General features: G+C 70.8%; 46 protein-coding genes and 2 pseudogenes (1 of these 48 only partly in view). 20 read left to right on the top strand and 28 right to left on the bottom strand.

What is annotated here, in order from left to right; all coding sequences use genetic code 11:
* The 11 genes and pseudogenes from mvk to fdxA form a co-directional block, all read left to right on the top strand.
* A protein-coding gene (mvk, locus tag IQ210_RS46155) for a mevalonate kinase (RefSeq protein WP_228049634.1) crosses the window boundary here: on the top strand, nt 1–854 show its 3' portion. Its footprint begins 154 nt before the window's first position; 854 of the gene's 1008 nt are visible here — the last part of the coding sequence; its start codon lies off the left edge, out of view; it ends in the stop codon at nt 852–854.
* On the top strand, nt 844–2163 hold the full coding sequence (gene mvaD / locus IQ210_RS46150) for a diphosphomevalonate decarboxylase (protein WP_194085247.1): 1320 nt from the start codon (nt 844–846) through the stop codon (nt 2161–2163). Before mvk ends, mvaD begins: the two co-directional genes overlap by 11 nt.
* Complete coding sequence (locus tag IQ210_RS46145) at nt 2160–3251, top strand: phosphomevalonate kinase (RefSeq protein WP_194085246.1); 1092 nt, start codon at nt 2160–2162, stop codon at nt 3249–3251. Before mvaD ends, IQ210_RS46145 begins: the two co-directional genes overlap by 4 nt.
* Nucleotides 3248–4342 (top strand): type 2 isopentenyl-diphosphate Delta-isomerase, encoded by a 1095-nt coding sequence (gene fni, locus IQ210_RS46140; protein WP_194085245.1) that lies wholly within the window; start codon nt 3248–3250, stop codon nt 4340–4342. The genes IQ210_RS46145 and fni overlap by 4 nt, the downstream gene beginning before the upstream one ends.
* On the top strand, nt 4339–5400 hold the full coding sequence (locus IQ210_RS46135; protein WP_194085244.1) for a hydroxymethylglutaryl-CoA reductase: 1062 nt from the start codon (nt 4339–4341) through the stop codon (nt 5398–5400). The genes fni and IQ210_RS46135 overlap by 4 nt, the downstream gene beginning before the upstream one ends.
* Nucleotides 5401–5403: 3 nt before the next feature.
* Nucleotides 5404–6573, top strand: coding sequence for a hydroxymethylglutaryl-CoA synthase (locus tag IQ210_RS46130; protein ID WP_194085243.1), 1170 nt, complete (start codon nt 5404–5406; stop codon nt 6571–6573).
* Between the two features lie 14 nt (nt 6574–6587).
* On the top strand, nt 6588–7601 hold the full coding sequence (locus IQ210_RS46125; protein WP_228049633.1) for a 3-oxoacyl-ACP synthase III family protein: 1014 nt from the start codon (nt 6588–6590) through the stop codon (nt 7599–7601).
* Between the two features lie 102 nt (nt 7602–7703).
* The gene (locus IQ210_RS46120; RefSeq protein ID WP_194085242.1) at nt 7704–8294 is read left to right on the top strand and encodes a malonic semialdehyde reductase; all 591 of its coding nucleotides are present in this window, start codon (nt 7704–7706) and stop codon (nt 8292–8294) included.
* A 47-nt stretch (nt 8295–8341) separates the two neighbouring features.
* Nucleotides 8342–10231, top strand: coding sequence for a 2-oxoacid:acceptor oxidoreductase subunit alpha (locus tag IQ210_RS46115; RefSeq protein ID WP_407699750.1), 1890 nt, complete (start codon nt 8342–8344; stop codon nt 10229–10231).
* The gene (locus tag IQ210_RS46110; RefSeq protein WP_194085241.1) at nt 10221–11261 is read left to right on the top strand and encodes a 2-oxoacid:ferredoxin oxidoreductase subunit beta; all 1041 of its coding nucleotides are present in this window, start codon (nt 10221–10223) and stop codon (nt 11259–11261) included. Before IQ210_RS46115 ends, IQ210_RS46110 begins: the two co-directional genes overlap by 11 nt.
* A pseudogene (fdxA, locus tag IQ210_RS46105) lies at nt 11258–11494 on the top strand (ferredoxin); the annotation flags it as partial. The gene IQ210_RS46110 and the pseudogene fdxA, both read left to right, overlap by 4 nt.
* 42 nt (nt 11495–11536) lie before the next feature.
* Here the strand turns inward: fdxA and IQ210_RS46100 are convergent.
* From IQ210_RS46100 to IQ210_RS46030, 16 genes are all read right to left on the bottom strand, one after another.
* On the bottom strand, nt 11537–11833 hold the full coding sequence (locus tag IQ210_RS46100) for a DUF6059 family protein (protein WP_228049632.1): 297 nt from the start codon (nt 11831–11833) through the stop codon (nt 11537–11539).
* A 225-nt stretch (nt 11834–12058) separates the two neighbouring features.
* On the bottom strand, nt 12059–12190 hold the full coding sequence (locus tag IQ210_RS48140) for a hypothetical protein (protein WP_256786328.1): 132 nt from the start codon (nt 12188–12190) through the stop codon (nt 12059–12061).
* A gap of 22 nt (nt 12191–12212) precedes the next feature.
* A complete protein-coding gene (gene ahcY / locus IQ210_RS46095; protein ID WP_194085239.1) occupies nt 12213–13622 on the bottom strand; it encodes an adenosylhomocysteinase in 1410 nt (469 codons plus the stop codon).
* Nucleotides 13600–14472 carry a methylenetetrahydrofolate reductase [NAD(P)H] gene (metF, locus tag IQ210_RS46090; protein WP_194085238.1) on the bottom strand — a complete coding sequence of 291 codons (873 nt, stop codon included), beginning with the start codon at nt 14470–14472 and terminating at the stop codon, nt 13600–13602. Before metF ends, ahcY begins: the two co-directional genes overlap by 23 nt.
* A complete protein-coding gene (metH, locus tag IQ210_RS46085; RefSeq protein WP_194085237.1) occupies nt 14469–17945 on the bottom strand; it encodes a methionine synthase in 3477 nt (1158 codons plus the stop codon). The genes metF and metH overlap by 4 nt, the downstream gene beginning before the upstream one ends.
* On the bottom strand, nt 17942–18925 hold the full coding sequence (locus IQ210_RS46080) for a carbohydrate kinase family protein (RefSeq protein ID WP_194085236.1): 984 nt from the start codon (nt 18923–18925) through the stop codon (nt 17942–17944). The genes metH and IQ210_RS46080 overlap by 4 nt, the downstream gene beginning before the upstream one ends.
* A gap of 96 nt (nt 18926–19021) precedes the next feature.
* Nucleotides 19022–20230 (bottom strand): methionine adenosyltransferase, encoded by a 1209-nt coding sequence (gene metK, locus IQ210_RS46075; RefSeq protein WP_194085235.1) that lies wholly within the window; start codon nt 20228–20230, stop codon nt 19022–19024.
* A 524-nt stretch (nt 20231–20754) separates the two neighbouring features.
* Nucleotides 20755–24174 (bottom strand): condensation domain-containing protein, encoded by a 3420-nt coding sequence (locus IQ210_RS46070; protein WP_194085234.1) that lies wholly within the window; start codon nt 24172–24174, stop codon nt 20755–20757.
* A gap of 454 nt (nt 24175–24628) precedes the next feature.
* Nucleotides 24629–25591 (bottom strand): aromatase/cyclase, encoded by a 963-nt coding sequence (locus IQ210_RS46065; protein WP_194085233.1) that lies wholly within the window; start codon nt 25589–25591, stop codon nt 24629–24631.
* Nucleotides 25592–26246: 655 nt separating this feature from the next.
* Nucleotides 26247–26984, bottom strand: a complete 738-nt coding sequence (locus IQ210_RS46060) for a thioesterase II family protein (protein ID WP_194085232.1) — start codon at nt 26982–26984, stop codon at nt 26247–26249.
* Between the two features lie 213 nt (nt 26985–27197).
* Nucleotides 27198–28469, bottom strand: coding sequence for an NAD(P)/FAD-dependent oxidoreductase (locus IQ210_RS46055; RefSeq protein WP_194085231.1), 1272 nt, complete (start codon nt 28467–28469; stop codon nt 27198–27200).
* 295 nt (nt 28470–28764) lie between these two features.
* Nucleotides 28765–29586 carry an AfsR/SARP family transcriptional regulator gene (locus IQ210_RS46050; RefSeq protein ID WP_194085230.1) on the bottom strand — a complete coding sequence of 274 codons (822 nt, stop codon included), beginning with the start codon at nt 29584–29586 and terminating at the stop codon, nt 28765–28767.
* 274 nt (nt 29587–29860) lie between these two features.
* The gene (locus IQ210_RS46045) at nt 29861–30703 is read right to left on the bottom strand and encodes an AfsR/SARP family transcriptional regulator (RefSeq protein ID WP_194085229.1); all 843 of its coding nucleotides are present in this window, start codon (nt 30701–30703) and stop codon (nt 29861–29863) included.
* A gap of 278 nt (nt 30704–30981) precedes the next feature.
* Nucleotides 30982–31620 carry a ScbR family autoregulator-binding transcription factor gene (locus IQ210_RS46040; protein WP_194085228.1) on the bottom strand — a complete coding sequence of 213 codons (639 nt, stop codon included), beginning with the start codon at nt 31618–31620 and terminating at the stop codon, nt 30982–30984.
* 74 nt (nt 31621–31694) lie between these two features.
* Nucleotides 31695–33287 (bottom strand): acyl-CoA carboxylase subunit beta, encoded by a 1593-nt coding sequence (locus tag IQ210_RS46035; protein WP_194085227.1) that lies wholly within the window; start codon nt 33285–33287, stop codon nt 31695–31697.
* Nucleotides 33288–33408: 121 nt separating this feature from the next.
* Complete coding sequence (locus tag IQ210_RS46030) at nt 33409–33597, bottom strand: acyl-CoA carboxylase subunit epsilon (protein ID WP_194085226.1); 189 nt, start codon at nt 33595–33597, stop codon at nt 33409–33411.
* Between the two features lie 336 nt (nt 33598–33933).
* Between IQ210_RS46030 and IQ210_RS46025 the strand changes: the two genes are divergently transcribed.
* Entirely contained in the window at nt 33934–34932 is a 999-nt protein-coding gene (locus IQ210_RS46025; protein ID WP_194085225.1) for a ScbA/BarX family gamma-butyrolactone biosynthesis protein, read from the top strand.
* 334 nt (nt 34933–35266) lie between these two features.
* Here the strand turns inward: IQ210_RS46025 and IQ210_RS46020 are convergent, their stop codons facing one another.
* Nucleotides 35267–36133 (bottom strand): NAD(P)H-binding protein, encoded by an 867-nt coding sequence (locus IQ210_RS46020; protein WP_194085224.1) that lies wholly within the window; start codon nt 36131–36133, stop codon nt 35267–35269.
* A 209-nt stretch (nt 36134–36342) separates the two neighbouring features.
* Between IQ210_RS46020 and IQ210_RS46015 the strand changes: the two genes are divergently transcribed.
* On the top strand, nt 36343–37011 hold the full coding sequence (locus IQ210_RS46015) for a ScbR family autoregulator-binding transcription factor (protein WP_194085223.1): 669 nt from the start codon (nt 36343–36345) through the stop codon (nt 37009–37011).
* Here the strand turns inward: IQ210_RS46015 and IQ210_RS46010 are convergent.
* The 5 genes and pseudogenes from IQ210_RS46010 to IQ210_RS45990 all read right to left on the bottom strand — a co-directional run bounded on the left by IQ210_RS46010 (nt 37004) and on the right by IQ210_RS45990 (nt 43075).
* Complete coding sequence (locus tag IQ210_RS46010) at nt 37004–38530, bottom strand: FAD-dependent monooxygenase (protein ID WP_194085222.1); 1527 nt, start codon at nt 38528–38530, stop codon at nt 37004–37006. The two genes, IQ210_RS46015 and IQ210_RS46010, sit on opposite strands and share 8 nt — an antisense overlap.
* Nucleotides 38531–39216: 686 nt before the next feature.
* A pseudogene (locus IQ210_RS46005) lies at nt 39217–39881 on the bottom strand (DUF4097 family beta strand repeat-containing protein).
* A 190-nt stretch (nt 39882–40071) separates the two neighbouring features.
* Entirely contained in the window at nt 40072–40461 is a 390-nt protein-coding gene (locus IQ210_RS46000) for a DUF6009 family protein (RefSeq protein ID WP_194085220.1), read from the bottom strand.
* Nucleotides 40458–42047, bottom strand: a complete 1590-nt coding sequence (locus IQ210_RS45995; RefSeq protein ID WP_194085219.1) for a DNA primase family protein — start codon at nt 42045–42047, stop codon at nt 40458–40460. The genes IQ210_RS46000 and IQ210_RS45995 overlap by 4 nt, the downstream gene beginning before the upstream one ends.
* Nucleotides 42044–43075: a bifunctional DNA primase/polymerase gene (locus IQ210_RS45990; protein WP_407699751.1), complete on the bottom strand. Its 1032-nt coding sequence runs from the start codon at nt 43073–43075 to the stop codon at nt 42044–42046. The genes IQ210_RS45995 and IQ210_RS45990 overlap by 4 nt, the downstream gene beginning before the upstream one ends.
* Before the next feature lie 874 nt (nt 43076–43949).
* Between IQ210_RS45990 and IQ210_RS45985 the strand changes: the two genes are divergently transcribed.
* From IQ210_RS45985 to IQ210_RS45975, 3 genes are all read left to right on the top strand, one after another.
* Nucleotides 43950–44522, top strand: coding sequence for a transcriptional regulator (locus IQ210_RS45985; protein WP_194085217.1), 573 nt, complete (start codon nt 43950–43952; stop codon nt 44520–44522).
* Between the two features lie 148 nt (nt 44523–44670).
* The gene (locus IQ210_RS45980; protein ID WP_194085216.1) at nt 44671–45732 is read left to right on the top strand and encodes a YihY/virulence factor BrkB family protein; all 1062 of its coding nucleotides are present in this window, start codon (nt 44671–44673) and stop codon (nt 45730–45732) included.
* A 100-nt stretch (nt 45733–45832) separates the two neighbouring features.
* A complete protein-coding gene (locus IQ210_RS45975) occupies nt 45833–46372 on the top strand; it encodes a phosphatase PAP2 family protein (RefSeq protein ID WP_228049631.1) in 540 nt (179 codons plus the stop codon).
* A gap of 185 nt (nt 46373–46557) precedes the next feature.
* Here the strand turns inward: IQ210_RS45975 and IQ210_RS45970 are convergent, their stop codons facing one another.
* The 3 genes from IQ210_RS45970 to IQ210_RS45960 all read right to left on the bottom strand — a co-directional run bounded on the left by IQ210_RS45970 (nt 46558) and on the right by IQ210_RS45960 (nt 50084).
* A complete protein-coding gene (locus IQ210_RS45970; RefSeq protein ID WP_194085214.1) occupies nt 46558–47529 on the bottom strand; it encodes a sensor histidine kinase in 972 nt (323 codons plus the stop codon).
* Between the two features lie 156 nt (nt 47530–47685).
* Complete coding sequence (ftsH, locus tag IQ210_RS45965) at nt 47686–49611, bottom strand: ATP-dependent zinc metalloprotease FtsH (protein WP_194085213.1); 1926 nt, start codon at nt 49609–49611, stop codon at nt 47686–47688.
* 32 nt (nt 49612–49643) lie between these two features.
* Nucleotides 49644–50084, bottom strand: coding sequence for an SPW repeat protein (locus IQ210_RS45960; protein ID WP_256786467.1), 441 nt, complete (start codon nt 50082–50084; stop codon nt 49644–49646).
* Nucleotides 50085–50301: 217 nt separating this feature from the next.
* Here IQ210_RS45960 and IQ210_RS45955 point away from each other — a divergent pair, with 217 nt between their 5' ends.
* Nucleotides 50302–51162 carry a PrsW family intramembrane metalloprotease gene (locus IQ210_RS45955; RefSeq protein ID WP_194085212.1) on the top strand — a complete coding sequence of 287 codons (861 nt, stop codon included), beginning with the start codon at nt 50302–50304 and terminating at the stop codon, nt 51160–51162.
* A 116-nt stretch (nt 51163–51278) separates the two neighbouring features.
* On the opposite strand, the gene IQ210_RS45950 is transcribed toward IQ210_RS45955, so the two are convergent.
* From IQ210_RS45950 to IQ210_RS45940, 3 genes are all read right to left on the bottom strand, one after another.
* Nucleotides 51279–51590, bottom strand: a complete 312-nt coding sequence (locus tag IQ210_RS45950; RefSeq protein WP_194085211.1) for a WhiB family transcriptional regulator — start codon at nt 51588–51590, stop codon at nt 51279–51281.
* 59 nt (nt 51591–51649) lie between these two features.
* A complete protein-coding gene (locus IQ210_RS45945; protein WP_194085210.1) occupies nt 51650–52054 on the bottom strand; it encodes an SsgA family sporulation/cell division regulator in 405 nt (134 codons plus the stop codon).
* A gap of 73 nt (nt 52055–52127) precedes the next feature.
* Complete coding sequence (locus IQ210_RS45940) at nt 52128–52778, bottom strand: hypothetical protein (RefSeq protein ID WP_228049630.1); 651 nt, start codon at nt 52776–52778, stop codon at nt 52128–52130.
* 524 nt (nt 52779–53302) lie between these two features.
* Here IQ210_RS45940 and IQ210_RS45935 point away from each other — a divergent pair.
* The 3 genes from IQ210_RS45935 to IQ210_RS45925 all read left to right on the top strand — a co-directional run bounded on the left by IQ210_RS45935 (nt 53303) and on the right by IQ210_RS45925 (nt 57472).
* A complete protein-coding gene (locus IQ210_RS45935) occupies nt 53303–56026 on the top strand; it encodes a helix-turn-helix transcriptional regulator (RefSeq protein WP_228049629.1) in 2724 nt (907 codons plus the stop codon).
* Nucleotides 56027–56174: 148 nt separating this feature from the next.
* The gene (locus IQ210_RS45930; protein WP_194085208.1) at nt 56175–56735 is read left to right on the top strand and encodes an isochorismatase family cysteine hydrolase; all 561 of its coding nucleotides are present in this window, start codon (nt 56175–56177) and stop codon (nt 56733–56735) included.
* A gap of 77 nt (nt 56736–56812) precedes the next feature.
* Nucleotides 56813–57472, top strand: coding sequence for a response regulator transcription factor (locus tag IQ210_RS45925; protein ID WP_194085207.1), 660 nt, complete (start codon nt 56813–56815; stop codon nt 57470–57472).
* The last annotated feature ends 38 nt before the right edge of the window (nt 57473–57510 follow it).

Here is a 57510-nt window from a genome sequence, read left to right as displayed (position 1 = left end):
CCACGGCGAGCGCCGGCTGGTCCTCCCATGTCCCCGACGGCCAGGGCGACTTGTCCTTCACGATGACCGGGTCGGCGTCCCGGGCGGTGGTGACGCAGGCCTCCGAGGGGCTGCGGCGGCTGACCACGGCGTTCCGGACGCGCCTGGGTGTGGCGGACCGGCCGCACCTCGACGTGATCCTCGACGGCGCCATCCCGCCCGGGCGCGGGCTCGGTTCCAGTGCCGCGAACTCGCGGGCCATCATCCTCGCCCTGGCCGATCTGTTCGGCCGCGAGCTGACCGACGACACGGCGTTCGAGCTGGTGCAGGCGGCGGAGAACGTCACCCACGGCCGGGCGAGCGGCGTCGACGCCATGACCGTCGGCGCGGCCGGTCCGCTGCGGTTCCAGGCGGGCGTGGCGACGGAGTTGAGCATCGGCTGCGACGGGCTGTTCATCATCGCGGACAGCGGTACGGCGGGCAGCACCCGGGAGGCGGTCGAGCTGCTGCGCGCGGGGTTCGTGCGCGAGAGCGGGGCGGAGGAGCGGTTCCTGCGCCGTGCGACGGAGCTCATCGAAGAGGCCGAGCAGGCTCTCGCCGAGGGCGCGGAGAAGGAGCTCGGCGCGCGGCTGACGGACTATCACGAGCTGCTGCGCGCGGCCGGTCTGAGCACCGACCGGATCGACGCGATGGTGGCGGCCGCGCTGCGGGCGGGCAGCCTCGGCGCCAAGATCACCGGGGGTGGCCTGGGCGGCTGCGTCCTGGCGATGACCCAGCCCGAACACGCCCGCCAGGTCGCGGCCCAGCTGCACGAGGCCGGCGCCGTCCAGACGTGGGTGGTGCCGTTGAGGAGGCTTGCCGCTCATGCGCTCTGAACAGCCGACCCTGCACACGGAGCAGCCGGGCACGCGTGCTGAACAACCCAGCGTGCTCGCGGGCCAGCCGCCCGCGCCCTCCACGGAGCCGGCCCCGCGCCCCGCACAGCCCGGCGGGCGCGCCGATCAGCCCGGCGGGCGCGCCGATCAGCCCGGCGCGCGCCCAGAACAGGCGACCACGCCCTCGGCACAGTCGCCCCTGCACGCGGAGCAGTCGGCCACCGGGGCCGGGCAGGTGGGCGTGCCCTCCCGGGTGCCGCCCATCTGCATCGGCCAACCGGTCACGTCGTCGCGCCCCGGCCTCGGGCATTCCGCCACGGCCGTCGCGCATCCGAACATCGCGCTGATCAAGTACTGGGGCAAGAGCGACGAGCGGTTGTTCCTGCCGCGGACCGACAGTCTGTCGATGACCCTGGACATCTTCCCCACGACCACCCGGGTCCGGCTCGCCCCCGAGGCCGGGCAGGACACGGTCACGTTCAACGGCCGGCCCGCGACGGGTGAGGCGGAGCGGCGCATCATCGCCTTCCTCGAGCTGGTGCGGGAGCGGGCCGGCCGCGCCGAACGGGCGGACGTCGACACCGAGAACACCGTCCCCACGGGGGCCGGTCTGGCGTCGTCGGCCAGCGGGTTCGCCGCCCTCGCGGTCGCCGCGGCCGCCGCCTACGGGCTGGAGCTCGACGCCGCCGGCCTGTCCAGGCTGGCCCGGCGCGGATCGGGGTCGGCCTCGCGGTCGATCTTCGGCGACTTCGCCATCTGGCACGCCGGCCGGACCGACGGCACCCCCGAGGAGGCGGACCTGAGCTCGTACGCCGAGCCGGTGCAGACCGCTCCCCTGGACCCGGCGCTGGTCATCGCCGTCGTCAACGCGGGCCCCAAGGAGGTGTCCAGCCGTACGGCCATGCGCCGCACCATGGACACCTCACCGCTGTTCGAGCCGTGGGCGTTGTCCAGCAAGGGCGACCTGGCCGACATGCGGGCGGCGCTCGGCCGCGGTGACCTGCCGGCGGTGGGTGAGATCGCGGAGCGCAACGCGCTCGGCATGCACGCCACCATGCTCGCGGCCCGCCCCGCCGTGCGGTATCTGTCGCCGGCCACGCTCACCGTCCTGGACAGCGTGCTCGCGCTGCGGCGGGACGGCGTACCGGCCTACGCGACGATGGACGCCGGGCCGAACGTCAAGGTGCTGTGCCGGCGCGCGGACGCCGACCGGGTCGCCGAGACCGTGCGCGCCGCGGCCCCCGGCGGCGCGGTGCACATCGCCGGTCCGGGCCCGGGTGCCCGGCTGCTGGCCGAGGACGGACGATGACCTCCCGGCGGAGCGTCGTGCGGCGGGCGCCGGGGAAGCTGTTCGTCGCGGGCGAGTACGCGGTGGTGGAGCCCGGCAGCCCGGCGATCCTGGTGGCGGTCGACCGGTACATCACCGTCACCGTCTCGGGTTCCGCCGAGCCCGGCGTCGTCGTCACCTCCGATCTCAGCCCGCGCCCGGTGCGCCATCACTGGCACGACGGCCTGCTGGCCGGCGGCGAGGGCGGCAGCGCCCATGTGGTGGCCGCGATCGAGACGGTGGGCGCCCTGCTCGCCGAACGCGGCCTGCCCCTGCACCCGTTGAGCGTGTCGATCACCAGCACGCTGCACGAGGACGGCAGGAAGTACGGGCTCGGTTCGAGCGGCGCGGTGACCGTGGCGACCGTCGCCTCGGTCGCGGCGTACTGCGGTGTGGAGCTCACCCGCGAGGAGCTGTTCCGGCTGGCGCTGATCGCCACCGCCCGGATCGACCCCAAGGGCTCCGGCGGTGATCTCGCCGCCAGCGTCTGGGGCGGCTGGATCGCCTATCAGGCGCCCGACCGGGAGCAGGTCCTCGCCCAGGTCCTGCGCCACGGCGTCGAGGAGACGCTGCGCGCACCCTGGCCGGGCTTCGCGGTACGACGGCTGCCGCCGCCCGCCGGGCTCGTGCTGGAGGTCGGCTGGACCGGGAATCCCGCCTCGACCAAGTCCCTCGTCGCCGGTCTGCACCGGCGCACCTGGCGGGGCACCTCCTCGCACCAGAAGTTCGTGGCGACGACGGCCGACTTCGTGCAGGCCGCGATCGGCGCGCTCGAGGACGGCGACGGCCCGGGCCTGCTGGAGCAGCTCAGGCGGGCCCGGCAGGAGCTGGCCCGGTTGGACGACGAGGTCGGCCTCGGCATCTTCACGCCCGAACTGACGGCCCTCGCCGACGCCGCCGAGGCCGTCGGCGGTGCGGCCAAGCCCTCCGGGGCGGGCGGCGGCGACTGCGGCATCGCCCTGCTGGACGCCGCCGCCCCGCACGACATCGCGCACGTACGTCAACGGTGGGCCGCGGCCGGGGTGCTGCCCCTGCCGCTCTCCCCCGCCTTGGAAGGGATCGAGGAATGAGCAGCGCTCAGCGCAAGGATGACCACGTCCGGCTGGCCATGGAGCAGCAGCACGCGCACAGCGGACGCAACCAGTTCGACGAGGTGTCGTTCGTCCACCACGCCCTGGCCGGCATCGACCGGCCGGAGGTGTCCTTGGCCACGACCTTCGCCGGCATCTCCTGGCAGGCGCCGCTGTACATCAACGCGATGACCGGCGGCAGCCTCAAGACCGGTGCGATCAACCGGGATCTGGCCACCGCCGCCCGGGAGACCGGGGTGGCCATCGCTTCCGGTTCGATGCACGCCTACTTCAAGGACCCCTCGTGCGCGGACACGTTCCGCGTGCTGCGGACCGAGAACCCGAACGGGTTCGTCCTGGCGAACGTCAACGCGACGGCGTCCGTGGACAACGCGCGCAGGGCCATCGACCTGATCGAGGCGAACGCGCTGCAGATCCACATCAACACGGCGCAGGAGACGCCGATGCCGGAGGGCGACCGGTCGTTCGGGTCGTGGGCGGCGCAGATCGAGAAGATCGCGGCGGGCGTCGACGTCCCCGTGATCGTCAAGGAGGTCGGCAACGGGCTGAGCCGGCAGACCATCCTGGCGCTGCCGAACCTGGGCGTGAAGGTCGCCGACGTCAGCGGCCGCGGCGGCACCGACTTCGCCCGGATCGAGAACGGCCGGCGTGAGCTCGGCGACTACGCCTTCCTGCACGGCTGGGGCCAGTCGGCGCCGGCCTGTCTGCTGGACGCGCAGGACGTCGGCTTCCCGCTGCTGGCCTCCGGCGGGGTCCGCAACCCGCTCGACGTGGCCCGTGCCCTCGCACTCGGCGCCAGCGCGGTGGGCTCCTCCGGCGGGTTCCTGCGCACGCTGATCGACTGTGACGTCTCGGCGCTGATCGCGCAGATCTCGACCTGGCTGGACCAGATCGCCGCCCTGCAGACCATGCTCGGCGCCCGCACCCCCGCCGACCTGACCCGCTGCGACCTGCTGATCCACGGCGAGCTCCGGGACTTCTGCGAGGACCGGGGCATCGACACCCGGCGGTTCGCCCAGCGCTCCAGCTCCATCGACGCCCTCTCCGAGATGACAGGAAGCACACGATGACCGAAGCACACGCGATCGCCGGCGTCCCGATGAGGTGGGTGGGGCCCGTCCGTATCTCGGGGAACGTCGCCACCACCGAGACCCAGGTGCCGCTGGCCACGTACGAGTCGCCGCTGTGGCCGTCGGTGGGCCGGGGCGCGAAGGTGTCCCGGCTGGCCGAGAAGGGCATCGTCGCCACCCTCGTCGACGAGCGGATGACCCGTTCGGTGCTCGTGGAGGCGACCGACGCCCTGACCGCGCTGACCGCCGCCCGGACCATCGAGGCCCGCATCGACGAGCTGCAAGAGGTGGTGCGTGGATGCAGCCGGTTCGCCCAGCTGATCGGCATCCGCCACGAGATCACCGGCAACCTGCTCTTCATCCGCTTCGAGTTCTCCACCGGTGACGCCTCCGGGCACAACATGGCGACCCTCGCCTCCGACGCGCTCCTGAAGCACCTGCTGGAGACCGTCCCCGGCATCTCCTACGGGTCGATCTCCGGCAACTACTGCACGGACAAGAAGGCCACCGCCATCAACGGCATCCTCGGCCGCGGCAAGAACGTCGTCACCGAGCTGCTCGTGCCGCGGGACGTGGTGGCCGACGTACTGCACACCACGGCCGCGAAGATCGCCGAGCTGAACCTGCGCAAGAACCTGCTCGGCACCCTGCTGGCCGGCGGCATCCGCTCGGCCAACGCCCACTACGCCAACATGCTGCTCGCCTTCTACCTGGCGACCGGCCAGGACGCGGCGAACATCGTCGAGGGCTCCCAGGGTGTCGTCACCGCCGAGGACCGCGACGGCGACCTGTACTTCGCCTGCACCCTGCCGAACCTGATCGTCGGCTCGGTCGGCAACGGCAAGGGCCTGGCCTTCGTGGAGACGAACCTGAACCGGCTCGGCTGCCGGGAGGACCGCGCGCCCGGCGAGAACGCCCGCCGCCTCGCCGTCCTGGCGGCGGCCACGGTGCTGTGCGGGGAGCTGTCGCTGCTCGCGGCGCAGACCAACCCCGGGGAACTGATGCGCGCGCACGTCCAGCTGGAGCGCGCCAACTCGACCGCAAAGGTAGGTGTCTAGGGCATGTCACTCTCCATAGGAATCCACGATCTGTCGTTCGCCACCGGCGAGTTCGTCCTGCCGCACACCGCCCTCGCCGCCTACAACGGCACCGAGATCGGCAAGTACCACGTGGGCATCGGCCAGGAGTCGATGAGCGTGCCGGCCGCCGACGAGGACATCGTGACGCTGGCCGCGACGGCCGCCGCGCCGATCGTCGCCCGGCACGGCAGCGAGCGCATCCGCACGGTCGTCTTCGCGACCGAGTCCTCCATCGACCAGGCCAAGTCGGCGGGCGTGTACGTCCACTCGCTGCTCGGACTGCCCTCGGCGACCCGGGTCGTGGAGCTGAAGCAGGCCTGCTACGGGGCGACGGCCGCGCTCCAGTTCGCCATCGGCCTGGTCCAGCGCGACCCCGCCCAGCAGGTCCTCGTCATCGCCAGTGACGTCTCCAAGTACGAGCTGGACAGCCCCGGTGAGGCCACGCAGGGCGCGGCGGCGGTCGCCATGCTCGTCGGCATGGACCCGGCGCTGGTGCGCATCGAGGACCCCTCGGGTCTGTTCACCGCCGACGTCATGGACTTCTGGCGGCCGAACTACCTGTCCACGGCCCTGGTCGACGGTCAGGAGTCCATCGGCGCCTACCTCCAGGCCGTGGAGGGCACCTGGAAGGACTACTCGGAGCAGGGCGGCCGCGCGCTGGAGGAGTTCGCCGCGTTCTGCTACCACCAGCCGTTCACGAAGATGGCCTACAAGGCCCACCGGCATCTGCTGAACTACTGCGGCTACGACACCGACAGCGACGCCATCGCGGGTGCCATCGGCCAGACGACCGCCTACAACACGGTGATCGGCAACAGCTACACCGCGTCCGTGTACCTCGGCCTCGCCGCGCTGCTGGACCAGGCGGACGACCTGACCGGCAAGCCCATCGGTTTCCTCAGCTACGGCTCCGGCTCGGTCGCCGAGTTCTTCGCCGGGACCGTCGTCGCCGGCTACCGGGAGCGGCTGCGCACCGAGGCGAACCGGGAGGCCATCGCCCGCCGCAAGCCGGTCGACTACGCCACCTACCGCGAGCTGCACCAGCGGTCGTTCCCCACCGACGGCGGCGACCACGCCACCGAGCGGCAGACCACCGGCCCGTTCCGGCTGGCCGGGATCAGCGGTCACAAGCGCCAGTACGAGACCCGATAAGCGAGGGCAGCCGCATGACAGACCAGACGATCCTCGGTACGGGAAGCCCCATGAAGGACGTCAGGATCGTCGGTACGGGTGCCTACGTACCGGACCGGATCGTCTCCAACGACGAGGTCGGTGCGCCGGCCGGGGTCGACGACGCCTGGATCACCCGTAAGACCACGATCCGTGAGCGCCGCTGGGCCGCCGACGGCCAGGCCACGTCCGATCTGGCGACGGCCGCGGCGCGGGCCGCGATGGCGTCGGCCGGCATCACCGCCGAGCAGCTGTCGGTGATCGCGGTCGCCACGTCGACGCCGGACCGGCCGCAGCCGCCGACGGCGGCCTACGTCCAGCAGAATCTCGGCGCGTCCGGCACCGCGGCGTTCGATGTCAACGCGGTGTGTTCCGGCACCGTGTTCGCGCTCTCCGCCGTGGGCAGCGTCATCCTGCGGCGGGGCGGCTACGCGCTGGTCATCGGCGCGGACGTCTATTCGCGCATCCTCAACCCGGCCGACCGCAGGACGGTCGTGCTGTTCGGGGACGGGGCCGGTGCGATGGTCGTCGGGCCGACCGCCGAGGGCCCGGTCGTCCGGCATGTCTCGCTGCGTACGTTCGGTGAGCTGTCGGGGCTGATCAGGGTGCCGGCGGGCGGCAGCCGGCTGCCCGTGGACGCCGACGGGCTGGACGCCGGGCTGCAGTACTTCGCGATGGAGGGGCGTGAGGTGCGCCGCTTCGTGGTGGAGCAACTGCCGCAGCTGACCAAGGAGTTCCTGCACGAGGCGGGGGTCGAGGCCGCGGACATCAGCCACTTCGTGCCGCACCAGGCCAACGGCACGATGCTCGACGAGGTCTTCCCCGCGCTGCACCTGCCCCGCGCCACCATGCATCGCACGGTGACGTACTACGGCAACACGGGCGCCGCCTCCATCCCGATCACCCTGGACGCGGCCGCCCGCGAGGGCGCCTTCCGCAAGGGCGAGCTGATCCTGCTGGCCGGCTTCGGCGGCGGCATGGCCGCGAGCTTCGCCCTGGTCGAGTGGTGAGCGGACGCCCCTGAGACCGCCCAGCCCCTCGGCCCGGCCGCCGAGGGGTTGGCGACGTACCCGTACCAACGGTCCACCCCTCTATCCAGAAGGTTTGCACCCATGTCGCTCGTACTCGACGCCGCCGCCCAGGACCTGCTGTTCCGCGAGGCCCGTACCGCGAACACGTTCACCGACGAGCCGGTGACGGACGAGCAGATCCAGGCCGTCTACGACCTGATCAAGTACGGCCCGACCGCCTCCAACCAGAACCCGCTGCGCATCGTCCTGGTCCGCTCCCCCGAGGCCCGTGAGCGCCTCGTGGCACGCATGGCGGAGGGCAACCGCGCGAAGACCGCGGCCGCCCCGCTGGTCGCGATCCTCGCCACGGACAACGAGTTCCACGAGGAGCTGCCCCGGCTGGTCCCGCACGCCCCGCAGATCAAGGACGTCCTCTACGCCGAGCGCCCGGTCCGTGAGCGGTCCGCGCTGCTCAACGGCGCTCTGCAGGCGGCGTACTTCATCGTCGGCCTGCGCGCGGCGGGGCTCGCCGCGGGCCCGATGGGCGGCTTCGACCCGGCCGGCGTGCAGAAGGAGTTCCTCGACGACGACCACACGCCGCTGATGGTGGTCAACATCGGCCGGCCCGGCCCGGACGCGTGGCGTTCGCGGGCCCCGCGGCTGGCCGTCGACGAGGTCGTCACCACCGTCTGAGCACGGGCCGCCCCGCGCCCGAGCCGCCTTCAGGGAGGATCAGTTCAGTGACCAGCCAGGTCAGCAGCCCGGCCGAAGCCGGCAAGGACGTCCACCGCCTGGACCGGGTGATCATCCGGTTCGCGGGTGACTCCGGTGACGGCATGCAGCTCACCGGTGACCGCTTCACCTCGGAGACCGCGTCGTTCGGCAACGACCTCGCCACGCTGCCGAACTTCCCCGCCGAGATCCGGGCGCCTGCCGGAACGCTGCCGGGTGTCTCGTCGTTCCAGCTGCACTTCGCCGACCACGACATCCTCACCCCGGGTGACGCCCCGGACGTGCTCGTGGCGATGAACCCGGCGGCGCTGAAGGCGAACGTCGGGGATCTGCCGCCCGGCGCGGAGATCATCGTCGACACCGACGAGTTCACCAAGCGGGCGCTGCAGAAGGTCGGGTACGCCGAGAGTCCGCTGGAGGACGGCTCGCTCGACGGGTTCCGCCTGCACCGGGTGCCGCTGACCACGCTGACCGTGGCGGCGCTGGAGCGGTTCGAGCTGTCCCGCAAGGACGCGCAGCGCAGCAAGAACATGTTCGCGCTGGGCCTGCTGTCGTGGATGTACCACCGGCCCACCGAGGGCACAGAGAAGTTCCTGAGGGCGAAGTTCGCGAAGAAGCCGCAGATCGCCGAGGCGAACCTCGCGGCGTTCCGCGCGGGCTGGAACTTCGGGGAGACCACCGAGGACTTCGCGGTCTCCTACGAGATCGCGCCGGCCGCCGAGGCGTTCCCGGCGGGCACCTACCGCAACATCTCCGGGAACCTGGCCCTGTCGTACGGCCTGGTCGCGGCCTCCCAGCAGGCGGACCTGCCGCTGTTCCTGGGCTCGTACCCGATCACCCCGGCGTCCGACATCCTGCACGAGCTGAGCCGGCACAAGAACTTCGGTGTCCGCACCTTCCAGGCGGAGGACGAGATCGCCGCGGTCGGCGCCGCCCTGGGTGCCGCGTTCGGCGGCTCGCTGGCGGTCACCACCACCTCCGGCCCGGGTGTGGCGCTGAAGGCGGAGACGATCGGCCTCGCGGTGTCGCTGGAGTTGCCGCTGCTGGTGATCGACATCCAGCGCGGCGGGCCGTCGACCGGTCTGCCGACCAAGACCGAGCAGGCCGACCTGATGCAGGCCATGTACGGCCGCAACGGCGAGGCGCCGGTGCCGGTGGTCGCCCCGCGCACCCCGGCCGACTGCTTCGACGCGGCGCTGGAGGCGGCCCGCCTCGCGGTCACCTATCGCACCCCGGTCTTCCTGCTCTCGGACGGCTACCTCGCCAATGGCAGCGAGCCCTGGCGCATCCCGCGCCCGGACGAACTCCCGGACCTGCGCGTCCAGTTCGCCCAGCGCCCCAACCACACCCTCGCCGACGGCACCGAGGTCTTCTGGCCGTACAAGCGCGACCCGCAGACGCTCGCCCGCCCCTGGGCCGTCCCCGGCACGCCCGGCCTCGAACACCGCATCGGCGGCATCGAGAAGCAGGACGGCACGGGCAACATCTCCTACGACCCCGCCAACCACGACTTCATGGTCCGCACCCGGCAGGCCAAGATCGACGGCATCGACGTACCCGATGTCGAGGTCGACGACCCGCACGGAGCGGGCACGCTGGTGCTGGGCTGGGGATCGACGTACGGGCCCATCACCGCCGCCGTCCGCAGACTGCGCGCGGCCGGCGAGTCCATCGCGCAGACGCACCTGCGTCACATCAACCCGTTCCCGAAGAACCTCGGCGCCGTGCTCGGACGGTACGAGCGTGTCGTCGTGCCGGAGATGAACCTCGGCCAGCTGTCGGCCCTGCTGAGGGCGAAGTACCTGGTCGACGTACAGCCCTTCACTCAGGTCAACGGCATGCCGTTCAAGGAAGAGCAGCTCGCCGACGCACTGGAGGCGACCATCCATGGCCACTGAACTGCCGCTCCTGCCCAAGGACTTCAAGTCCGACCAGGAGGTGCGCTGGTGCCCCGGCTGCGGTGACTACGCGATCCTCGCCGCCGTCCAGGGCTTCATGCCCGAACTCGGCCTGGCCAAGGAGAACATCGTCTTCGTCTCCGGCATCGGCTGCTCCTCCCGCTTCCCGTACTACATGAACACGTACGGCATGCACTCCATCCACGGCCGCGCACCCGCCATCGCGACGGGCCTGGCCACGTCCAGGCAGGACTTGAGCGTGTGGGTGGTGACGGGCGACGGCGACGCGCTGTCGATCGGCGGCAACCACCTGATCCACGCCCTGCGCCGCAACGTCAACCTCAAGATCCTGCTCTTCAACAACCGGATCTACGGCCTGACCAAGGGCCAGTACTCCCCCACCTCCGAGGTCGGGAAGATCACCAAGTCGACGCCGATGGGCTCCCTGGACACCCCGTTCAACCCGGTGTCCCTCGCGCTCGGCGCGGAGGCGTCGTTCGTGGCACGGACCGTGGACTCCGACCGCAAGCACCTCACCTCGGTGCTGCGGGAGGCCGCCGCCCACCCCGGCACCGCGCTGATCGAGATCTACCAGAACTGCAACATCTTCAACGACGGCGCCTTCGAGGCCCTCAAGGACAAGCAGCAGGCCGCGGAAGCCGTCATCCGCCTCGAACACGGGCAGCCGATCCGCTTCGGCACCGACGGCGCCAAGGGCGTCGTCCGCGACCCGGCCACCGGCGACCTGCGCGTCGTGGCCGTCACGGCCGACAACGAGGCGGACGTCCTGATCCACGACGCCCACTCCCCCTCCCCGACCACCGCCTTCGCCCTCGCCCGCCTCGCCGACCCGGACACCCTGCACCACACCCCCATCGGTGTCTTCCGCAGCGTCGAACGGCCCGTCTACGACACGCAGTTGGCCGGCCAGCTGGACGCCGCGATCGAACAGAACGGCAAGGGCGACCTGGCGGCGCTGCTCACCGGCGCCGACACCTGGACCGTGCCCTCGCAAAGGAGAACCTCATGACCTACGTCATCGCCGAGCCCTGCGTGGACGTCAAGGACAAGGCGTGCCTGGACGAATGCCCCGTGGACTGCATCTACGAGGGCCGGACCCGGCTCTACATCAAGCCCGACGAATGCGTCGACTGCGGTGCCTGCGAACCGGTGTGCCCGGTCGAGGCCATCTTCTTCGAGGACGACCTGCCGGAGGAGTGGCAGCACTACCGCAACGCGGAACAGGACGTCCTCACCGAGGTCGCCTAGTCAGATACGGATATGAGGCCCGAGGGCCCGTGAAGGTCAGCGACCTTCGCGGGCCCTCGGCTCGTACGCCGGCCACAGTTCACGGGCGAGGAGCAGCTCCTGCCCGGACAGCGGCACGTCCTCGCGCAGCCGCTCGGGGTGCGCGGGCGGCGGCCCTCCGACCCCCGGCGGCAGCACCAGGAGCCTGCCCTGGGCGTAGCGCACCAGGCGTCTGGCCGAGCGTGAGGCGTAGCCGGGCGCCGCCACGGCCCTCATCGCCTCGGGTCCGACGTAGATCGCCCCGTACGACGCCAGGACCCGCCAGACGGGCCGCAGACAGTAGTCGGCCAGCATCCGACCGCCTCCACACAGCAACCGATACACGTCCACACCTCCACAGATCCGCTAGTCCTTCTCTACAGAGACTGACAAGGTTCACTCGGGAGACGGTCGAGAAGACCATGCGCACGAACGTGCTGGTTTCGGGCGACGGCGGCCCGGTGGCCGGCCGTCCTGACGCATGACGAAACGGCGCGCCGCGGAGGGTTCCGCGACGCGCCGCCGGGGGTGGGGGGACGGTCAGTCGATGCCGCGCACGACGTGCGGCTCCCAGGTGTCGTCCTCGTCGACGCCGGCGAGCAGCAGCGGTGGGGCGAGCGCCATCGCCGCGTCCTGGGCCTGCGTGCAGTGCTCCTCGACGGTGTCGTACACCTGGTCCTCCTGCGCGGTCGGCTCAGTAGCGGTAGTGGTCGGGCTTGTACGGGCCGTCGACCTCGACGCCGATGTAGGAGGCCTGCTCCGGGCGCAGCGTCGTCAGCTTCACGCCGAGCGCGTCCAGGTGGAGCCGGGCGACCTTCTCGTCCAGGTGCTTGGGCAGCGTGTACACGCCGATCGGGTACTCGGACTGCTTCGTGAACAGCTCGATCTGGGCCAGCGTCTGGTCCGCGAACGAGTTCGACATCACGAACGACGGATGACCGGTGGCGTTGCCCAGGTTCAGCAGACGCCCCTCGGAGAGGACGATGATGACCTTGCCGTCCGGGAACTTCCAGGTGTGGACCTGCGGCTTGACCTCGTCCTTGACGATGCCGGGGATCTTGGCGAGGCCGGCCATGTCGATCTCGTTGTCGAAGTGGCCGATGTTGCCGACGATGGCCTGGTGCTTCATCTTGGCCATGTCGCTGGCCATGATGATGTCCTTGTTGCCGGTCGTGGTGATGAAGATGTCGGCCTTGTCGATGACCTCGTCGAGGGTCGTGACCTGGTAGCCGTCCATCGCCGCCTGCAACGCGCAGATCGGGTCGATCTCCGTGACGATCACCCGGGCACCCTGACCGCGCAGCGACTCCGCGCAGCCCTTGCCCACGTCACCGTAGCCGCAGACGACCGCGGTCTTGCCGCCGATCAGGACATCGGTGGCACGGTTGATGCCGTCGATCAGCGAGTGACGGCAGCCGTACTTGTTGTCGAACTTCGACTTCGTCACCGCGTCGTTCACGTTGATCGCGGGGAAGAGCAGCTGGCCGTCGCGCTGCATCTCGTACAGGCGGTGAACGCCGGTCGTGGTCTCCTCGGTCACGCCGCGGATCTCCGAGGCGATGCGCGTCCAGTCCAGCGGGCTGTTCTCCAACAGGGCGCGTACGACGGCCAGTTCCTCGTTGTCCGCAGCGGGCAGCTGTCCCGTCTTCTGGTACTCGACGCCCTTGTGGACCAGGAGGGTGGCGTCACCGCCGTCGTCCAGGATCATGTTCGGGCCGGCCTGCCCGGGCCAGGTCAGGGCCTGTTCGGTGCACCACCAGTACTCCTCCAGCGTCTCGCCCTTCCAGGCGAACACCGGGATGCCGGCGGCGGCGATGGCGGCGGCAGCGTGGTCCTGCGTGGAGTAGATGTTGCAGGAGACCCAGCGGACCTGCGCGCCCAGGGCGACCAGGGTCTCGATGAGGACGGCGGTCTGCACGGTCATGTGCAGCGAGCCCGTGATCCGCGCGCCGGCCAGCGGCTGCGCCTCCGCGTACTCCTTGCGGATCGCCATCAGGCCGGGCATCTCGTGCTCGGCGAGGGTGATCTCCTTACGGCCGAACTCGGCGAGCGAGAGGTCCGCGACCTTGAAGTCCGTGAAGTCAGCGGTGGGCTGCGAGGACATGCTGTGCACTCCTTGAGTTCAGTACGTTGTGGTGGATCTCGAGGGTCGCCGTCGAGCGGTTGAGGGTGATGTAGTGCAGGCCCGGCGCGCCCTCGGCGAGGAGTCGCTCGGCCATGGCGGTGGCGTACTCGACCCCGATGCGGTGGCCGTCCGCGGGGTTGTCGCGCGCGGCCTCCAGACGGTGGGCGAGCTGCTCGGGGAAGGCGGCGCCGCTGAGTTCGGCGAAGCGGGCGATCTGGCGGACGTCGGTGGCCGGCATGATCTCCGGGATGATCGGGGTCTCGCAGCCGGCGGCGGCCACCCGGTCGCGCAGCCGGAGATAGTCCTCGACGTGGAAGAACATCTGGGTGATCGCGTAGTCGGCGCCCGCCCGGCACTTGGCGACGAAGTGCCGGATGTCGCTGTCCCAGTCCGCGGAGCGCGGATGGCGTTCCGGGAAGGCGGCCACGCCGATGGTGAACTCGCCCAGCGAGCGCACGAGTTCGACGAGTTCATGGGCGTAGGTGAAGCCCTCGGGGTGGGCCTGCCAGGGCCCCGTGGGGTCGCCGGGCGGGTCGCCGCGCAGCACCAGGACGTCGCGCACTCCGGCGTCCGCGTACTGCCCGATGATGTGCCGCAGCTCGGCGACCGAGTGGCCGACCGCGGTCAGATGGGCGACCGGCCGCAGCGTCGTCTCGGTCACCAGGCGCTTGGTGACGTCGATGGTGCGGTCCCTGGAGGAGCCGCCGGCGCCGTAGGTGACGGACACGAAGTCGGGCGCGAGCGGTTCGATGCGGCGGATCGCGTTCCACAGCGTCTGTTCGCCCTTGGGTGTCTTCGGTGGGAAGAACTCGAAGGAGAAGGTGGTCATGCGCGGCCTCCCGCGTTGAAGTAGCTCGCCTCGGGGTGGTGGACCACGATCGCGTCGGTGGACTGCTCGGGGTGCAGCTGGAACTCCTCCGACAGGTGGACGCCGATGCGTTCGGGCCGCAGCAGGTCGGCGATCTTCGCGCGGTCCTCCAGGTCGGGGCAGGCCGGGTAGCCCAGGGAGTAGCGGCAGCCCTGGTACTCGGTGCGGAACATGCCGGAGAGCGAGTCCGGGTCGCCGTCGGCGATCCCGAGTTCGGCGCGCACCCGGGCGTGCCAGTACTCGGCGAGTGCCTCGGCCAACTGGACGGACAGGCCGTGCAGTTCGAGGTAGTCGCGGTAGGCGTCGGCCTCGAAGAGCTTCGCGGTCTCCTCCCCGATGCGGGAGCCGACGGTGACGACCTGGAGGCCGACGACGTCGGTCTCCCCCGACTCCTCCGGGCGGAAGAAGTCCGCCAGGCACAGCCGGCGGCCGCGGCCTTGCCGGGGGAAGGTGAAGCGGGTGCGCTCGTTGCCGTGCTCGTCGAGGAGGATCAGGTCGTCGCCCTTGGACACGCACGGGTAGTAGCCGTGGACCACGGCCGCTTCCAGCAGGTTCTCGGTGCGCAGCCGGTCGAGCCACATCCGCAGCCGCGGCCGCCCCTCCCGCTCGATGGTCTCGCCCTTCAGACCCCACTGCCCCTTGAAAAGGGCGCCTTCGTCGAGCCAGGAGGCGTACTCCTTGAGCTGGATGCCCTTGACGACCCGCGAGCCCCAGAAGGGCGGTGCGGGCACCGCGTTGTCCACGGCCACGTCGGAACGGACCTGTCCGACCTCGGGACGCTCTTCGAGTACGGCGGTGGCGGCGACGCTTCTGACACGGCGCTGCTTGAGCTCGGGCAGCGTGGCTCCGGGTACGCCCCGCTTGATAGCCATGAGGGCGTCCATGAGGCGCAGGCCTTCGAACGCGTCGCGGGCGTAGCGGACTTCGCCCTGGTAGATCTCGTGCAGATCCTGCTCGACATAGGCCCGGGTCAGCGCGGCGCCGCCGAGGATGACCGGGTAATCGGCGGCCATGCCACGGGAGTTGAGCTCCTCCAGGTTCTCCTTCATGATCACCGTGGACTTCACCAGCAGCCCGGACATCCCGATCACATCGGCCTTGTGCTCCTCAGCCGCCTCCAGGATCGCCGAGACCGGCTGCTTGATACCGAGGTTGACCACGTTGTAGCCGTTGTTGGACAGGATGATGTCGACGAGGTTCTTGCCGATGTCGTGGACGTCGCCGCGGACGGTGGCCAGCACGATGGTGCCTTTGCCTTCGGCGTCGGACTTCTCCATGTGCGGTTCGAGGTAGGCGACCGCCGACTTCATCACCTCGGCGGACTGCAACACGAACGGCAGCTGCATCTGGCCGGAGCCGAACAGCTCGCCGACGACCTTCATGCCGTCCAGCAGCGTGTTGTTGACGATGTCCAGGGCGGGAGTGGTCTCCAGCGCCTGATCGAGGTCGGCCTCCAGGCCGTTCTTCTCGCCGTCGATGATGCGCCGCTTGAGGCGCTCCTCCAGTGGCAGCGCGGCCAGTTCCTCGGCCTTGCCGGCCTTCAACGACTTGGCGGTGGCGCCCTCGAACAGCGCCATCAGCTTCTGCAGCGGGTCGTAGCCCTCGGCGCGACGGTCGTAGATCAGGTCGAGGGCCGTCTGCACCTCCTCCTCGCTGAACCGGGCGATCGGCAGGATCTTCGAGGCGTGCACGATCGCCGAGTCCAGGCCCGCCTTGACGCACTCGTCCAGGAAGACGGAGTTGAGCAGGATGCGGGCGGCCGGGTTCAGGCCGAAGGAGATGTTCGACAGACCCAGCGTGGTCTGCACGTCCGGGTGGCGGCGCTTGAGCTCGCGGATCGCCTCGATGGTGGCGATGCCGTCCTTGCGGGATTCCTCCTGACCGGTGCAGATGGTGAAGGTCAGGGTGTCGATGAGGATGTCCGACTCATGGATGCCCCAGTTGCCGGTGAGGTCCTCGATCAGCCGTTCGGCGATCTCGACCTTCTTCTCCGGGGTACGGGCCTGGCCCTCCTCGTCGATGGTCAGCGCGATCAGCGCCGCCCCGTGCTCCTGGGCGAGCTTGGTGACCTTGGCGAAGCGGGACTCGGGGCCGTCGCCGTCCTCGTAGTTGACCGAGTTGATGACCGCACGCCCGCCCAGCTTCTCCAGGCCCGCCTGGATGACGTCGACCTCGGTGGAGTCCAGCACGATCGGCAGCGTGGACGCGGTCGCGAACCGTCCCGCCAGTTCCTCCATGTCGGCGACGCCGTCGCGGCCGACGTAGTCCACGCACAGGTCCAGCATGTGCGCGCCCTCGCGGATCTGGTCGCGGGCCATCTCCACGCAGTCGTCCCAGCGGCCCTCCAGCATCGCCTCACGGAACTTCTTCGACCCGTTGGCATTCGTCCGCTCGCCGATCGCCAGGTACGAGGTGTCCTGACGGAACGGCACGGTTTGGTACAGCGACGCCGCCCCCGGCTCCGGACGAGGTTCCCGCTCCCCCGGCACCATGCCGCGCACCCGCTCGACGACGGCACGCAGATGTTCCGGTGTCGTACCGCAGCAGCCGCCGATCAGCGACAGGCCGTATTCGCGTACGAAGTTCTCCTGGGCGTCGGCGAGTTCGGGCGCGGTCAGCGGGTAGTGGGCGCCGTCCTTGGTCAGTACCGGCAGGCCCGCGTTGGGCATGCAGGACAGCTGGACGCGGGAGTGCCGGGAGAGGTAGCGCAGGTGCTCGCTCATCTCGGCGGGGCCGGTGGCGCAGTTCAGGCCGATCATGTCGATGCCGAGCGGTTCCAGCGCGGTCAGCGCGGCGCCGATCTCGGAGCCCAGGAGCATGGTGCCGGTGGTCTCGACGGTCACCGACACGATCAGCGGGACGTCCAGGCCGAGGGCTTCGAGGGCACGACGGGCGCCGATGACGGAGGCCTTGGTCTGGAGGAGGTCCTGGGTGGTCTCCACGAGCAGCGCGTCGGCGCCGCCCGCGATCAGGCCCTCGGCGTTCTGCTGGTAGGCGTCGCGCAGGGTGGTGTACGGGGCGTGGCCGAGGGTGGGCAGCTTGGTGCCGGGGCCCATCGAGCCGAGGACCCAGCGTTGGCGGCCGTCCCGGGCGGTGAACTCGTCGGCCGTCTCGCGGGCCACGCGGGCGCCGGCCTCCGACAGTTCGTGCACGCGCTGGGGGATGTCGTACTCGCCGAGGGCCGCGTGGTTGGCGCCGAAGGTGTTGGTCTCCACGCAGTCGACGCCCGCGTCGAAGTAGGCGGAGTGCACCGAGCGGACGATGTCCGGGCGGGTCACGTTGAGGATCTCGTTACAGCCTTCGAGGTTCTCGAAGTCCTCAAGGGTGGGGTCCTGCGCCTGGAGCATGGTGCCCATCGCTCCGTCGGCGACCACCACACGGGTGGCGAACGCCTCGCGGAGCGCGGTGACGCGGGCGCGGTGGTGGGCGCTCATGACCGGTCGCCGAGGAGGGAGGCGAGCGGTGCGGCGGCGCCGGGGCCGTAGGCGCGCTCGACGATGCCGGTCAGCTGGGCGGGGTCGACCTCGTAGGACTGCGAGCCCACGGCGCCCAGGGCGACGGAGGCGAGGGCGCAGCCGAGGCGGGCGGCGGACTCCAGCGGGGTGCCGTGGGCGACGGCGGCGAGGAAGCCGGCGCGGAAGGCGTCGCCGACGCCGGTCGGGTCGGCGGTCTCGGCGTCGGGGACCGCGGGGACGTCCAGTGTCGGCCGGCCCACGCTCTCGATGCGTACGCCCTTCTCGCCGAGGGTGGTGACCCAGGTGCCGACGGTGGCGAGGACGTCGCTGCGGCTCCAGCCGGTGCGTTCCTTGAGCAGGGCGGCCTCGTACTCGTTGGTGAACAGCCAGGTGGCGCCGTCCACGAGGTCGCGGACCTGGTCGCCGTCGAGGCGGGCGAGTTGCTGGGAGGGGTCGGCGGCGAAGGGGATGCCGAGGGTGCGGCACTCGGCGGTGTGGCGCAGCATCGCCGCCGGGTCGTCGGGTGATATCAGGACGAGGCCGGGGCGGTCGGTGCCGGTGACGAGGGTGGTCAGATCGATGTCGTACGCCTCGGTCATGGCGCCCGCGTAGAACGCGGCGATCTGGTTGGTGTCCTCGTCGGTGATGCACAGGAAGCGGGCTGTCTGGTGTTCGGCGGAGACGTGGACGCCGCCGGTGTCGACGCCGTGCTCCTTCAGCCACACCTCGTACTCGGCGAAGTCGGTGCCGACCGCCCCGACCAGCAGGGGCGCGAGGCCGAGGCCGCCGAGGCCGAAGGCGATGTTGGCGGCGACGCCGCCGCGGCGGACCTCGAGCCGGTCGACGAGGAAGGAGAGCGAGACGTGCGCGAGCTGGTCGGGCAGCAGCTGATCCGCGAACCGTCCGGGGAAGACCATCAGATGGTCGGTTGCTATGGATCCGGTCACCGCGATTCGCACAGGTACTCCTTCGGTCTCTTCGGTCACTTCGGTCGCTGATCGCCGGTGGTGCGGGGGTCGGCCGATAGCGCCGGGCCCGGCCGTCGAGGCGTCGGGTCAGCTGCCCGCGGCCGCCTTGAGCTGCGGGGCGCGGTCGGTGCGCTCCCAGGTGAAGTCGGGCAGCTCGCGGCCGAAGTGGCCGTACGCGGCGGTCTGGGCGTAGATCGGGCGGAGCAGGTCGAGGTCGCGGATGACGGCGGCCGGGCGGAGGTCGAAGACCTCGGTGACGGCCTGCTGGATGCGCTCGACCGGCACGGTCTCGGTGCCGAAGGTCTCCACGAACAGGCCGACCGGCTCGGCCTTGCCGATCGCGTACGCGACCTGCACCTCGCAGCGGGCGGCGAGGCCGGCGGCGACGACGTTCTTGGCGACCCAGCGCATCGCGTACGCGGCGGAACGGTCCACCTTGGACGGGTCCTTGCCGGAGAAGGCGCCGCCGCCGTGGCGGGCCATGCCGCCGTAGGTGTCGATGATGATCTTGCGGCCGGTGAGGCCGGCGTCGCCCATCGGGCCGCCGATCTCGAAGCGGCCGGTCGGGTTGACCAGCAGGCGGTAGCCCTCGGTCTCCAGCTTGATGCCGTCCTCGGCGAGCTGTCCGAGGACGTGCTCGACGACCTCGGTGCGGATGTCGGGGGTGAGCAGCGAGCCCAGGTCGATGTCGGCGGCGTGCTGCGTGGAGACGACGACCGTGTCGAGGCGGACGGCCTTGGCGCCGTCGTACTCGATGGTGACCTGCGTCTTGCCGTCGGGGCGCAGGTAGGGGATGGTGCCGTCCTTGCGGACCTGGGTGAGGCGGCGGGAGAGCCGGTGGGCCAGCTCGATGGGCAGCGGCATCAGGTTCGGCGTCTCGTCGGTGGCGTAGCCGAACATCAGGCCCTGGTCGCCGGCGCCCTGCTTGTCGAGCTCGTCCTCGTCACCCTCGACCCGCGTCTCGTACGCCGTGTCCACGCCCTGCGCGATGTCCGGGGACTGCGCACCGATCGACACGGACACACCGCAGGAGGCGCCGTCGAAGCCCTTGGCGGAGGAGTCGTAGCCGATGTCGAGGATGGCGTCGCGCACGAGTTGGGCGATCGGGGCGTAGGCCGTGGTGGTGACCTCGCCGGCGATGTGCACCTGGCCGGTGGTGATCAGTGTCTCGACCGCGACGCGCGCGGCGGGGTCCTCGCGCAGCAGCGCGTCGAGGATGGTGTCGCTGATGCGGTCGGCGATCTTGTCGGGGTGCCCCTCGGTGACGGACTCCGAGGTGAACAGACGACGTGACATGACTCTCCCGTTGGTTGCGGCCCACAGCACGAGGGGCGTCAGAGCCCGGGCCAGGTCACCCGTGCCACAGCCACGATGAACGACCCCGGACGAGGAGCACTCGAAAGACGACGGAACGTCAGCGGAGGAGGCGAGCTTCGGTGGTGAGGTGCCCGGACGGGGCGGCTGAGCGTGCGGGTGTCCTGAGGAGCCGGGTGGCAGGAACTCCAGACAAGCCGTCAGAGCTGCGTCCGGACGGACTAGGTGGCGGGGACTGCGGTCGGTCCGCCACGTGCTGCGGCCGGCCGGACCGGCGACCGACGACCCGCTGGACGGCACCGGTGACGGCGAAGGACGCGACGCCCTGACTCACGCCCTCGGCCAGACCGCCTGCGCGCCCGGCCACCCCTGACGGACCAGGCGGCAGGCATCGCGGGCGGGCCGTCGGGACTACGGCTGGACGGACCCGCGTCCTGATGGAGCAGGCGGTGGGACTGCGGTCGGGCCGTCAGGGCTGCGGGTGGGTGGCTGGGCTTGGTGGGGTGTCAGGCGTGGGGGCGGGTGGTGTGGTTGAGGGCCTGGGCGAGGGTCGTGGCTTGTTCCCCGGCGTCCGTGGAGGCGCCCGCGAGTACCACCCTGGGCGGGCGGTCGCCGTCGGCCGCGAGGTGCCGGGCCAGGTCGCAGGCGAGGGCGCCCGCCCCGGAGTAGCCGCCGAGTACCAGTTGCCGGCCGCCGGGCAGCGCGGCCAGGGCGGACCGGGCGCGGTCGGTGTCGGTGCCCGTGGTGAGCACCAGCAGCCGCCGGGGGCCGGTGTAGGCGTGGGCCACCAGGTCGTAGCAGTCCGCGGGCGCGCCGGGCGGCGGGACCAGACAGACCGTGCCCGCCTGCTCCTCCCGCGCCGCACGCAGGGTGACCAGCGGATCGTCCAGTCCGGCCCCGGCGGCCTCCGCCATGGGCGGTACGGCCCTGCCCTCCAGCAGCTTCAGCGCCTCCCCCACGGTGGTGGACTCCCGTGCCCACAAGGGGAGTTCACGCAGCAGCAGAGCGCTCTGCACGAGCAGTTCGGTGGCGGCTTCCTCGTCGAGTACGTCACGGTCGTGCACGCCGGTGAAGACCAGGCCGCCCGTCTTGTCGTGGTGGGCGAGCAGCCCGATCGGCAGGACGGAGCGCGCGGGCACGGTGCCGGGGAAGTCGGCTCCGAGTCCCTGCGCGGCGAGTTCGTTCTCCAGGCCCTCCACCGGATGGGGCGGGTCCTCGAAGACGATGACGGTGTCGGCGGGTTCGACGCCCGCCTCCCGCCGGCCGTGGATCCAGTCGCCCGGGACCCACTCGTAGGCGGCCATGTCCAGGGCGCGGTCCCGCAGTTGACGCAGCAGGCCCGGCACGGTGCCCGCCGGGTCCACGTCGACGGACATGAGCAACGAGTTGCGCAGCGGGCCGAGCATCCGGGAGACACCGTCGAGCGGGATGCCGCGCCCCGGTACGGTCACCGCGAAGCTGACCGGGGCCGGTGCGGTGGCGCCGGACGCGCGGTAGATCAGCATCGCCCACACGGCCTGGAGGACGCTGCTCTCCGCGACCCCCCAGCGGCCGGCCCAGCGCGCCAGGCGGATGGTTTCTGCGGCGTCCAGGCGCAGCCGCGAGCGGCCGACCCCGGTCCCGCCCGTGGCCCCGGCGGGTCGGCCCGGCCTGGAGGCGGTGCCGTCGGGCGGCGCGGAGCGTGCCCAGAAACCCCGGGCCGGCCCGAGGTCCTGCGCCGCGACCCAGGCGGCGTAGTCGCGCAGGTCGGGGCGGCGCTCGCCGCCGGGCAGGGCACCGTCACCGAGATAGGCCCGGTAGAACTCGCGCAGCAGGATGTGCACGCTCCAGTTGTCGAGCAGTGCCCGGTGGTAGGTGAGCACGATCCGGGTGGGGGCGCCGGTGCGGGCGGGCGGCATGCCGTCGGATTGCAGCAGGGTGAGCCGCATCGCCGGGGGACACCGCAGGTCGAAGCCGCGCAGCCGGTCGCGTTCCAGGAGCGTGGACAGGTCGTCGCTGGCGGCGTGGACGCGGTTGGTGATGTCGGGGGTGACCCGGCTGTGCACCATGAGCTGGGGTTCGGGGCCGCCGGTGAACGCCGTGCGCAGTACGGTCTCGCAGTCGAAGACCGACTGCCATGCCGCGGTGAAGCGCTGGACGTCGAGGGGGCCGTGCCAGAGCCATACGACCTGCTCGACATGGCGTCCGGTGCCGGGCTGTGCGTCGCCCCCGGTGTAGAGGGCCGTCTGCTGGGGCGTGGCCCGGAACACGGACGGGATCGGGGCGGTGGACGTCTCCGCCAGTTCCTCGAGCAGTTCCCTGAGCAGATCCCCGAGCGCGGCCACCGAGGCGTCGGTGATGCCCTCGACGGGGTCGGACACCCAGTCAAGGCCGATGTGCAGGCGGTCGCCGACGACCTGGAACCGCACCTGGAGCGGGTTCACGGACGGTTTCGGCGCACTGCCGGGCACAGGCCGGGCGGCGCCGGGCAGCGGCCCGGTCGCGTCGGGCACCCGCTCGATCGGGGCAGGGAGGACCAGGCAGGTCTGGGCGGGTGGCAGTCCGCGCAGTGCCTCGCGTAGCAGTGGGTCGGGGCTCCACTCCCGGCAGGCTCCGAAGCCGGCGCCGCCGGCCGCCTGCCCGGCGCCGGCCGCCAAGGGGCCTGCCAAGGCCGCCAGTTGACCCAGGAGGTCCAGGGCGGGGTCCAGGGCGAGATGCACCGGGTGCACGTCGGTGAGCCGGCCCACGTGACGCCGTAGGTTCGAGTGGTCTGCCCGGGGGTCGCTCCGGACGTCGAAACTGACCTCGTCCACGCGTTGCCAGCGGGCGAGGGCCAGGGCGAACACGCCGGTCAGCACCTGTCCGGTGGTCAGTGCGAGACGCCGGGCCAGCCCCTGGGTGATCCGCTGGGTCGGTTCCGCGTCCACGATGAAGCCGGTGTGCCGGGCCGGGCCCGGTGCCTTGTCCCGTACGTCCGCCGGACCGGAACCGGTCACGTCCTGCGGCCGGCCCACGCGCGCGGACCAACGGGAGTTGATCATCCGGGCCCTGCGTTCGGCGACCCGGGTCCAGTGCCGGGCCTCCTCGGGGTCGGCGGCCAGTTCCCGAAGCTCCGCGGCCCAGGTCGCGGGGGTGAGTCCGGCGGTTCCCGGGCCCGGGGCCCCGGACGGCCGGGCGCCGTTCTCCGGCTCGTCGAGGAAGGCGGCCAGGTCCTCGATAAGGATGTGCCAGGACGTGTCGTCCACGGCGAGCCGGTCGGCGACCACGGCGAGCCGGTCGGCGCGCGGCCCGGTCGGGCGGCGGTCGCGGGCGAGCAGGGCCCGCAGCTGGACGCCGGTGCGTGCGTCGACCGTACGGCCCAGGGCGGCGACGGCCGCGGAGAAGTCGGCCTCGTCGGTGAACTCGCCCTCTGTCAGAGGCTCCTGACGGTCCATCGCCCCCGCGTCCGGCGCTACGGCTGGCGGTGTCAGCCGGCCGCGCGTGGCGTCGGCGCGGGAGGTCAGCTGGGGGTGGGCGGCCAGGAGGCGGCGCAGCGCCTGTCGTACCGTGCCCGCGTCCAGCGGCCCGTTGGCTTCGACGAACACCGCCTCGTAACGCGGGTATCGGGCCTGCCCGGGAGCGAGGACCGCGCACTGGGCCGGGGTGAGCGGCTGCTCCGCGGCGGGCGGCTCGGTGAGCAGGTCGGCGATACGGCCCGCCAGGGACGCCACGGACGTGCCCGGTGCCGGCGTGAGCCTGAGCGTGTGATGGTCGCGACCGTGCCGCACCAGCCGATGCCGGCCGTCGGCCGGGACGGGGTCACCGGGGGCGAGTTCCTCCAGGGCACGTTCCAGCACGGCAGCGTCGATCGGCCCGCGCACCTCGAGGTCCCAGGAGGCCGGGTACGCGGACGGCCCGAGGGAGACGACCACGGAGACCGCCGTGGGTGAGAAGCGGGCAACGGTCATTCCTGTCCGGGGACATACCGTCCGGTGTGGCCGGTGTGGTCCCCTCCCTCCTCTCCTCTGTAGGCGCTGGACGAGCTGCGAGGCGGCGCTCCCCGAAGTGCTGCGGCCCCCTGGGTGCCGGGCCGGGACCGAGACGGAGCAAGGTCCGGGGCCGGGCGGGCGACAGGGCGGACGGGCCGCGCGCGTGCCCGGCGGAGTCCGGGCGTGACGGGCAGAGACGGCGTGGGCGGCGGGGCGCGGGGCGAGCGAGGGCGGGGCCGCGCTGCCTCGCTTCCATGACGCCTCCTGATCGGCTGGTATCCACTTCGGTCCGACTCAGCACGCTAGTGCAGTACGCGCCGGACGTCCGTTTTCCCAAGCGGGGATGCAGCCGTGCCCTAGCCCGGCAGGGCCGGTCCCCGAGTGCGCGCCGTCGGTGGCGCGCAGCGCGGTGACCGGCCGCCCGGGATCGCCGTCACAGGGTGCGGGCCGCGCTCTTCGCGTGCTGGGCGGCCTGGTCGAGCAGGGCCCTGCTGTTACGGCCGATCACCTCACGTACGTGTCGGCGGGCCTCGGCGGGGTCTGTGTTCTCGCCCAGCAGGGTGGCGACGGTCTGCTCGTTCAGCAGGACGTTGTGCTGGGCGATGACGGTCGCTCCGTGCTCGTCCGGTACGACCGACCACTCGCCGGTGTGTGCCTCCAGCAGCGCGGGCGTCGCGGTGGTCTTGTAGACGATGCGACCGGCGTGCGGGAAGCAGATCCGCACCGCCTCCGTGGTCTCGGGGCCGTCCTCGGTCACCGTCTCCACGGTCACGCGCTGCACGCCGGGCACGTCCTCGGTGAGGTCGACCCGGGCTATGTGAGGCACCACGGCGGGCCAGTCGGCGGCCCGGTAGAGGAAGTCGTAGACCAGTTCGGCGGGGCCGTCTACGCGCACCGACTCCTCGAAGGACAGCACCAGTTCGTCCAGCTGGTCCCAGCGTTCGGCGAGCGCCGCGACTTCGGAGAGCGCGCGGCGCTGGGCGAGGTCGTGGCCTTCGCCGATCCGCTCCACCAGGGCCGTGTCTGCGGCCAGGTCGCCGGCGAGGCTGAAGCCGTACGTGACCTCGACGTCGCTGTCCTGCGGGCCTTCCGACCGCACCTGCACGGTGCCGTTCAGGGAGTGCAGCGGGGGTGCGGGCACCTCCTGGCGGAACTCCACGCAGCGGGCCACGGGGTCCAGGCGGCGCCATGACGTCCACGACTTGAGTTCGCCGCCGACGAGGGACCACATCCGCAGCCGCTCTCGTTCGCCGTCGAACTCCTGGCGCTCCACGTGCATGATCGGCGAGTAGTACAGCGGCCACTTCACCGTGTCGGCGACCAGGGCGTAGACCACACCGGCGGGCGCTGACACGTGCGCCTTCTGCGTCCGGTGGTCCGCGTGTCGAGCAGACATCTCACACCTCTCCTTCCGTGGCGCCGATGGAGCCACCCACAGCATCCAGAAGGCCGCACGAGAAACACTGGAGCCTGACCGGAACGCCGACCTGACGCCGCGGCATGGTGCCGGACGCGGCGGCGACGGGCCGGCGGGCGGGGGCGACACGGCGGCGCATGGCACGTGATGCCGTCCAGGGCGACAGGCCGGTGCCACCGCTGCGGCAGGCGGACCCGCCGCTGCGGCACACAAGGCACGAGCACCCGAGACCCCGGCCAGACCCGGCGCAGGGCCAGGTCACAAGGCCGGCACCAGCCCCGAAGCCGGTTGGCCCCTGCCGCAGCGGCACACGAGGCGCAGCCCCGCCCCCGGCCCAGGACCGGCCGCGACCGCACAGCGGGCACGCCCGCCCAAGCCCCGGGACCAGACCCACCGCAAGCTCCAGCGCCCGGCCTCGAAGCCGGGCAGCACCTCCCTCACCGGTAGGGGCAGGGGTGAGGTCGGCCCCGAGCTGCGCGGGGCGGCGTAGGTCAGGCGACAGGTACCGGTTCGCGCGTGAGGCGGTTGCCGTGATGGCCGGTCCCCGGGAGCCGGGGGCGGGTCAGGCCACGGGGCCTGTTCGCGTGTGATGCGGTCGCCGTGACGGCCGACTCCCAGGCAGGCCGGGGGCGGGTCAGGCCACCGGTACCCGTTCACGCGTGACCCGGTCGGCGACGCGGCAGGCCCGGCCCAGGAGTCGGGGCAAGGTGCGGCTTCGGGCGAAGAAGTGGCGGTCGGGCACCGTGCGCAGCCATGAGGGCCCGTCGGTCGACTGCCGCCAGCCGTCGGCGATCGTGGGCGGTGCCAGCGGGTTGCCCTGCGCGGCGACGACGAGGATCGGGGTGTTGAGCGGACCCGCGGCAGAGGGCGTACGGGCCCCCTCGTCGAGGGCCTGGGCGAGCTCCAGGTCGGCGCGGAGGACCGGGAGCATGGCCTGCAGCCAGACCCCCTCGTCGCTGGTGGCCGGGACGGCACCCTTGCCGCCCAGGATGTCCAGCAGCTCGGCGTCGGTCGCCCCGCGGGCGTCGGGCAGCGCGGCCGGCGCATGGGGCGGTGCCGGGCAGGCGCCGACGGCGAGGAGCGCGGGCCCGGGCAGGCCCGCCTCGTGCAGGGCGCGCGTCACGGTGAAGGCCACCATGGCGCCGAGGCCGTGCCCGTAGAAGACGTACGGGCCGGGGCCGGCGGCCGTGAACCGGGGCAGCAGCTCGGCGAGGAGCGCCTCCCGTGTGGTCACCGCCCGTGCGCCGCGTGGGAGGGGAACCGGCTTGACCTCCACGCCGGCTCCGGTGCTCGCCGCCCAGTGCTCGAAGACCGAGACGCCTCCCTCGGAGTGCGCGAAACAGTGGAGTTGTACTGGCCGTCCGTCCGACATGGCACCCTCCTCCCTCTCCGCCCGGGCTGCCCAGGGCAGTTCGAGGGTTGCCTGAGCGTCTCAAGTACCGCTTGAGAGCAGGCGGAGATCTTGTCCGGAGCGGAGCGAGTCGGCAGGGCCGCGAGGCGCGCGAAAAGCCCGTCGGGCCGGGAGGGGGGAGCCTCCCGGCCCGACGGGCTGGAGATGGTGCTGTGCTCGCTGCCGGTGCCGGCGTCAGTCGTCGGACGGGGCCCCGGTGTCGGCGATGAGGTCGTCGAACTCGAGGTTGAACAGGCGGTGCTTGCCGCTGAGTCCGGAGATCAGCTTGACGAAGTCCACCTCGTCCGCGTTCTCCTTGTCGGGGTCGGTGATCTCCTGCGCCATGCTCCAGTAGAAGCCCTTGGTCTTGGAGCGGTCGTAGAACTGCTCCACGAAGTAGCGGATGTCGCCGAAGAAGTCGCGGTAGGCGGCGGCGTACCGGTCGAGGGCCTTCTCCTCGATCTCCGGGTGCTGGAGGATCTTGTCGACGATCTTCGACAGGGTGCTGGCGGCCATCGTGGCGAGCGCGACACCGGTCGAGAACAGCGGGTCGACGAACGCGGCGGCGTCGCCGACGAGCACCCAGCCGTTGCCGTAGAAGCGCTCGTTGGTGTACGACCAGTCGCGGGCGGTGCGGTAACCGGACGTCTGGTGGGCGTCCTTGAGGATTTCCTTGAGCTTGGTGGTCTGCGCCATCTCGGAGACGAAGAGGTCCTCGAGCGCCTTGTCGGAGGCGCTCGCGGTGGCCGAGCGGGTCACGTAGCCGACGCTGAAGACGCCCTTGTCGATCGGGATGCCCCAGAACCAGCCGTCCTTGATGCCCTCGATGAGGATGTTGCTCCACTCGTCGCCGGGCAGCCGGTGGCAGTTGTCGAAGTACGTCCACACGGCGACGTTCTGCAGCTGGTCGTGCCAGTTGACCTCGGAGTACTTGCGGCCGATGACCCGGGCCTGGCCGGAGGCGTCGACGACCAGGGACGCCCGGGCCTCTTGGGTGCCGTTGAGACCGCGCAGGGCGTAGCGGACGCCGACGACGCGGCCGTCCTCCTCGATGGTCTCCTTGACGGTCGCCTCTTCGACGACGTAGGCGCCCAGCTCGCGCGCCCGGTCCAGGATCATCGTGTCCAGGTCGGCGCGGCGGGTGTGGTACGAGTACGGGATGCGGCCGCCCGTGCTGAAGTTGAAGCTCCACGGGATCTCGTTGTTGCCCCAGACCAGGGTGCCGCCGTACTTGCGCTCGAAGCCCCTGGCCTCCATGCGCTCGGTGAGCCCGAGCTCCTCCATCGGGATCATGAACCCGGGTATGAGGGACTCCCCGACGTGGTATCGGGGGAATCGCTCACGGTCGAGCACGAGAACACGGTGGCCGCGCTGGGCGAGCAGCGCCGCGGTGGTCGCTCCGGCGGGTCCGCCGCCGATGACGATGACGTCGAAATCGTCAGAAAACCCGGAGTGAGTGGACGACATACGAGACCTTCCCCAGTTCCGATTCGGCCGCACTCGCGAGTCGCCGGAAAAGCTTCCATCCCGCTTCTTCCACTCGCTGAGCGCTTTCACAGACCAGAGTGCCGGGACCCGTCGGGCGGTGTCATCGCTCAAATTGCTCAGTGCGGCGGCGGATCGGCCACAGCCCAGTCACGGGCCCGATGTCCTCGGGCTTCTCACTGGGCCACGGCCGTCATTTCCGCTCGATTCGGGATCGTGTACGGGAATTGAGTACGGCATGAATTGAGTACGACTCGAGCCCCCGCTCCGGCCGGCCTCAGGCGGCGTAGAGGTCGAATGTCGAGGTACGCCGTACCCCTGCGAGGACGTCGAGTTGCGGGTCCACGGCCAGCATCGCCTCGTGGAGCCGCTGCACCTGCGGCGACGGCTCGACGCCGAGCTCCTCGATGAGCCGGATGCGCAGCTTGCGGTAGACGGCGAGCGCGGAGGCCTGCCGCCCGGACCGGTACAGCGCCACCATGGCCTGCGAGTGCAGCCCTTCGTGCTGCGGGTAGCGGGCCGTCAGTTCGGTGAGCTCGGCGATGAGTTCGGAGTGCCGGCCGAGCCGCAGATCGGCGTCGATGCGCCGCTCGACGGTGCCGAGCCTGCTCTCCTCCAGGCGCATGACCTCGATACCGAGGATCGGTCCGACCCGTACGTCGACCAGCGCGGGGCCGCGCCACAGGTCCAGCGCCTTGCGGAACCGGTCGGCCGAGGTCTCGTCGTCGCCTGCCTCGAAGGCCGCACGGCCGTCGGAGACCATGCGTTCGTACTCGTGCACGTCCACGCTCTCGGGCGGTATCTGCAGCAGATAGCCGCCGTGCCGGGTGGCCAGTACTTCCTTGGCGGCGCCGGGGGCGTCGGGTCCCATCGCGGTTCCCAGGCGCCTGCGCAGCTGCAGGATGTAGGTCTGCAGAGTGGTGAGAGCGCTCTGCGGCGGCTCGGTCCCCCAGATTTCCTCCATGAGCATGGGGACCGGCATCACCCGTCCGGGGTAGAGGGCGAGGAGAGAAAGAATCTGTCGCGGTTTACCGGCGGTCGGGACAATCGACCCCCCGTTGACCTCGGCACTCAACGGACCCAGAACCTGAATCTTCACTGCTTTCCTCCGTACCTCGTCGAGTTCCTCTCGTGGCTGAATTGCGTCACCGTCAGCACACTAGCGGGAACCGGGCCACGCCCGACTTTCCTCGACCGGAGCTTGAGGAGGTTTCAACTGGGCTGACCGGCCGAAAAGACCATTCGCTTGCGCCGTATCACAGAATTCCGTTCCCGTTTTTCATTCTTCTTGAATTCCGGTGCAGCGGAACTCGATCCGGGAAATCCGATCCGGAATGAGCAGTACCGCTTTTGCGACCGGGGGCCTGGCTCGCTCAGCTGGTGGGGACGAGCCGGTCCTTGGCGGTCTTGGGGGCCGGTGCCGCGGTCTCCGGGTTGGCCGTGAGGATGGACCGCTGCAACCGCCGCAGTCCGGCCGACGGCTCCAGGCCGAGGTCCCGCACGAGCGTGGCGCGCAGCCGCTGGTAGACCTCCAGGGCCTCGCCCCGCCGGCCCGAGCGGTACAGCGCGAGCATGAACTGCCCGTGCAGGCTCTCGTGGGTGCGGTAACGGTTCACCAGAACGGTGAGCTCGGCCAGCAGTTCGCGGTGCCGCCCCAGCCGCAGGTCGGCCTCGATGCGCTGGTCCAGCGCGCACAGCCGGCTCTCCTCCAGACGCCGGATCTCCATCTCCAGCTGCGCCCCGGCCTGGACGTCCGCGAAGGCGGTGCCGGACCACAGCGCCAGCGCCTCACGCAACTGCCGTGCGGCGCCGGGGAAGTCGCCCGCGTCCATGGCCCGGTAGCCGGTGCCCGCGAGGCGCTCGAAGGTGCGCACGTCGCTCTGCCCGTCGCCGCTGGCCAGCAGGTAGCCGCTGGGCATCGTCACCAGCACGTCCTTGGCGGTGCGGCGCCCCTCGCCGTCGATGCCGTCCCGCTCGTCCTTCTCCAGGGCCACGGCGATGAGTTCGCGCAGCTGCAGGACGTAGGTCTGCAGCGTGGTGCGGGCGCTGCGCGGTGGTGCGGCGCCCCACAGTTCCTCGATCAGAGCGGAGACGGGCACCACCCGGTCGGCGTGCAGCGCCAGCAGCGCCAGAACCTGGCGCGGCTTGGGAGCCGTCGGCGTGATGGAGACTCCGTTTTCCGTTACGGCCAGTGCGCCGAGTACCTCGATGTTCACGTGATCTCCCCTGTCTTGTTGCCGGGTGCTCCGGTCGTCCCACGACCGCCAACAGATGCCGGTCCGGCGCCACGACAACACTAAAAACAGCGCAAGCGGTCTGTCAATACCAAACCGCATGTCCTGTATTTTCCAAGCGGAGAGAGGTTGGCATCTAGCCCTTGACCTGCGGGTATTGCGGTTCCCTAGTGGGGCTCTAGGGGTGCTCAAGTGAGGCTCGGGGCGGATACCAGCAGATCCTGGGCGGCAAACAGACCGTAAAGTCTGTTTCTCTGGTCCTACTGCTCGGAGCCGTTGACTTGCTGCTTCGAGCCGGCGCTGACCAGCCCGTGCAGGTCCCGCCGGCCGGCCAGGCTCGGCAGGATCACTTCCCAGAAGCGGGTGATGTTCTGCCGGGACAGCCAGGAGGCGTCGTCGTCGCCGAGGACCTCGAAGCCCGCGGTCGCGGCGACGATGATCCGGGCGCCGTCGGCCCAGGACACGCCCTCCGCCAGAGCCCCTTCGTCCTGGGCCCGGCGGAGCGTGTCCTCGACCCAGCGCTGCCAGTGCACGCGCAGGCTCGACTCCCCGCGGCGCGCGTTGTCGCCGGCGAGCTCGAACCCGCCGCGCAGCACGATGTCGTGAGCGAGGCCGTTCATCAGCTCGTGCGTGGCGTCCACCACCGCCTGGAGCGGCTCGCCCTGCCGGGCCTGCGCCGCCTCGGTGATCCGGCGGACGGCCTCGGTGGCCGCCGCCTCGACCGCGTCGGCGAGCATGCTCTTGTTGGCGAAGTGGAAGTGCAGCGCCCCGTTGCTGACACCGGCCCGCCCGCTGATGGTGCTGAGCGATGCCGTGACGAAGCCTTCCTCGGCGAACACGGCGGCCGCGGCCTGGATCAGTGCCTGCCGGGTGCGAGCGGCTCGCTCCTGTTTGACCATCTGCGTTTCTCCTGAGAACAGGGACGTCGAAAGCCGGTGCCGTACCGACATCCCCGGTCCCGTCGAACGTGGTGCTACTGCGGAGGATTGCCGTGCTTGCGCGACGGCAGATCGGCGTGCTTGCTGCGGAGCATGGCCAGGGAGCGGATGAGAACCTCCCGGGTCCTGGTCGGGTCGATCACGTCGTCGACCAGACCGCGCTCGGCGGCGTAGTAGGGGTGCATGAGCTCGGCCTTGTACTCCTTGACCAGCTTCTGCCGCATGGTCTCGGGGTCCTCGGCCTCGGCGATCTGGCGGCGGAAGATGACGTTGGCGGCGCCCTCGGCGCCCATCACGGCGATCTCGTTGGTCGGCCAGGCGTAGGTGAGGTCGGCGCCGATGGACTGGGAGTCCATGACGATGTACGCGCCGCCGTACGCCTTGCGCAGGATCAGGGAGACCCGCGGGACGGTCGCGTTGCAGTAGGCGTACAGCAGCTTCGCGCCGTGCCGGATGATGCCGCCGTGTTCCTGGTCGACGCCGGGCAGGAAGCCGGGCACGTCCAGCAGCGTGACGATCGGGATGTTGAAGGAGTCGCACCACTGGACGAACCGCGCGGCCTTCTCACTGGCCTCGATGTCCAGGACGCCCGCGAGGGACTGCGGCTGGTTGGCCACGATGCCGACGACCTGTCCGTCGAGCCGGCCCAGCGCGCAGATGATGTTCCGCGCCCAGCGCTCGTGGATCTCCATGTACTCGCCGTCGTCGACGATCTCCTCGATGACCTTGACCATGTCGTACGGCCGGTTGCCGTCGGCCGGCACCAGGTCCAGCAGCGTCTCCGAACGCCGTTCGACGGGGTCCCCGGAGCGTGCCCTCGGTGCCGCCTCCCGGTTGTTCTGCGGGAGCAGCGTGAGCAGGAAGCGCACTTCGGCGAGGCAGGTCTCCTCGTCGTCGTAGGCGAAGTGCGCGACGCCGGAGGTCTCCGCGTGGACGTCGGCGCCGCCGAGGCCGTTCTGGGTGATCTCCTCGCCGGTCACGGCCTTGACGACGTCGGGCCCGGTGATGAACATCTGCGAGGTGTCGCGGACCATGAACACAAAGTCGGTCAGCGCCGGGCTGTAGGCAGCGCCGCCCGCGCAGGGGCCGAGCATGACGCTGATCTGCGGGATGACACCGCTCGCCTTGGTGTTGCGCTGGAAGATGCCGCCGTACCCGGCGAGGGCGGAGACGCCTTCCTGGATACGGGCGCCCGCGCCGTCGTTGAGAGAGACCAGCGGGGCCCCGGCGCTGAGGGCCATGTCCATGATCTTGTGGATCTTCGTGGCGTGGGCCTCGCCCAGCGCGCCGCCGAAGATGCGGAAGTCGTGGGCGTAGACGAAGACCGTGCGGCCCTCGACCGTGCCCCATCCGGTGACCACACCGTCGGTGTAGGGCTTCTTCATCTCCATGCCGAAACCGGTGGCGCGGTGTCGGCGCAGCGGTTCGACCTCGTGGAAGGAGTCCGGGTCCAGCAGCAGTTCGATGCGTTCCCGGGGGGTCAGCTTCCCTCTGGCGTGCTGTGCCTCGGTCGCCTCGCGGCTGGGGCCTGCCAGAGCCTGCTCGCGGATGCTGTGGAGCTCCGCCACGCGTCCGCGTATGTCCGAGGGTCCCGGTTCGTTCGGTACCGGGCCAGTCTTCAGAGCCATGTCAGGTGCCTTCCTGGGACAAGGCCGAGGAGGTCCCGCCCCGGGTCCGTAAAGCCATCATAACAAACCGCTTGAGCGGTTTCTGTTTGAACGGTGAAGGGATTCGGGAGATGGCGTCGCGTCAGCGCCAGCCGTCGGGCGCCACGTAGGACTCCGGCCCTCGCCACCAGTCGATTTCGGCCGCGGGCGACTCCTCAGACTCGGTCTGTTCACCCGCCCGCAGGGACAGCAGCACCGCGACGACGGCGGCCAGCTCCGCCTCGTCAGGCTCCCCCTTCTCCACCCTGATCAGCAGCTTTTCGCTAGCCATACAACCGATCCCCCTTCATCTCGGGCCTGCAGACACGATCGGGCAGGCCACTCAAGGGGCGCTTTGAGATCACTTGAGATGAGGGGCGCCGGAACGCCGGGCGGGCGCCGGCCGGCCCGGATGCCGCCCGCCCGGGAGCCTCTCGGGCGGACCTGCGGGTTTCGGGCCGCCGCCGCAGATCCGGGGCGGTTGTCTCCACATTTGGGAACGAGTCGTTCCATTTATCGTCGGCTGGAGCGCCGCGTTCCATCTAGAAATTAAACCGGATGGTATGTATCTTCGCAGTCCTGAGGGATCCACCACCGACATTCAAGCCACAGCGGCTCAGGGGGAACTATGTCTGCGAGCACGTTCCGCATGCACCGCGCGATACCCAGCGCAGCAGCCACAGAGAGCGCCACGACGGAGCCGACCGGCTCCCGAGCCCCGCTCTACCAGTCCCTGACCACTACTGTTCCAAAGGAATTCGTCCACCGCGCGAGCGTTGCCGAGGTCATGCTGACCGACTGGCGGCCCGTCGCCGAGGACCGCTTCGCCGTCGACGCCCAGTGGCCTCGCGGGCACAGCTTCTTCGCCACCGTGGACGACTGCCACGACCCGCTGATCGCCGCGGAGACGATCCGGCAGGCCGGCATCCTGCTGGCGCACGCCGAGTACGGCGTCCCCCTCGGCCACCACTTCCTGGTGAGCGACCTCAGCGTGGCCGTCCGACCGGAGCATGTGCGTGTCGACTGGACTCCCGCCTCGCTCGAACTCGACGTCCGGTGCGTCGACGTGAAGCGGCGCGGTGCCAACGTTTCCGGGTTCCGCATCGAGGTCTCGATCTATCGTGACGGCGCCCTCGCCGCGACCGGGGGCGGCGCGCTCACCTGCATGAACCCTCGGGTCTACGAGCGGCTGCGTGCCGCCCATGTGCCCGCGGGTGAACGCCCCGAGGTCATCGCGCTGACGGCCCCGGAGGCCCCGCAGACCGTCGGCCGTATGTCCCCGACGGACGTGGTCCTGTCCCCCATCGGGGAACCGGACCGCTGGCAGCTGCGCGTGGACACCCGGCACCCGGTGCTCTTCGACCACCAGGTCGACCATGTGCCGGGCATGGTGCTCCTCGAAGCGTCCCGGCAGGCCGCGGCCGCCACGTTGGGCCATGCCTCGCTGCCTCTCTCCGTTTCCAGTGAGTTCCTGCGCTACGTCGAACTGAACGCGCCGTGCGTCGTCGAGGCCCGCCGCCTCACCGACGTGAACCAGGACGGCGGCGAGACCGTGCTCGTGACCGCCTACCAGGGCGAGACGGCCGTGTTCCGCTGCACCGTGACCATGGCAACGCCCACCGACTGACGACCCTCTTCCCCTTTGTACCGGCCTCCCTCCCGACGCTATGGCTCGTCCGGAGGGGGCCGTTCCACGTCCCGGGCGGGGCGGAGAAGCGGTGAACTAGGGGACGGGAAGGGGGACTTGTCGCGTACGACAGCCACCGGACGGGCTCGCCGTACGACAGGTGTCGACGAGGGAGCCAGGCAGCATCACCGCCGCCGGCGCCCACTCCGTGCTCGGCCCGGGCGGCGCGGGTCACTGGGTGGGGGGGCAGGGCCGCGCGGGTCGCCGGAGGCAAGGCGGTGCGGGTCGCTGAAGACCGGGCCGTTCGGCCCTCCCCCGGCGACCCGCACCGTGGCTACGCTCCCACCGGTTCCGTGGTCGGCGCGAAGGCGGCCAGATGGTCCTGCGCCCAGTGGGAGAAGGTGCGTGCCGGGTGTCCCGTCAAGGCCTCGACCGTGCCGTCGACCCCCGCCTTGGCGCCCGCGCGCTGGCGCTCGGCGCTCTCCAGCAGGGCCTGGACCACCGGTGGCGGATAGCGTCGGGCCAGACCGGCACGGGCCTCGTCGAGCGTCAACTCCGCGAAGCGCAGCGGTATCCCCAGCAGCCCGGCGAGCTGCCGGGTCTGTCCGGCGGCGGTGACGGCCTCGGGTCCGGTCAGGGTGTAGGCGTGCCCGGCGTGCCCCTCCTCGGTCAGGACGCGTACGGCGGCCTCCGCGATGTCCCGCGGGTCCACGCAGGCATTGCCCGACGTCCCGTACAGCGCGCGGACGGTGCGCTCGGATCGTACGGAAGCAGCCCAGGAAAGGGAGTTGGACATGAACGCGCGCGGCCGCAGCAGGGTCCACTCCAGGCCGGAGGCCCGCAGGAGTTCCTCGCCGGCCCGCTGCCACCGGGTGATGAGGTCATCGGCCTCCTCATCGAGCACGGCCGCCGCCGAGAGCTTCACCACCCGTCGTACTCCGGCCAATTGCGCGGCCCGCACGAACCGCGCGTCGTCGTCGCCGGAGGGCCGCGTGGTGACGAGGAACGCCGTGCGCACCCCCTTGAGAGCCCGCGCCAGCGACTGCGGGTCCTCGAAGTCCCCGGCGGTCTTCTCCGCCGTCGGCGCCGCCCCCACGATCTTCGCGGGGTCCCTGGACATGAGGCGGACGCGTAAATCGGCGGGAAGTCGCTCAACCAATGCTCGACCCACCGTTCCGGTGGCTCCGGTCACCAGAATCATCGCGATCCCTCCCCCGCCCGGGCCCCGGTCGCACCGGTGCCCCACCTGATCGCCGCCATCTCAGTCCCCTCCCTGTAGGCAATGCTTTTTGGCAACTCCTTGAATCTGTTACAAGCCAAGGGGCTGCGCGAGAGCCAACCAGCTGTAAGATACAAACTGGACGGTTTTTTTGTTGGGTCTCCGGGCTCATCGACTGGAGGAGGCCGAAGTTGGTCAAGCAGGACCGGGCGATCCGGACTCGACACGCAATCCTGACGGCGGCGGCAAAGGTCTTCGAGGAGCGCGGCTACCAGGCCGCGACCATCAGCGAGATCCTGGCGGTCGCCGGAGTGACCAAGGGTGCTCTGTACTTCCACTTCCCCTCGAAGGAACACCTCGCCGAAGGCGTGCTCCACGAGCAGGACCAGCGGCTGCCCATCCCCGAGCGTCCCTGCACGGTGCAGCGGCTCGTGGACACCGTTGTGCTGCACGCCTACCACCTGCAGACCGATCCGATGGTCCGGGCGAGCGTGCGGCTGTCGCTGGACCAGCAGGCCCAGGGACTCGACCGCAGCGGCCCCTTCCTGCGCTGGAGTGAGGTCGGCACGGAGATGCTGGAGAAGGCCCAGGTCCAGGGGGAACTGCTCTCCCACGTCAACCCGGCCGAGACCGCCGACGTCGTGGTCGGCGCCTTCGCGGGCGTGCAGGCGATGTCCCAGGCCCTGTGCAACTACCAGGACCTGCCACGCCGGGTCAGCTGCCTGCTCCAGCATCTGCTGCCCAGCGTGGTGGTCCCCTCCGTGCTGGCCACGGTCGACATCACCGAGCACCGCGGTGCCGCGGTCCAGACCGAGCTCGAGGCCCTGCACGCCGCGTCCTTGCGCGTCCCCGTCAGCTGACGGTCCCGGCCAGCACACCCCTGGCCTCCACTGCCGCGCCCGGCCCGAAGTACCCGGTCAGAGCGGCGGTCGGCCCGTCGCTCCCGGCGGCCCAGGCGATGTAGCCGTCGGGCCGCACCAGGAGGGCGGGACAGGACAGCTGAGGCACCGGTTCGGCGTGCACCACCCGCACCAGCCCCGCCCAGCCGCGCGCCTGTTCCGCGTAGTCGTCGCCCCGGTCGCCGAGGACGAGCAGCAGCGGCCGCCCCTCGCCCAGCAGCGAGATCACATCGGTCCGCCCCTTGCCGGTCACCAGGTCGACGTTGTGCAGAAACCTTCCTTCCCAAGGGGAGGAATCCGCACCGCGAACCGGCAGCACCGTGTCCTGGGCGCTGACCATGGACGCCAGCACCCCGCTCTCCCGGCCGCCGGCCAGCAGCTCGCCGAACAGCTCCCGCAGCGGGTCGAGTTCGGGGGCGGGCCGCATCAGCGCAAGCTGGGCCCGGGTGTTGTCGATGACCCGCTGTGCGGCGGGCCGGCGCTCCTCGTCATAGGTGTCGAGCAGCCCTTCGCCGGCGGACCCGCGCACCGTGAAGGCGAGCTTCCAGCCGAGGTTGACGGCGTCCAGCAGCCCGGTGCTCAGCCCCTGACCGCCGATCGGGAAGTGCAGATGCGCCGCGTCCCCGGCCAGGAACACCCGGCCCTTGCGGTAGCAGTCGGCCAGCCGGGAGAAGTCACTGAACCTGCTCAGCCACCGCGGCTCGCCCATCGCGACGTCCCGCCCGACCAGCCAGGACACCTCCGCACGCAACTCCTCCAGCGTCAGCGGCGCATGCCGGTCCTGGTGGGCGCCGTCGCAGTTGAGGGTCCGCAGCCGGACCGCGCCCGCTCCCAGGTGCTTGGTGACGATCCAGCCGCGCGGGGTGCGGTGCCAGCCGGGCGGAAGGTCCTCAGCGACGTCGAGGCGGACGTCACCGGCCATCGCCGAGACGGTGGCCGGGTAGGTCCGGGACGCGAAGCCCGCCCCCTCCCGTACGAGACTTCGTGCCCCGTCCGTCCCCACGAGATAGTCGCCCGTACACGTCACTTGGCCGTCCGGTCCCTCGGCCACGACGGCCACCCCGTCCGGCCCCTGCCGGACCTCAATCACCCGGTACCCGCGCACGATCCGCGCACCGGCGGCCCGCGCCCGCTGCCCGAAGTGACGCTCGAGGTCCTCCTGCGCGCACTTCAGAATCGGCTCCGGCTCCGCGGCGGGCGCCGAGATGGCCAGCCCCGGGATGCCCGCGAAGTGGAACGGGCTGTTCGTCACTGCCGAGCCGGTGCACTCCCCTGCCGTCGCGAACCCGCTGAGATAACCGCGCCGGACCAGACACTGCACCGTACGGGCGTGCAGTGTCGTCGCCTTGGGCTGCCGGGAGACCTGGGCCTCCGCCTCGAAGACAACCGTGCGCACGCCGTATCCCGCCAGTTCGCAGGCGAGGACCATACCCACGGGCCCTCCGCCGACGATCACCACTTGAGCCTGCATACCACGCATCGTTGCGGGCCTCCCCCAGTCGTGGACCAATGGCGCATAGGGCAGGCGGAGAACCAAGGCGTACGACCGTCCAGCAGGCCCCGCCCGAATCAACTCCCCGTCTCCCTCCGGGAGTTGAGCTGCCCCATTCGCTCATAAGTGCGGACAGCGAAAAAATATACCGGGTGGACGGTTCTTTGCAACGTCGGCCGGAATCCCTGAACCGTTCTTTGCCTGCGGGGGGTTCGGGGTGGGTCTGTCCCCGACGCGGCGACGCTACTTCCACAGCGTGCTTCCGGGCTCGGACGTCACAGGGCCTGACGGAACTGGCCTCTCGGGGTCAACTCTGCGTCCAGTGGAAGGAGTTGGAGCGAAAGCGACTGTCAGACACGGTACGGAGCTACCAGCGCACCGACGGCACCTACGTTCGCGGTCACTACCGCAGGACCAGCGGTCCGGTCGTTGCGGCGGTCAGTGGAGGCACCGGCGCCGCGAGCACACCAAGCTCCCCTGCCAGCGTCAGCGATCACTTATCCCGCCCGTAAGGGCGGACGGGGGCGCACCGACGCACCGGCCGACCGGGCTGCCGTGACGATCCGTCATTTCGCCTGCCCGCCACACACAGGCGACCTACTCGCCGCTCGTGCGGTGCGGCCGGGTCCGGTCCAGACCGGACCCGGCCGTCGGGTGGGGTTCATACCGCCTTCTCACAGGCTGCGGGCGGTGATGCCCCCTGGGAGGTGGTGGCGCGGATGTCGAGTTCGGCGGTGCCGTCGTTCTTCAGGGCGTTGCTGATACGGCCGTTGCCGGTCTCGGCGTCGAGGGTGGCCGAGACGCCGGCTGCTGCGGTGACCGTGATGCTGCCGGACTGGGTGCGCAGGACGACCGCGCCCCGTACGGCTTCGGCGACCCGGATGTCACCCCGCGCGGTGCTGATCTCCGCCGGGCCGTCCAGCCGTCCGATCTCCACGTCGCCGTCGATCGCGGTGAGGCGGACGCTCGCGGCCTCCTCGATCCTGATCCGCCGGTACGCGCCTTCGAAGACGACGTCGCCGAGGCGGCCGGCACCGCTCAGCTCGGAGCTGGCGGTCTTCGCCTCGACCCGGGAGCCGGCGGGGAGTTGGACGGTGACCTCCAGGGAGCCACCAGCGCCGAGGAGCTGGTTCTTGGGGTCGGCGGTGCGGATGTGCAGGACGCCGTCGGCGTAGTCGACGCTCGTCCGCTCGGCGGCCTGGACGTCGCGCTTCTTGGCGGGGTCGGCGGGCAGGACCTCAACGGTGGTGTCGGCGCGGTCGGCGGCGACGAACTGGATGCGGCCGGCGGGGATGTCGAGGACGGCGGAGATCGGGGCGGGGGTGTCGTACTTCTGCATGATGTTCTCCTGTGTTGCGCGGTCGTCGTTTCCGATGACGGAAAAGCTACGTTGCTTTCCAGATTCAGACAACACAGTTGTTGCAAGCAATCAGCATTTCCGCAGTTCACATCGCCAAAACTGTTGCAACGAGCCTGAGGCAAATGCAACGACAACCTCATCGCTCATTGCAATGAATGAAGGTGAAAGCTCAGGGCAGCAGCTGGGCCACGTCCGACGACAACGGGCCGCCCTCGGAACGTTCGGTCTTGCAGCCCTTGCTGCCCGGCGCCAGGGTGCGCGGGTCTATCGCCTCGGCGGGGGCGCCGGTCGTGTACAGGCCCTCGGGCGCGGTGTCCCGGTCGTGCGGCAGCAGCCAGAACACCCGGCGCCGGAACGTGCCCGAGGAGCGGGAGGGCTTGGCACGGGGACCCAGCACCGCGTAGCCGACCATACGTCCGTCGCGGTGGTAGGCGGGCTTGCCGCGGCGCGTCGGCAGCCGGTCAAGGCTCTGACGTACGTAGTCGAGCGTGCTGATGTCCTCGAGCCAGACGAGGTCGTCCTCGTGGACGAGCTCGTCCTCGGCGATGAGGGCGCTCATGCTGTCTCCTCGTCGGCGACAAGTCCGATGCCCGGGTAGTACTTGCGCTGGTTGGACAGGATCATCTCCTTGGGCGACACCAGTCCCACCACTTCTCGGACCCGCGCCGCGAAGGCCCGGGACGAGATCGCCGGGGCCCCCTCATTCTGGCACCAAGTCTTATAAACCGCGTAGAGCTGGGTCTGTTCGGCCCGCAGCGCGGGGGCCAGCCGGCAGGACTCTGACAGGAAGCGGCCGGTGTGGTCCTCGGTCTCCGCGTACGCCGTCGTGGCGATCCGTACCCGCTCGGGTCCAGTGAGGTCCTTCTGGCCGCCCAGGTAGCGACGGGCGCCCAGGATCAGCCAGTTGAGGATGCCGGGGCCCTCCTCGGTGACGAGGATGTCCGCCAGGTTGTCGATCTTACGGTCGTCCGGGACGACCCGCTGGAACGGAATCAGCCGCATGCGCCGCCAGAACGCGAAGCCTCCGGTGCCCACTTCGGGCCGGTGGTTGCCCAGCAGCCAGAGTTTGTGGGTGGGTTGGAAGCTGAAGAAGTCCTGGCGCATCCGGCGGGCCTTGATGCGGTCGCCGCCCGTCAGGAGCTTGACCCGGGCCTCGTCGAAGCGGTCGCCGGGCTTGACCTCGCTGCACACGATGACGCGTCGGCCGTGCAGTTCGGCCAGGTCGGTGGGATGCCCCTCGTACGGGCGGGCCATCAGGAAGCCGGGCGGGGCGGCGTCGGCGTAGTCCCCGATGAGTTTGATCAGGACGTCCAGGAGCACCGACTTGCCGTTCTTGCCGGAGCCGAACAGGAACGGCATGACCTGCCCGCCGACGTCGCCGGTGATGGAGTAGCCCAGCAGCAGATGCAGGAAGTCGATCATCTCGGCGCCCTCGGGACCGTCGCCGAAGGTGTCGGTGAGGAAGCGGTCCCAGCGCGGCGTGGGCATCGCCTGGGGCGCCGCGGTGGTGGAGCGGGAGTGGAAGTCCTTGTCGGGGTCGGGGGTACGGATCAGCCCGGTACGCAGGTCTACGACTCCGGCCGGGGTGCACAGCGCGTACGGGTCGGCGTCCAGCCGGGCGGCGTTGAGGACCATGCCGGGAGCGGACTTGGCCTGCGCGAGCATCGCGTTCATGCCGCTGGTGCTCAGGGCCCGGCGGCGGTGCTGCTGCAACGCGGAGGAGGTGAACACGCCGCGCGGGTCGTTGCTCGCGAGGGACTCGGCGAGGTCGCCGGCCGCCCACATCACGGTGTCGTCCTCGTCCATCTGCCAGCGGGTGCTGTCCCAGCGGAACCAGCCGAGGCCGGGGACGTGCCGGTAGTCGTTGGAGTAGAGCCTGACGAACAGTTTGGCGTTGCCGCGGTCGCTGAGGGTGTCGGGCAGCAGCCCGTCGGAGGTGGCCTCCCCCGAGGCCGGGGCCACCTCCTCGGGACAGGAGCGGGGCACGGGCTGGGCGAGGATCTGTGCGGCGACGGCCTGGGGGTCGAAAGCCTGGGCGCCGTGGGTCTCAGCCTCGTAGGTCTCAGCCTCGTAGGTCTGGACGCTGTAAGTCTCGGCGCCGTACGTCTGCGCGTCGAAAAGCGTGTCTTCCTGGCGGGACGTCATGCGCGACCTCCCGGCAGCAGTGGACGGGTGCGGCCGGCGTTGAGCCCGCTGCGGATGATGGCCGTGTAGCGGCGTTCCTGGCCCGGCCTGGCGTGTTCGGCGGCTTCCTTGAGGGCGTGCTCGGCCTCGTCCACGGTGAGCTGCCCACCGGCCACCAGCCCGCCCGCGGTGAAGGCGGCCCGGTTCAACTTCTCCGAGAACGCCGCTCCTTCGGCGACGGAGGCGCAGGCGGCCACCTCTGCCAGCAGCGCGGCCAGGACCCGGTTGGCGGCTCCCTCACCGCCTCCTGCGGCCAGCACTGCCTGCCGGGCCCGCGGGGGGACCGGTCGGGGCGCGGGGACGTACGCAGGCGGCAGATGGCCGGTGCGCTCCAGTTCGCGGGCCAGCCAGTCGGGCAGCGGCGCGGGTTCGCGTGCGGGGCCCACGGGCTCGTAGATGCCCGCGTCGGTGACGGTGCCGGGGGCGACGATGTACCCGCCGTGCGCCCGCACGTCGACCTGCCAGGCCAGGGCGCGGACGCCGGAGCCGGTGGAGCACTGCCAGCGGTGGCCGCTGTGGGCCCGGTACCAGACGTGCAGGCCGCCCGAGGGGGTCCTGACGCGCAGGGTCCTCTCGTCGTCGGCGGGGCTGGGGAAGCCGCGCAGGGCGGCCAGCACGCCGATGGTGTGGAAGCCGTTGGCCAGCCCGGTCAGGTCGATGCTGTCGGCGATGCCGATGCCCGGTAACAGGCGGTCCCGACTCGGCAGTTGGCGTTCGTGCGCGTCGATGTCGATGACCAGGAGGTTCGCGGGCCCGCAGGAGATGCCGACGCCGAAGCCGGGGTTGGCGCCCCACCAGCGCTCGATGCGGGCGAAGTCGAGGGTGGCGGCGTGGAATCCGTGGCACCAGCGGCCCGCGGCCGGACAGCCGCAGCCCTTGTGGTGATGGCCGGGACGTCGGCAGTCCTCGCAGTTGCCCGCGGGGGTCTTGCGCCCCGGGGCCAGCGGATGGACGGGCCATCCTCGGCTGGCACACCACCGAGCCGTCATCAGCGCGCCCGCGAGCGGGGCGGACACAGATGAGTAGCTACGCCAGTTGTGCAGCTCAGAGGCCATGCGCACCCCCCACCAGCGACCGAAGCGACTGAGCGACCAAAACAGCCTAGCGAAGCAAGTGGGAACGGAGAGTCCCCTGTGGAAAACAAAGATTCGATTCGATTCGGAACCCAGCTACCGAAGGGACAGCGACCCAGCGACTGAAGCAGCTTCGGTAGCTGTTCAGTCGCTCATGGAAAAGCGCAGGTCAGAGGGGCTGAAGAGACCAAAACAGCGACTGAAGCGACTGAGCGACTGAATATATGACGCGCACACGCGCACACGCACACGCACGCACGCACACGCCAATGTCTTCATATACCCGAACCTTGAGTCGCTTCAGTCGCTGTTTCCCTGGGTGCACTCCATCTGACCTGGCACTTCTTCTCAGCGACTGAGTAGCTACCGAACCCGCTTCAGTAGCTGGACTTCAGTCGCTGACCGCTCTCCGAGCCGATCGGAGCTCAGCGATCGAAGCCGACGCCGCTCGCGGGCCCAGCTACCGAAGCGACTCAAGCGACTCTGCATCCGACCTGAAGCCGGGCGGAGCCAGCCCGTCCGAAAAGCAGCGGTGCGCTCGCCGTTTTCCTTCGCACATGTGTGGATTTCGATCGCTTCAGTCGCTGTTCCCCGCCCGAAAACGCCCTGACCTGGGCCTTCTTGGTAGCGACCGAGAGCGGACGGGAGCGACCCAAGCCTCGCCGCCGCGCCCCCGGGCCAAGCGGCAACACCGTTACCCCGTACGGCCACCTTCTTCCCCTCCTGGCCCATACTGATCTCCTGCGGGAAACGCGGGCGAACAAGGACGCCGGGCGAGCGAGGAGAGGAAATGCCGGAGCGCACTCACGAGTTCGGCCTGTACGGCGCCCGTGGCATCAAGGGCCACGAGGCCGTCGCCCGCCGCCTGGACGCCCTCGCCGGCTACATCGCCACGCCCATCACCGCCAAGCGCGGTCTGCTGGCCCGCCTGCACTACCTCACCCGCACCGACCACGCCCGCGCCGCCGCCCGCGCCGCGGGCCTGACGGTCACCGACCGCACCCTGAAGGCGTGGCTGGACGGCAAGCGCAGCCCGTCCAAGAAGAACCTCGACCGCATCGAGCAGGCCTACCGCACCGTCCGCCGCCACAACACCGCCCGCTACCTCCTGGCCCGCCTCAACCGCGAGGGCCGCGGCACCCGCGTCGAGATCCACCCCCTCAACCAGTCGCAGGTCCCCCGCCCCCGCCAGCGCGTGGTGGAGTTCCGCACCCTCAACGTCCGCCACTGGGACCGCATCGTCGAGGCCTGGGCCGCCGACAACCTCCAGGCCCTCGACGACGCCTGGGTCGACCAGATCGTGGACCTGGGCTCGCAGTGGGGCCAGTACGAGTACGTCACGAACATCGGGTTCGCGGCCTGAGCCACCTATCCGCCCACCACGGCGTACGCCTGCCACCCCACCGGGCTCGCCATTCCGGCACGGTGCTCCGCCTCGCCTGACAGGCCAGGCTGGTCGATTTGTCCCGAATGTGGGTATAGCTGGTGCCCGGACCGGATACCCGGGCCAAATGGTACGGACGCTGAAAAGGCATGGAACGCCTGGCGGGCACCCTGCGGCAAGCCAGGAGGCTGATGCCGCGCAGGCCCCTGAAGCCGGGCCGGACGAGCAGGTTCAGCGGCAGGCGCCGGATACTCCGACAGATCTGCCCAAGAGCTCCTGGGGGGCGGTGCTGAAAGGCGCCCTGAGGGAGTTCAAGAAGGACGAGCTGACCGACCGGGCGGCAGCACTGGCCTACTACGGGATCCTGGCGCTCTTCCCGGCCCTGCTGGCGCTGATCTCGCTGCTGGGGATCGTCGGGCAGTCGGCGACACAGAAGGTGCTGGACAACATCCAGAAACTGGCACCGGGCGCCGCCCGAGACGTCCTCACCAACGCGGTCAAACAGATGCAGGGCAACGCCGGGCTCGGCTCGATCATGGCGATCGTAGGTCTGGGGCTCGCGGTGTGGTCGGCGTCCGGTTATGTCGCGGCGTTCATCCGCTGCGCGAACGCCGTCTACGACGTGCCCGAAGGCCGCCCGGTGTGGAAGGTGCTGCCGGTCCGCGTCGGGGTGACCGCGGTCCTGATGGTTCTTGCGGTGATCAGCGCCGTGATCGTGGTGTTCACCGGCAGCCTGGCCCACCAGGTCGGCACCGCGCTCGGGGTCGGGGACACCTTTTTGACGGTCTGGTCGATCGCGAAGTGGCCGGTGCTGATCCTCCTGGTCACCGTCATGATCGCGATTCTGTACTGGGCGACGCCGAACGTGCGGGCGCGCGGATTCCGCTGGATCACGCCGGGCAGTTTGCTGGCGCTGGCGATCTGGATGATCGCCTCGGCCGCCTTCGCGCTGTACGTGGCGAACTTCGCCTCCTACAACAAGACCTACGGCACCTTCGCCGGCATCATCGTCTTCCTGGTGTGGCTGTGGATCACCAATCTGGCGATCCTCCTGGGCCTGGAGTTCGACGCGGAACTGGCCCGCCAGCGCGCCGTGGCGGGCGGCCATCCGGCCGACAGGGAGCCGTACGTCGAGCCGCGGGACACCCGCAAGTGGGACGACGAGGACCGCCGCCGATTCGGATCCTGAGGGAGCCGCCGGGCCGTTGCGGGCTTCGCCGCCCCGGCGAAGCCGATCCGAGAGCGGTGTGGGAGAACTCTGTGCGGGAAGTCGGCTGATCATGGGAACGATGGCGGACCTTCGCGACGGGGAGCGCCTGCTGTCCCGTCGGGCGATCGGCTGGGGGCCGCCCTGGGTGCGGCGCTTGGCGCCCGTGGTGCAGGAGGCGGCCGAGAACACGAGGCTGTGGTGCGCGACAGCCATAGCGATGACCGCCGTCGGCGGGTGGCCCGGTCGCACGGCGGCCGCCGCCGGGATGGCGGCCATGGGCGTGGCCCAGGTGTTGTCCAACGCGGTTGCCAAACCGCTCTGCCGCAGGCGCCGCCCGCCAGCGGAGTGGGTGCCTCCGGAGGAACTCCAGGAGCGCCCGGACAGCTCTTCTTTCCCTTCCGGGCACACCGCCGCAGCCGTCGCTTTCGCGGGTGGTGTCGCACCGGTGTGGCCGGCCGCCGGTGCCGCCTGTGGCGCCTCGGCGGTGATGGTGGCCGCGCAGCGGGTGCACAGCGGTGCCCACTACCCCTTCGATGTGACGGCCGGCGGGGTTATCGGTCTCTCTGCCGCCGCCCTGGTGCGCTGCGCACCGCAACTCCTGCGGCGACGCCTCGTGTGACGGGTGGTGATGCGTGGCTGCCTGAGGTCCCGGGGGCAGCCGGTCCACGAATCTGAGCAGCAAGGGCGCCCTGAGCGGAGTCCTGGCCGGCGCGGAAGCAGCGCCGTCATCCGGCCCGTCCCTCACACCGCCGGTCGCGGCGCCCGCCCTCAAACAGCATCGTCCCGCTCCCCCCGCCCGGTTTCTCAGGCTGTGTCTGCGGGTCCCGACGGCACGATCACAGTGACCGTGGTTCCGGTGCCGGGGATGTGCCGCACCGTCAGGGTGCCGTCGAGGGCGGCCACCCGCTCGTTCAAGGCGGCCAGGTCCGCGCCCGTCACCGGTTCCGTTCCGTCGTCCGCGACGGTGACCACCAGATCGGTACTGTCCGTGCCGTCCGGGCCGTGGTCGGCGGTGACGTGGACGTGGTCGGCCCCGCCGTGGTCCACGGCCCGCTCAACCGCCTCCGCGACCAGGAGGTACGCATGCGTCTCGACCAGCTCGGGCAGCCGCTCGGAGAACGTGCCCGAGACGGTCGTACGACTGGGGCGGCGCCGGGCGAGGGCGGCGAGTGCCGCGGGCAGTCCTCCGGCGCGCAGGGCGCCGGGGCACAGGGCGTCGGTGACCTCCCGCACGCCGGCCAGGGCCTCCTCGGTGTCACGGACCGCGTCGCTGAGCAGGCCGGCCGCCTGCGCAGGGACCGCGGTCAGCTCCTCGCGGGCTATGTTCAGTCCGAGCAGCGTCCTGACCATCCGTTCCTGTACCTCGTGCTGGAGGACCCTGGCGTGGCGGCGGTCCCGCTCCGCCTGCCGGTGTGCCAGACGCCGGTACAGCGGGCCTGTCCTGCCAGGACTACGGCCGCCGAGACGCGGCTCGGCGTCGAGTGGCCGGAAGACGTACAGGTCCGCTTCGCCGCCCGTGCCGGGCAGCGGCATGCGGTTCCACTCGACCGGCAGGAGCGTGCCGTCGATCCGGGTGAGGGCGCCGCCGCCACTGTCAAGGTCCGCGGCGGGGGACGGGCGGCCGTCGAGCCCCAGCAGTTGGGCGGGGTCGTCGTATCCCATCGCTTCGGCGGCCGCCCGGTTGGCGTAGCGCACCAGGTGGGCGGCGTCCACGGCCCAGACGGGCTGGCGTATGACGTCAAAGACGCTTCCCCAATCGCCGGCGATCGACGTCATCGCGCAGGTTCCTTCCCCCCGGGCCCGGTGGCTCGCCCACCGCGCCCCGTCACTGGCCCGACTCTCACATCCGGTCCAGGGGCACGCATCAGTCATTTGACTTGAAAGAATGCCCTGTTGACTTGAAAGAGTGCCCGGGAAAGGGATCGACCGCTCTCAGTCCTTCGCGAGGGACATGACCCCGGCGATGCGGTAGGCGTCCGCCTCGTCCAGGGTCTCGTGCTCCAGCAGGGCGTGCGCGAGGGCGTCCAACTGGCTGCGGTGATCGCGGAGTTTGCGGCAGGCCTCCTCGTAGCACTCGTCGACGATCCGGCGCATCTCGCCGTCGATGACGTCGAGGGTCTGCGGGGCAGCGGCCAGCCCGTAGGCCTGCTGACCGTCGTTGGGCAGAGCCGACAGCCGGCCCACCCGTTCGCTCATCCCCCACCGGGCGACCATGCCGCGCGCGATGTTGGTGACCTGCTCCAAGTCGCTCTCCGCGCCGGTAGTGATCACGCCGTAGACGACCTGCTCGGCGGCCATGCCCCCCAGCGCGCCGATGATCCGGCCGCGCAAGTACTCCTCGGTGTACGCGTACTTGTCGGCGTCCGGCGTCGACAGCGTCACCCCGAGCGCCCTGCCGCGCGGCACGATGGTGATCTTGCGGACCGGGTCGGCGCCCGGTTGCAGCATGCCGAGGAGGGCGTGTCCGCTCTCGTGGTACGCCGTGCGGCGGCGTTCCTCTTCGGGCATCACCAGCGGGCGTTGCGCGCCGAGTTGGACCTTCTCCAGGGCGTCGGAGAGATCGTGCGCGGTGACGCGGACCTGGTCGCGCTTGACGGCGAGCAGGGCGGCCTCGTTGGCGAGGTTGGCGAGTTCGGCGCCGGTCATGCCCGGGGTGGCCTTGGCGACCTGGGCGAGGTCGACGTCCGGGGCGAGCGGCATGGAGCGGGTGTGGATGTGCAGGATGGCCTCGCGGCCGGTGCGGTCCGGCGGGGAGACGGTCACCACCCGGTCGAAGCGGCCGGGGCGGGTCAGCGCCGCATCGAGGATCTCGGCGCGGTTGGTGGCGGCGATGACGATGACGCCCTCGGAGGCGGAGAAGCCGTCCATCTCGGTGAGGATCTGGTTGAGGGTCTGCTCGCGCTCGTCGTGGCCGCCGATCGAGGAGCCGGTGCGGGCCCGGCCGATGGTGTCGATCTCGTCGATGAAGACGATCGCCGGGGCCACCTTGCGCGCCTCGGCGAACAGCTCCCGCACCCGGGAGGCGCCCACGCCGACGATCATCTCGATGAACTCGGACGCCGAGGCGGAGAAGAACGGCACCCCCGCCTCGCCCGCCACCGCCCGTGCGAGCAGCGTCTTGCCGGTGCCGGGCGGGCCCGCGAGCAGCACGCCGCGCGGCATCTTGGCGCCCATCCGGCGGTAGGCGTCGGGGCGCTTGAGGAAGTCGACGACGTCGTTGAGTTCGTCCTGCACCTCGTCGATGCCGGCGACGTCGGCGAAGCTCGTCCGCTCCTGCTCCGCCTCGACCGGCTTCGGCGGCTTACGGCCCAACACGCCGCTCATGCCGCCGCCCAGTCCGCCGCCCGCCTTGCGGGCCACGAACACCCACACCCCGATCAGCAGCGCGGTCGGCAGGAGCGACACCAGCAGCGACTGGCCGAGGCCGGGCCCCTGCGCGACTGGCGAGGCGGAGACCGACACCTTCTTCTGCTCGATCTCCTTCCACAGCTGGTCGTTGTCGGCGAAGGCAGGCTTGTACGTCTTGAAGTGGACGTACGTCCCGTCGTCCGTGCTGCCGGGTACCTTCCGGGCCTGCTTCAGGGTGCCCTGGATCTGCGAGCCGCGTGAGTAGACGGTCTTGACGTTGCCCGCGTCCAACTGGGCCGTGAAGACCGTGTAGTCGACGGACGTGGTGCCGTCGCCGTGCATGCCGTTGTAGAGGAAGCCGGTCCCCAGGTAGATGACGAGAAAGATCACGACTTGCAGCAGGCAGCCGTTGCGGGAGCGGCGGCCGTCCGGGGTGGGCGAGCCGCCCGGCACTCCTTCGGAGCGCCAAGGTGACCGTGGGTCATGGCGGGGTGGTACGGGTGCGGCCATCAGGCCTCTCCTCACAAGCGGAGCACGGAAAGTTAGGGGACTCGGTTGGCACGGCGGACCATGACGGTCGAGACCAGGCCGAGCATCAGGGCGAGCACGCCGAGGACCACGCCCCCGACGGCGGTGGCTCGGCCCGGGGCCTGGCCCACCACCCAGGGCGAGACCGCCATCCACAGGCCGGTGACGCCGAGGGCGACGCTCAGCCCGGTCATGCGTTCCGGGGCCACCGTGAAGCCGCCGGCCAGTAGACAGATGGCTTTGCCCACGACCAGGTCGTGCACCGCGAGGTCATGATGGCTGCGGGCGAAGCCCAGCACCCAGGGGGAGATCGCGTAGAAGAGGCCGACCAGGAAGACCGGCCCGTTCACCAGCGCCACGTCGTGACCGCTCAGCACCTGGATGCGGCGTCCCGATGTACCGAAGGTGTCGGACGGGTATGTGCTGCCGTCCCTTTGCTGCGTGAATCCTGGCACCTGAGGGCTCCTCACACTCGCCGTCCCGGGGGCTGCGTACACACATGGTGTCGTCGGTGCCCTCAGCGGGACATCACACATGTGAGTGATTGGCGGCTGGCCGGCCAGGAAGCTCCCACTCTATTTGTCCCTTTTGGCACGTTCATGTGATGTGGTCCGTTGCCGCACGGGGCACCTTCGGGCGGAGCACACTCCGCTCTCCCGAAAGGAGGATCCCGTGTCCGACACACAGAACTCGGTCCGCAGGGACCACGGCAGACTGGTCCAGTTGGGCCGGCGCTGGGGCTGGTTGGCCGTCCTGGCCGTGGGCCTGCTGCTGTTCTGGCTGATCCACTCGGCGCTGATCTCCACCGGGAACCCCAATCTCGTCCCCGCCCTGCTCTTCTTCGGGGCGTCCCTGGTACCGGCGGCTTTCGTGAGTTTCGTCGCCGGGCGGCGGCTCGACTTCGGCGTCGGATCGCCCGTCGTGGGCGTCACGGCCCTGGTCGGCGGCGCCATCGGGGTGACCACGGCCGGGTTCCTGGAGTACCGGACGCTGATCCTGCTGGACGTACTGCCGATGGCTGCCGTGGGGGTGATCGAGGAGGCGGCGAAACTCGTCATGCCGCTCGTACTGCTGCTGTTCATCCGGCGCCGCTCCCCCGGTGACGGCCTGCTCATCGGGGTCGCCTCGGGTGCGGGCTTCGCGGTGTTCGAGACGATGGGGTACGCCTTCGTCGAGCTCGTCCAGTCCGGCGGCGACCTGCACGTGGTGGATCATCTGCTCGTGGTGCGCGGCCTGTTGAGCCCGGCCGCCCACATGGCGTGGACCGGGCTGACGAGCGCGGCCCTGTGGTCGGCCGCGGAGCATCACTGGCGGCGCCGCTCCGTGGGGGTGCTCGTCCTGGTCTACGCGGTCGCCGTGGGCCTGCACACGGCCTGGGACAGCTTCGACGACGACACCGCCTACGCGGTGCTGGCCGCCGTCAGCCTGTCCCTGCTGGTGTACACCACCCACCGCCTGGCGGGCCTGTCCCGGTCTGCGGGTGCCGCCCTGGCCACGGTCTCGTCCACGGTGGCTCCCACACCCCAGACCTGATCCCAGGCCCCACGGGTGATCCGCCGTCAACTCACTGGTGGCGGCGGATCAGCTGAGGGTGGGCGTGGGAGAGGTGCCGGCGGGCGGCGGGTCCGTTCCGGTTCCGGGCCCGCCCGTCACCGGGACGCCGCGTCGTGGCTGTCGGCGCGCTGTGTTCCCCTGCCGAGCTGCCGGCGCTCGTCGTCGGACAGCCCGCCCCAGACGCCGTACGTCTCCCCCTGCTTGAGGGCCGTGGCCGCGCAGATGTCGACGACCTCGCAGCGGCCGCAGATCGCGCGGGCCCGCTCCTCGCGGACGCGGCGCGCGCGGCCCCGCTCGCCTGGCGGCGAGAAGAAGGTGGCGCTGCTCATTCCGCGGCAGGCGGCACGTTGCTGCCACTGCCAGTCGGTCAGCAAGGGGCGCAGTGTGTTCTTCGGCGTGTTCCGCATGGTCTTCCTCTCCCTGTCTCGCTACGCCTGTCCGGCCCCGGCGGCCGGACCCGTCGGCATCACTCCGCCAGCTGGGCCCACTCGTCCCAGTCCACGCCCTCCAGCTCGGTGCCCCTCGGGACCATGGCGTAGGTCCCGGCCAGCCATGTCATGACCGGCTCGGCGGGAATCTCGAAGACCGCCTTGCGGGCGCTGCCCACGCGGATGCAGAAGGAGGACGGCTCACCGTCGAGGTCGAGCACCGGCCAGAGCATCACGTCGCCCTCGCCCACGCGGGCGACCAGGCCGTCGGCCAGCAGATCCCTGGACAGCGCCCAGGTCACCGGCCGCACTCCGTCGGTGTCGAAGACCACGATGACGGCGAGCGGGTCCTGGGTGTCGTAGGAGAACTCGCACTGCAGCGGCAGGTCGAGCTCGGGGCACACCCAGTGGGTGATCTCCAGTGCGAGATGGCACTTCTTCATGGTCGCCTCCTAGTAGGACCTCAGCCGGTCGTTCGGCGTGAAACGTGGATTGCTGCTTTGCGGGCTGCTGAGCTCAGTCGATGGCGCGCAGTGTGCGGGAGTTCCGGCGTGCGGCGGCGAGCGCCTCGAAGGCCGAGGTGGCCACCAGTACGGCGCCGCCGACGTCAGCCAGCTGCTCCGGTGACACGAAGGGGAAGGCGGTCATGAACAGACCGGCCGAGACGATCACCGCGTTCAGGACGTCGTCGTAGACGAAGACGTGGCTCACCGAGGGCGAGGTGACGGAGATCGCCATGGTCAGACCCCGCAGCAGCCAGGCGCAGCCGGTCCACAGGGCCAGCAGGAACACCGTGTCGGCGCGTCCGGCGAAGAGGATCGCGCCCAGCGGCAGCGCGGCGACACCACCGCCGGCCAGCAGGCACCGGACGGCCGCCGAGGCCGTGGACCGGCGGACGGCCAGCAGTTGGAGCACTCCCTGGACCGCGATGTGCACCCCGAACAACGCCCCGGCCGCGGCCGGTGTGTGCACGGGCACGACGATCAGCAGGCCGCCCACGGCCGCCGAGACCAGCGAGCCGGCGACCATCGTCGCCCGGGTGAGGGCGCCGCCCGGGCGGGCACTCCACCGGGCGCCGGAGCGCCACACCTGGTGAGATACCGAGTGAGGTTCGGGCTGGCGCATCCGGTCGCGCACCTCATGAGGAGGTGTTTCCAGCTGAGCCATCTCTGTTCCCCGTTCTTGAGCCACAGGCATTCGAATTGCCGCGGCACGTATCTCGTCTGCCGGTGAACCTTGTTTCCTGCGGGCGTGGCGGCCCGAGGTGTGTGCACGGAGACCGGCCCCCACACTTCACGTTCTGGGAGTGGAACTCCCGAGCCGAGCACAAGTCTCTGAGCGGTCCGCAACCCGGTCTGTCGTGTGTTCCCTCGGCCTTCCTCGGGCTTCCCCCAAGGCTTTGTAGGGCCCACCCCACCCCGCGACGGGCACCGACCGTGTGACCTGCGGTGGCGTCCGGGCCTCGGCCGCACCGGAACCGTCGGCTCCGGGCTGGTCCGCCCCCAGACCTCGGGTTTTCCCTACACCCGTCGTCAGGTGGGCCCTCGGAGCGGCTCCGGTGTCCTTGACAGTCACCGGCCACGACAAGGACACATGCTGAGTCCCGGGCGACACACCTCACGCTGCCGCCGGGACACCTCACATGTGCCCCAGCCAGGCCGTGCGGCACACGGAACATGGAGGCTGCCTTGATGAAGGCGACGATGACCGACACCCCGGAGCTGCTCCGACGGCGCGTGCTGCGTCTCGTCCACCGTCATGAGGGTGGAGTGCTGTGGATCGAGGGGCCCGCCGACTCCGGCAAGTCCCATCTGCTGGCCCAAGCCGCCCAGCAGGCGGCCCCGACGGGAGCGACGGTCCTGACCGCCCCCCTGCTGGATGCCCTCGCGCCGCGGCAGCCCGAGGCCGGGGCCCAGGAGCCCGGCTCTCCGTACCAGGCGCTGCGGCAGGTCGAGGACGGACTGCGGGAACTCTCCCGGCAGCGGCCGGTGCTCGTCGTCCACGACGACGTGCACCACTGCGACGACCTGACGCTGCTCGCCCTGCGCACCCTCACCGCACGGCTGGCCGGGCTGCCCGTGCTGTGGATGCTCGCCGCACGCTCCCACCTCGACGTGCCCGCGGTCACGGCCCTGCGCCGCGACCTGCCGGCCGAGCAGACGGACGGCTTCGAACTCACCGCCCTCGACCCCGATGCCGTACGACGGCTCGTCACGGACCTCATGGGCCCGCGGGCCGCGGAGGCCGAACCGTATCTGCCGCTCCTCGGCGGGCTGCCGGGCACGATCCGGCACGCATGCGCGCTGCTCACCTCGTCGCCTGGGCATGACGAGGTGGCCTCGGCTGTCGTCGCACGTCGGCTCGACCAGTTGACGCCGCCCGCCCGCGAACTGGTCCTCACCGCCTCCGTGTTGGGCGACAGCGTCCGCGTACGGCATCTGTCCCGCATGTTGGAACTCAGGGAACCGGCGCTGTTGAGTCCGTTGCGCGAGGTGCTCGCGGCGGGGCTGATGCGCGCCGGGCGGGACCATCTCGCCTTCACGCATCCGTCGCTGCGTGCGGCCGTTGCCGCGACGTTGCCGCCGCCGGTTCAGGTGTCCCTGCGCCGGCGTTCGGTCGACCTCCGGCTCGCGGACGGCACCCCCGCGACGGCTCTCGCCGCCGAGATCGGCGCGCTGGCGGACCCCGGCGACGAGGGGGCGATCCGCGTCCTGGAGGCCGCCGCCCGGGAGGCCGCCCCCCTCGCCCCGGCGGCGGGCGCCGCACATGTGCGCCGTGCGATGGAGCTTGCCCTGCCCGCCACGCCCCGCCGTTCACGGCTGGCGGCGCGGCTGGTGCCGCTGCTGTGGGAGGCGGGCGAGTCCGACGAGGCCCGCGCCTTGGCCCGCGAGGTGCTCCAGACCCCGCCCGACCCGGTCACCCACGCGCATGTCTGTCTGGAACTGGCCCGGATGGGCGGCCCGTTCCCGGTGCACCAGGCCGATGCCCACCTGCGCCGCGCCCTGCACCACCCCGACGTCCCGTTGCCGGTGAAGGACCAGCTGCGGTCGACGACGTTGCTGAACCGGCTGCTCACGGGAGCGGCCGAGGAGGCAGGCGGTGCCGTGGCGGGGGCCCTGAGCCACGTCCGCGGCACCCACCCGCTGAACGACCTCACGCAGCGCACCCTCAGATCGGTCAGCGCCTGTCACCGGCAGCGCTGGAGCGACGCCCTCCGGCACAGCGAGCCGGTGCCGGCGCAGGCCGCCGAACTCGATCCGGCATACGGGCCCATGCTGCCCGAGGTCGTCCTGTCACTGGTCTGGAGAGCCGAGCTGCTGGGCCTGGCCGGCGACCACGAGGGCGCCGCGGATCTCATCGACAGCGGTCTGCTGGAGGCGGAACAGCGAGGCCGTGCGGCGTACGCGGCGCTGTGGCGGCCCGCGCGGGCCCGGCTGCTGCTGGGCGGCGGCCGACTGCGGGAAGCTGCACGGGAACTCGCTGTCACCCAGGAGCCGACCGGGCAGATGCCGGCCACGCCGGGCACTTCCGACGCCGCCGCTGAGGCGGCCGTGCTGTGCGCGCGGGCCCGGGCCGCCTTCCACATCGGCGACGACCGGGAGATGGAGGCGTGTGCGGCACGCGCGGAGGTCTGTCTCGCCGGCGATGACCGGCAGTTGCGGCGGGCCGGAGCGTGGGTGTCGGTCCTGGCCGCCCTGTACCGGGACGAGCCGCTGAGCGGCGAGCGGCTGAACGGTGCCGCCGCCCACGTGCGCCGGGGTTTCCTGCATGTGGCCTGTGTCGATGCGGGGGACCTCGTCCTGCTGGTGACGGCGGCGCTCGCCTCCGGGCAGCGTGAGATGGCGGCGACGGCGGTGCAGTTCGCCGAGGATCGGGCCCGGCTCAACCCCGGTCTGCCGCTGTTCACCGCCGCCGCCATGCACGCACGCGGCCTGTACGCGGGGGACGCTGAACTCCTCGTAGAGGCGGCGGAGGGCCACGGGGAGGTCCGCCCCCTGCTGCGGGCCCGCGCCCTGGAGGACGCCGGTAGGTGTCTCGCGGCGGCCGACGCCCGCGGTGCCCTGTCCCGCTTCGAGGACGCGCTCAGCGGCTACGCCGCCTGCGGGGCCGAACGCGACGTCCAGCGGGTGCGCGGAAGACTGCGCGCGCTCGGCGTACGGCCCCTGGCCACGGCGTCCGCCGCGCCCGCGGCACCGGCCGCCGAATGGCGCGGACTGACCAGGTCGGAGCTCGGCGTGGTGCGGCTGATCGCGCAGGGAGCCACCAACCGTGAGGCGGCGGAACGGTTGTTCGTCTCCCCGCACACCGTGAACACCCATCTGCGGCATGCCTTCGAGAAGCTGGGTGTCCGCTCCCGGGTACAGCTGGCCCGCCTGTACGCCCGCGAGGTCGAATCCCCCGGCGTCGCCGTGTGATCAGGTGAACACCTGCACACGTCGGCCGCCGACCGGCGCTCCGCACACGTGTTAACGTCGAAATGCAAATAGGTGCAAGCAGCATCCACCTTTGTCGCCTCGTGATCCGTGCTCGCCACGAGGTGCCCACCCGCCCCCAGGAGTGACCGTGCCGATCACCGCCCTAGACCGGAAGACCGCGTTGATCGTCGTCGACCTGCAGAAGGGCATCGTCGACCTGCCCCTCGCTCACCCGGTCGCCGATGTCATCGCCCGGAACGCCGAGCTGCTCGCCGCGTTCCGCCGCCGCGGGCTGCCCGTCGTGCTCGTCAACGTCGCCGGTGGCCCCGAAGGCCGCAACGACCTCGGCGCGAGCTTCCCCGCCCCGACCCCGCACTGGACCGAACTCGTCCCTGAGCTGGGCACGGGCAAGAACGACCACCTGATCACCAAGTACTCGCGCAGCGCCTTCACCGGCACCGGACTGAACGAGTGGCTGCGCCGGCGGGACGTCACCCAGGTCGTCGTCACCGGCATCGCCACCAGCAGCGGCGTGGAGTCCACCGTCCGCGACGCACACGAACAGAACTTCCATGTCACGGTCCCGGTCGACGCCGTCACCGACACCGACGGCGCGGCGCACGACCACACCATCACCAAGATCTACCCGCGCATCGCCGAGACGGGCAGCACCAAACACGTGCTGGCCGCTCTCGCCGTATCGCGTTGAGACCTGCGCAGGCCAGGACGGTCATCTCTCTTTCCTCGCCAACTCGGCGCGGACACACCGCGGGTTAGGATCCCGGCATGAATCAACCACTGCGGGCGGTGCTGGGAGAAGACCAGCCATTCATGCGCGAAGGTATCGCGGCCATCCTGCGCAAGTCCGGCATCGACGTGGTCGAGGCCGTCGACAACGCGGTGGACCTCGTCCGGGCCGCCGCGGAGCACCGCCCCGACGTGGTGATCACCGACATCAGGATGCCGCCGGGCCTGGAGGCGGACGGTTTGCGGGCGGCGCAGAAGATCCGCGCCGCCCGGCCGGAGACCGCCGTCATCGTCCTCTCCCAGTTCCTCGACGCTTCCTACGCGCTCGACCTGGTCGGGGACGATCCGAGCGGGGTCGGTTATCTCCTGAAGGAGAAGGTGGCCAGCCCGCAGCTCCTCATAGACGCCGTGGAGCGGGTCCTGGCGCGTGACTCGGCCCTGGACCCCGATGTGATCGCGGCGCTGCTGGGGCGCAAGCGTCCGGAGGACCCGCTGGCCGCGCTGACGCCGAAGGAGCGCGAGGTTCTGGCGCTGATGGCGGAGGGCCACTCCAACACAGGTATCTCCGAGCAGCTCTTCGTGAGTGTCGCCGCGGTGGAGCGACATGTGACCGGCATCTTCATGAAGCTGGGTCTCAGCCAGACGGCCACCGGGCAGCACCGGCGGGTCCTGGCGGTGCTGCGGTATCTGGGCCAGTAGACCCCGTAGCCCTGCGGGGCCGTGGTTCAGGGTGTGGC

Origin of the sequence: Streptomyces justiciae, assembly GCF_015163075.1 — a bacterium.
In the GTDB taxonomy this organism is placed as follows: domain Bacteria; phylum Actinomycetota; class Actinomycetes; order Streptomycetales; family Streptomycetaceae; genus Streptomyces; species Streptomyces justiciae.
Note: the sequence above shows the minus strand (reverse complement) of the source record. Positions and strands in the feature narration are given on the sequence as shown.

What these genes read in the sequence shown, in the direction of transcription:
- IQ210_RS45950 (WP_194085211.1), bottom strand. Translation starts at nt 51,590, where the DNA reads ATGCGGAACACGCCGAAGAACACACTGCGCCCCTTGCTGACCGACTGG.
- IQ210_RS46010 (WP_194085222.1), bottom strand. Translation starts at nt 38,530, where the DNA reads ATGCGTGGTATGCAGGCTCAAGTGGTGATCGTCGGCGGAGGGCCCGTG.
- IQ210_RS46065 (WP_194085233.1), bottom strand. Translation starts at nt 25,591, where the DNA reads ATGTCTGCTCGACACGCGGACCACCGGACGCAGAAGGCGCACGTGTCA.
- IQ210_RS45995 (WP_194085219.1), bottom strand. Translation starts at nt 42,047, where the DNA reads ATGACGTCCCGCCAGGAAGACACGCTTTTCGACGCGCAGACGTACGGC.
- IQ210_RS45925 (WP_194085207.1), top strand. Translation starts at nt 56,813, where the DNA reads ATGAATCAACCACTGCGGGCGGTGCTGGGAGAAGACCAGCCATTCATG.
- IQ210_RS46060 (WP_194085232.1), bottom strand. Translation starts at nt 26,984, where the DNA reads ATGTCGGACGGACGGCCAGTACAACTCCACTGTTTCGCGCACTCCGAG.
- fni (WP_194085245.1), top strand. Translation starts at nt 3,248, where the DNA reads ATGAGCAGCGCTCAGCGCAAGGATGACCACGTCCGGCTGGCCATGGAG.
- IQ210_RS46120 (WP_194085242.1), top strand. Translation starts at nt 7,704, where the DNA reads ATGTCGCTCGTACTCGACGCCGCCGCCCAGGACCTGCTGTTCCGCGAG.
- IQ210_RS46055 (WP_194085231.1), bottom strand. Translation starts at nt 28,469, where the DNA reads ATGTCGTCCACTCACTCCGGGTTTTCTGACGATTTCGACGTCATCGTC.
- IQ210_RS45990 (WP_407699751.1), bottom strand. Translation starts at nt 43,075, where the DNA reads ATGACGGCTCGGTGGTGTGCCAGCCGAGGATGGCCCGTCCATCCGCTG.
- IQ210_RS45935 (WP_228049629.1), top strand. Translation starts at nt 53,303, where the DNA reads ATGAAGGCGACGATGACCGACACCCCGGAGCTGCTCCGACGGCGCGTG.
- IQ210_RS46020 (WP_194085224.1), bottom strand. Translation starts at nt 36,133, where the DNA reads ATGATTCTGGTGACCGGAGCCACCGGAACGGTGGGTCGAGCATTGGTT.
- metF (WP_194085238.1), bottom strand. Translation starts at nt 14,472, where the DNA reads ATGACCACCTTCTCCTTCGAGTTCTTCCCACCGAAGACACCCAAGGGC.
- IQ210_RS45985 (WP_194085217.1), top strand. Translation starts at nt 43,950, where the DNA reads ATGCCGGAGCGCACTCACGAGTTCGGCCTGTACGGCGCCCGTGGCATC.
- IQ210_RS45945 (WP_194085210.1), bottom strand. Translation starts at nt 52,054, where the DNA reads ATGAAGAAGTGCCATCTCGCACTGGAGATCACCCACTGGGTGTGCCCC.
- IQ210_RS46135 (WP_194085244.1), top strand. Translation starts at nt 4,339, where the DNA reads ATGACCGAAGCACACGCGATCGCCGGCGTCCCGATGAGGTGGGTGGGG.
- metK (WP_194085235.1), bottom strand. Translation starts at nt 20,230, where the DNA reads ATGTCACGTCGTCTGTTCACCTCGGAGTCCGTCACCGAGGGGCACCCC.
- IQ210_RS46035 (WP_194085227.1), bottom strand. Translation starts at nt 33,287, where the DNA reads ATGGCTCTGAAGACTGGCCCGGTACCGAACGAACCGGGACCCTCGGAC.
- IQ210_RS46000 (WP_194085220.1), bottom strand. Translation starts at nt 40,461, where the DNA reads ATGAGCGCCCTCATCGCCGAGGACGAGCTCGTCCACGAGGACGACCTC.
- IQ210_RS45980 (WP_194085216.1), top strand. Translation starts at nt 44,671, where the DNA reads ATGGTACGGACGCTGAAAAGGCATGGAACGCCTGGCGGGCACCCTGCG.
- mvaD (WP_194085247.1), top strand. Translation starts at nt 844, where the DNA reads ATGCGCTCTGAACAGCCGACCCTGCACACGGAGCAGCCGGGCACGCGT.
- IQ210_RS46025 (WP_194085225.1), top strand. Translation starts at nt 33,934, where the DNA reads ATGTCTGCGAGCACGTTCCGCATGCACCGCGCGATACCCAGCGCAGCA.
- IQ210_RS46100 (WP_228049632.1), bottom strand. Translation starts at nt 11,833, where the DNA reads ATGCTGGCCGACTACTGTCTGCGGCCCGTCTGGCGGGTCCTGGCGTCG.
- IQ210_RS46145 (WP_194085246.1), top strand. Translation starts at nt 2,160, where the DNA reads ATGACCTCCCGGCGGAGCGTCGTGCGGCGGGCGCCGGGGAAGCTGTTC.
- metH (WP_194085237.1), bottom strand. Translation starts at nt 17,945, where the DNA reads ATGAGCGCCCACCACCGCGCCCGCGTCACCGCGCTCCGCGAGGCGTTC.
- ahcY (WP_194085239.1), bottom strand. Translation starts at nt 13,622, where the DNA reads ATGTCCTCGCAGCCCACCGCTGACTTCACGGACTTCAAGGTCGCGGAC.
- IQ210_RS46040 (WP_194085228.1), bottom strand. Translation starts at nt 31,620, where the DNA reads ATGGTCAAACAGGAGCGAGCCGCTCGCACCCGGCAGGCACTGATCCAG.
- IQ210_RS45975 (WP_228049631.1), top strand. Translation starts at nt 45,833, where the DNA reads ATGGCGGACCTTCGCGACGGGGAGCGCCTGCTGTCCCGTCGGGCGATC.
- IQ210_RS45970 (WP_194085214.1), bottom strand. Translation starts at nt 47,529, where the DNA reads ATGACGTCGATCGCCGGCGATTGGGGAAGCGTCTTTGACGTCATACGC.
- IQ210_RS46110 (WP_194085241.1), top strand. Translation starts at nt 10,221, where the DNA reads ATGGCCACTGAACTGCCGCTCCTGCCCAAGGACTTCAAGTCCGACCAG.
- ftsH (WP_194085213.1), bottom strand. Translation starts at nt 49,611, where the DNA reads ATGGCCGCACCCGTACCACCCCGCCATGACCCACGGTCACCTTGGCGC.
- IQ210_RS46030 (WP_194085226.1), bottom strand. Translation starts at nt 33,597, where the DNA reads ATGGCTAGCGAAAAGCTGCTGATCAGGGTGGAGAAGGGGGAGCCTGAC.
- IQ210_RS46125 (WP_228049633.1), top strand. Translation starts at nt 6,588, where the DNA reads ATGACAGACCAGACGATCCTCGGTACGGGAAGCCCCATGAAGGACGTC.
- IQ210_RS46070 (WP_194085234.1), bottom strand. Translation starts at nt 24,174, where the DNA reads ATGACCGTTGCCCGCTTCTCACCCACGGCGGTCTCCGTGGTCGTCTCC.
- IQ210_RS46130 (WP_194085243.1), top strand. Translation starts at nt 5,404, where the DNA reads ATGTCACTCTCCATAGGAATCCACGATCTGTCGTTCGCCACCGGCGAG.
- IQ210_RS45940 (WP_228049630.1), bottom strand. Translation starts at nt 52,778, where the DNA reads ATGGCTCAGCTGGAAACACCTCCTCATGAGGTGCGCGACCGGATGCGC.